The sequence below is a fragment of the Streptomyces sp. NPDC037410 genome (genome assembly GCF_055602235.1).
Genome location: NZ_JBVJWR010000009.1, coordinates 162,703 through 219,164, shown reverse-complemented (window position 1 = coordinate 219,164; position 56,462 = coordinate 162,703). Strand labels below are relative to the sequence as shown.

Here is a 56,462-nt window from a genome sequence, read left to right as displayed (position 1 = left end):
CTGGTCTTCCCGCTGGGCTTCCGGCTGACCTGCTACTACTACCGCAAGGCGTACTACCGGAGCTTCTGGGCCGCTCCCCCGGCCTGCGCGGTCGCCGAACCCCACGCCACGTACACCGGCGAGACCCGCTTCCCGCTGCTCCTGCAGAACCTCCACCGGTACTTCTTCTACGCGGCGCTGCCGGTCGCCGGGATCCTCACGTACGACACGGCGCTGACCTTCCGGGACTCCCACTACGCGTGGGGCCACGCCGGGCTCGGGACGCTGGTCTTCCTCGTCAACATCGTCCTCATCTGGGCGTACACCCTCTCCTGCCACTCCTGCCGGCACATCGTCGGCGGCCGGCTGCGGCACTTCTCGAAGCACCCCGTCCGCTACCGGCTGTGGACCTGGGTGGGGCGCCTGAACCGGCGTCACATGCAACTCGCCTGAACCCGTACACGCTCCACCAGGAGCTCCAGCAGACGATGAACGACCTCGTCGGGATCATCCGGCGGGAGGGCGAGATGACCGAGGCCCTGGACCGGATCGCCGCACTGCGGGAGCGGGCCGGGCGGATCGCGGTCGAGGGGCACCGGCAGTTCAACCCCGGCTGGCACCTCGCCCTCGACCTGCGGAACATGCTCCTGGTGAGCGAGTGCGTCGCCCGGGCGGCCCTGGAGCGCACCGAGTCCCGGGGCGGGCACACCCGCGAGGACCGGCCGGCGATGGAGCGGTCCTGGCGCCCGGTGAACCTGCTCTGTCGGGCGGGGGACGGCGGCATCGTCCTGGAACGGGTGCGCACCGAACCCATCAGGGCCGATCTGCTCGCCCTCTTCGACAAGGAGGAGCTGGCGAAGTACCTGGCGGAGGAGGAGCTGGACGCATGAGCACGTATCAGGCCCACTTCCGGATCTGGCGCGGCGACCCCGGCGGCGGGGAGCTCACCGACTACACCGTCGAGGTGCACGACGGCGAGGTGGTCCTCGACATCGTGCACCGCCTCCAGGCCACCCAGGCCCCCGACCTGGCCGTGCGGTGGAACTGCAAGGCTGGCAAGTGCGGGTCCTGCTCGGCCGAGATCAACGGCCGGCCCCGGCTGATGTGCATGACCCGGATGTCGGTCTTCGCACGGAACGAGGTGGTCACCGTCACCCCGATGCGGGCCTTCCCCGTCGTCCGGGACCTGGTCACGGACGTCTCCTTCAACTATGCGAAGGCCCGGGAGATCCCGGCCTTCGTGCCGCCCGCCGGTCTCGGCCCCGGCGAGTACCGGATGAAGCAGGAGGACGTCGACCGCTCGCAGGAGTTCAGGAAGTGCATCGAGTGCTTCCTGTGCCAGGACACCTGCCATGTGGTGCGGGATCACGAGGAGAACAAGGAGGCCTTCGCCGGGCCCCGCTTCCTCATGCGGGTCGCGGAGCTCGACATGCACCCGCTGGACGCGGCGGAGCAGGCCGGACTGGACCGGCGGCGGACCGCACAGGAGGAGCACGGCCTCGGCTACTGCAACATCACCAAGTGCTGCACCGAAGTCTGTCCGGAGTCCATCCGGATCACCGACAACGCCCTGATCCCGATGAAGGAGCGGGTCGTGGACCGGTCGTACGACCCGCTGGTCTGGCTCGGGAAGACGATCAGGCGCCGGAAGGCGTGATCCCCACCTCCTCGGGTCACAGCCAGCCCTCGCGGTAGGCCGCCCAGTCCCCCTCCTGTGCCGCGAAGTCGACGTACAGCGCGAGGCCGAACCGCTCGCGGCCGGGGTCGGTGCGGCCGAGGCCGAGTCTCGCGCCCCTGACGGCCGCCGCGACCGTCTCCGCGTCCTCGTGGTGGCCGAGGTCGTCCTCGTGGAAGAAGGGAAGGCCGATGAGCAGGTCGGTGGTCTCGGGGGTCGCTTCGAGGGCGAGGACCGTCTGCTGGGCGACGTACCCGCCGTAGAGGCTCTCCAGCGGCATCCAGGTGTCGTACGACATGACGGCGATCTGGTCGACGCGCCGGGCGACCTCGCCGAAGAACTCCTGCGACCACCACTTCTCGCTGCCGCCGGCGCTGACCGCACCCAGGGCCGTGTGGGCGCCCGGCAGCGGGTCGATCTGGTGGGCGGCGACCGAGAGCGGGGCCTTGCGGGCCCGGGTCAGCCTCCCGAGGTCGTCGAGGAGGGAGAGGTAGTCCCGGTCGTCGGAGTGCAGCGGCTCCAGGTCGAAGTGGACCCCGGCGAAGCCGGCGTCGAGGATCTGCCGGGCCGAGCCCACCACGGCGCGGCGCGACCCGGCGTCCGTCAGGCGCAGCCCCACGGGTCCTTCGGTGGCCAGGACGTCGCCCAGCCAGGCCTGCACCCGTATCCCCGGCATCACCCGGTGCACCCCGTCGATCAGCCAGCGGGCGCGGGGGTACTTCGCGGCCGGCAGGGTGCCGTCGTGCTCCAGGGGCCCGGCGTGCACGTACAGGTCGCGTATGCCGCTGCCCTTGAGCCGCGCGGCGAGGGCCTTGAGGTCGGCGTCCTTCTTCCGGCCGTCGACCCAGGCGTGCCCGATCCAGAAGGCGTCCTTGCCGCGGGTCCGGGCGCCGTCCCCGGGGTCGCCCGCGTAACTGACGCGCAGGGCGAGGGCGCCGAAGAGCGGGGGCACCACGAGCAGCAGCACGACACCGAGGACGAACCAGCGCCCCCGCCTCCACACACGCCTCAGCCGTCCGTCCACCCGAACCCCCCAAGAGCCGTCGCGTCACTGGAGACCACCGTAGCGGCGACTACTGACAGTGACCCCCCGACGTCGAAGTCGCGAGCAGGCATACAGGGACATAGCCTCCCCTTTGTGACGCGAATAGCCACCCGAGCCCTTCTCGCGGTGCTGGTGGCGGCGTGGTGGCTCCTCGTGCCCGCCGTACACGGTGCCCACGCCGACGACCCCGTCGCCCTGTCCCGGGACGGGCAGATCACCGACCGGGTGGACGCCCTCGGCGACCGCCGCGCCGAGGTGGTCCAGGCCCTCGACCGGCTCTACGACGACCGGCGCGTCCAGCTCTTCGTCGTCTACGTACGGGACTTCTCCGGCCGCTCGGGCAACAACTGGGCCGACGCCACCGCCGAGCGCAACGGGCTCGGCGCCGACGACGTCCTCCTCGCCGTCGCCACCCACGAGCGGCTGTACGGCTACTCGGCCGACCCCGCCTCCCGCTTCACCCAGGCCCAGCTCGACGACGTCGCACGGACCGCGGTCGAACCGGCCCTGCGGCAGAACGACTGGGCCGGCGCCGCCATCGGCGCGGCGAACGGCTACAACGCCGTCCTCGCCGGGCAGCCCGTCCCCACCCCGACCCTCACCCCCGGCCCCGCCGACCCCGGCGGCGCGGCCGACGGCGGCACCTCGGCGACCGACCTCGTCATGCCCGTGGTCCTCATCGGCGGCGCGGGGGCCGTGGCGGCCTACGCTTACACCAAACGGCGGCGCCGCGCCGAGACCCGCACCACGCCGCGAAACCCCCAGGGGTGGGGCCCGCCGAAGGAGACCGCCCCGCCGTCCCTGGCGGAGCTCGACGGGGAGGCCCGGCGGACACTCGTCGCCACCGACGACGCCGTCCGCACCAGCAAGGAGGAACTCGGCTTCGCGTCCGCCCAGTTCGGCGAAGAGGCCGTACGCCCCTTCACGGAGGCCGTCGACTTCGCCGAGGAGCAGCTGACGGCCTCGTTCCGGCTGCGGCAGAAGCTCGACGACTCCTTCCCCGAGGACGACTCGACCCGCCGGAGCATGCTGGACGAGATCCTCCGCCGCTGCGCCGAGGCGAACGCCCGCCTCGACGCCGAGACCGAGGACTTCGACCGGCTCCGGGCCCTGGAGCGCACGGCCCCGGAGGCGCTGGCCGTCGTGGAGGCGGCCTGCCTGGAGCAGACGGGGCGGATCGGGACGGCCGGGGCGGCGCTGACCGCGATGCGCGAGCGGTACGCCGAGTCGGCGGCCGCGCCCGTCGCCGGCGACGTCGAGCAGGCGAAGGACCGGCTCGTGTTCGCGACGACCCATGTCGACCAGGCCCGCCGGCAGATCGACGCCGGTGAGAACGGCGGCGCGGCCCTGCACATCCGGGCCGCCGAGGGCGCCGTGGACCAGGCGGCCCGGCTGATCGAGGCGGTGGACCGGCGGGCGAAGGACCTGGCCGAGGCCGTCGGGAAGCTGACGGGCGCGCTCGCGGAGACGGACGCGGACCTGGCGGAGGCCCGGGGGCTGCTGAAGGGCACCGCCGAGGGGGTGTCCACGGCCGACCTCCAGGGCCGGATCGCCCGCGCCGAGTCGGTGGCCGCCGAGGTGCGGCGCGGGGTGGACGGCGGGCGGTACGACCCGATCGACGCCCTGCGCCGGGTCGAGGAGGCCGACCTGGCGCTCGACGAGGCCCTTGAGGGCGCGCGGGAGCGCGAGTCGGGGACGCGGCGCGCCCGCGCGCTCCTCGACCAGGTGATGCTGACGGCCCGTTCGGCGATCGGGGCGGCCTCCGACTACATCACCACGCACCGGGGCGCGGTGGGCAGCGAGGCCCGGACGCGGCTGGCCGAGGCTCAGCGACGCTGGGAGAAGGCGCGCGCGCTCGCCGCCGACGGCGACCCGCAGACGGCCCTGACGGAGGCCCGGCAGGCGGACGCGCTGGCCCGGCGCGCCCAGGACCTCGCCGAGCAGGACGTCCGCACGTACGGGAACCCGAACGGCCTGGGCGGTGTGACGGGGGTGGGCGGAAGCGGGGGCGGCGGGCTCGGCGGCGCGGTGCTCGGCGGCATCATCCTCGGCGGCCTGTTCGGCGGCGGAGGCGGGTCCGGCGGCGTATCCGGCGGCGTATCCGGCGGCGTATCCGGCGGCGTATCCGGCAGAGGAGGGGGCGGTCACGGCGGTTTCGGGGGCGGAGGTTTCGGCGGCGGGCCCGGCAGCTTCGGCGGCAGCGGCACGCGCGGCCGGCTGGGCGGCGGAGGCCGTTTCTGAGTTCCACGAGATCTCCAAGGAGCAGAACCATGAGCAGCAAGCAGACGATCCTCGGCCGGGTCACCCAGCTCGCGAAGGCGAACGTCAACGCCCTCATCGACCAGGCGGAGGATCCGCAGAAGATGCTGGACCAGCTGATCCGCGACTACGCGAACAACATCGCGGAGGCGGAGGAGGCGGTCGCGGCGACCATCGGCAACCTGCGGCTGATGGAGCAGGACCACCAGGAGGACGTGGACGCGGCGAAGGAGTGGGGCGGCAAGGCGCTCGCCGCGAGCCGGAAGGCGGACGAACTGCGGGCCGGCGGACAGACCGCGGAGGCGGACCGCTTCGACAACCTGGCGAAGGTGGCCCTCGGCCGCCAGCTGCAGTCGGAGAAGGAGGCGAAGACGGCCGAGCCGACGATCGCCGCCCAGACCGAGGTGGTGGCGAAGCTCAGGACCGGTCTCGACCAGATGAAGGCCAAGCTCGGCGAGCTGAAGGCCAAACGCGACGAGCTGGTCGCCCGCGCGAAGTCGGCCCAGGCGCAGAACCGGATGATGGACGCCGTGCAGAGCATCGACGTACTCGATCCGACGAGCGAGCTGAGCCGCTTCGAGGACAAGGTGCGCCGGGAGGAGGCGAAGGCCCTGGGCAAGCAGGAGCTCGCCGCCTCCTCGCTGGACGCCCAGTTCGAGCAGCTGGACGCGCTCGGCGACAGTGCCGAGATCGAGGCCCGGCTGGCCGCGCTCAAGGCCTGATCCCGCACTCCGGCAGGCCTCGGAAAGGGCCTGATCCCGCACGCCCGCCGGCCTCGGAAAAGGCCTGATCCCGCACGCCCGCCGGCCTCGGAAAAGGCCTGCTCCCGTACGCCCGCCGGCCTCGGAAAAGGCCTGCTCCCGTACGCCCGCCGGCCTCAGAACATGCTCAGGAGCTGCTCCACCGTGGGCTCCGCCGCCCCCTCCCCGTCCGGCAGGGCCAGTTCGAACCAGACGGTCTTGCCGCGCGGGGTGCGGCGCGAGCCCCAGGACGCGGAGAGCAGTCCGACGAGCTGGAGGCCGCGGCCGCCCTCGTCGGTGTCCCGGGCCCGCCGGCGCCGTGGCTGGACCAGGCCGGAGTCCCAGACCTCGCAGACGAGGGTGCGGTCGCGGAGGAGGCGCAACCGGATCTCCCCCTCGCCGTAACGCAGGGCGTTGGTGACGAGTTCACTGACGAGGAGTTCGACGGTGTCGACGAGCGGTTCGAGGTCCCAGGCCGCGAGCTGGGCGCGGGCGAGTTCGCGGGCCCGGCCGACCGAGCGGGGTTCCCTGGGCAGCCGCCAGTCGCCGACCGCCTCGGCGTGCAGGCCCTGGATCCTGGCCATGAGGAGGGCGATGTCGTCCTCGCCGTGACCGGTGTTCAGGCTGGTCAGGACCCGGTCGCAGACGTCCTCCAGGGGGCGCTCCTGGTCGGTGAGGGCGCGCTGGAAGGCCTGGAGGCCTTCGTCCAGGGGGTGGTCGCGGGACTCGACGAGCCCGTCGGTGTAGAGGGCGAGGAGGGCGCCTTCGGGCAGTTCGACCTCGACCTCCTCGAAGGGTTCCCCGCCGACGCCGAGCGGCATCCCGGGGGGTACGTCGAGGAGCGTGGCCTCCTCGCCGGGTGTGACGAGCACCGGCGGGAGGTGCCCGGCGTTGGCGAAGGTGCAGCGGCGGGTGACCGGATCGTAGACGGCGTAGACGCAGGTGGCGAGGTAGACCTCGGAGAGTTCGGGGCCCCGGTTCTTGTGGGCGCGGGACTGCTGGGCGCCGATGGGGGCGCCGAGGCCGCGGGCGATCTCGTCGAGGTGGGAGAGGACTTCGGCGGGCTCCAGGTCGAGCTGGGCGAGGGTGCGGACGGCGGTGCGGAGTTCGCCCATGGCGACGGCGGCGCGCAGGCCGCGGCCCATGACGTCGCCGATGACGAGGGCGGTGCGGTGGCCGGGGAGCTCGATGACGTCGAACCAGTCGCCGCCGACCTCGGTGGCGGCGGTGCCGGGGAGGTAGCGGCAGGCGATGTCGAGTCCGGCGGCCTCGGGGTCGCCGGGCGGAAGCAGGCTGCGCTGGAGGATGAGGGCCCGCTCGTGCTCGCGGCGGTAGAGGCGCGCGTTGTCGATGCAGACGGCGGCGCGGGCGGCGAGTTCGACGGCGAGGGCGCGGTCGCGCTCCCCGAAGGGCTCGCTGCCCTTGGTGCGGGAGAACTGGACGAGGCCGACGACGGTGTCGTGGGCGACCATCGGGACGACCAGGGTGGACTGGACGAGGTCGCCGTCGGAGCCGGGGACCGTGCGGACGCGTCCGGTGCGCAGGGCTCCGGCGCAGGGCGAGTTGAAGGGGTAGCGGTGGACGGCGCCCACCTCGATGGGTACGGGTCCGCAACAGCCGCTGCCCGGGCCGTGGCCCTCGTCGGTCCTGAGGGGGGTGTCGGAGACGGCGCTGGCGAAGGCGACCCTGCGGAGTTCGGCGCTGCCCGCCCCGTAGCCGACGTCGTGGGAGTGCCCCCAACGGCCCGGCGGTGCCTCGTCGCCGGTGAGGAGGCCCTGGTAGAGGTCGACGGAGGCGAGGTCGCAGAAGCCGGGGACGGCGACGTCGAGGAGCTCGCGGGCGGTGGCCTCCAGGTCGAGGGAGTTGCCGATGCGGGACCCGGCCTCGTTCAGGAGGGCGAGGTTGCGGCGGGCGCTGGCGGCTTCCCTGGCGGCGCTGTGGCGGCGGGTGACGTCGATGCCGAGCCCGGCGACGCCGATCGGGCGGCCGGAGCCGCTGTGCACGCGGTAGAGGTTGATGGACCAGTGGCGGCGGTCCCGGGCGCCGGGGGCGGCGCCGACGATCTCGAAGTCGGTGACGGACTCGCCGGTCTCCAGGACCCGCCGGAGGGCGGTGGTCATCCGGTCGGCCTCGGCGCGGCCCAGGTAGTCGTGGACGGTCCGGCCCCGGTGGTCGTCGGCCTCGCCGCCGAAGACGGTGGCGAAGCGCCGGTTGGCCCGCTTCACGGTGAGGTCCGTGCCGAAGAGGAGGAAGCCGAAGGGAGATTGGCCGAATATCGCCTGGGAGGCGGCGAGGTCGGTCTCGATACGGCGCAGGGCGCGCACGTCGACCACGATGCACAGCGCGGCCCGCTCCCCGCTCTGGGTCTCGCTCGGCATGACGTACATCTCTGCGATGCCCCGGGGCCGGTCCTCGCCCGGCATACGGAACGGGACGAGGCCCGTCCACTCCTTGCCGTCGAGGATCTCCTTGACCCTTCGGTGGCCGCGCTCGCGCAGGTCGGCGGGCATGAAGGCCTCGACGGGGTCCTTGCCCCTGGCCTCCTCGGCGGTGACCCCGAAGAGGTCCACGGCACGTCGGCTCCACTGCTCGACGAGGCCGTCGGGCCCGATCGAGAAGGACGCCACCCGGATGTAGTCATAGATCGAGCCGGGCGGGCTGCTCTGCCACACGACGCCGCCGCTCGCCGTCTCAGGTATCTCGCTCACGCGACCGTCCCCTCCAGCTCACCGCACCGGACCGGCCATGCCCGCAGTATTCAATACGGCAGGCCCCGACGGCACGACGTTCACGATCACAGGGTGGTCTCGTTCGTCCCTGACCGAGTACCGGTGATCGTTGTCCCACCCTGTTTACTCACCAGGGAGAGCCAGCTCGAACCATACGGTTTTGCCCGTCCTTCCTCTACGGGTTCCCCAGCGGCGAGCGGAACAGGCCACGAGCGCGAGCCCGCGGCCTCCTTCGTCCTCGGGTCCCGGGACCCGTTCGGTCGGCGGATCCGGAAGCGGATCGGAGACCTCCACCAGGAGCGCAGGCGGATGCGTCCGGTCGGAGCCGTCGCGGAGGGGACGGACGAGCCGGACCCCGATGGGGCCGGAGGCGTAGCGCAGGGAGTTGGTGACCAGCTCGCTGACCAGCAGGACGGTCACATCGCCGAGGGTCTTGTCGAGGTCCCAGGCGCGCAGGGTCTCGCGCACCGCGTGGCGTGCCCTGCGCACGGCGTTCGCCTCCGCCGGGAAGTTCCACTCCGCGCGCTCGCCGTCGGTGTCGATCACACCCGATCACTTCCCCAGCCGTGCGTCAGCAGGAAGGTCCATGCCCCCTCCCAAGGGGTCATTCTGGACATACCCCCTATTTAGGGCGGGATATCCTGCGGGGGCGCCAGCGGGCGCACGGTGGCACGAACGGCGTAGGGAGTCAGTCGCGCGCTCCGCCGGAGGGGTTCGCCGGCAGTCTCAGCGCGGCCTCGGCGACGGCGGGGCGGTCCTGGTCGAGCCAGTCGACCGAGTCGAGCTCGCGCCGGGAGAGCCAGCGGAGTTCGTCGTGGTCCTCCAGGGGGCGCGGTTCGCCGGAGAGCAGCCGGGCGGTCCAGACCCGCAGCACGTATCCGGGCTTCAGCGGCCACTCGCCGGGGATCCGCTCACCCGGCTCGACCTCGACGCCGAGCTCCTCCCGGAGCTCGCGGACCAGCGCCTCTTCCGGGCTCTCGCCCGGTTCGAGCTTGCCGCCGGGCAGTTCCCAGCGGCCGGCGAGCTCGACGGGGGCGCTGCGGCGCGCGGCGAGCAGCCGCCCCCCGTCGTACAGGGCGCCCGCGACGACGACCACGGTGTCGGGACGGGACTCGTGGGACGTGGCGGGGCCGGTGGTGCGTTCGGTCATGGGCGCGAGCGTAGCCCGGCCGGGCGGCACCCGCCGGGGTCAGAGGGCGGGGCTGCCGATGTGCTCGACCCAGTAGAGCTGCTTGTGGCCGCGGTCGTCGAGACTGTCCGCGATCTTCTGGGCTTCGTCCCGGGTCGCGTACCGGCCCACCCGGTAGCGGTTGCCGTTGTCGTCCTGCCGTATGACGAGCCAGGAAAGGACGGGTCCGCTGTCGGCCATCAGACTTCTCCCTCCGCCGGTCCGGGTGCCGCTAAGGATCTCCGGGAAACCGCAATCCGCATATGCCGGAGCTTACGCCTGACCTTCACACAGCGGATACGGGTTTTCACAAAGAGGCACGGATCGGCCGGGAACCGCCGACCCACGGCCGAAGTCCCCGCCCCGGACACCGGGGCGGGGACGGGCGGCACCGACATGAGGACGACGCCGGGGACCTGACGGCCCGTCGCGGGGGCACGGGGGTGCCACCGACTCGCCACGGGCGGCGCCGCGGCCCGCGGCGCCGTCGCGCGGGCGCCGCACCGCGGGAGGCCGCCACGGGGGGCGCCGCACCGCAGGACGCCGTCACGGGGGGGGCGCACCGCAGGACGCCGCCGCGGGGACGCCACACCGCGGGACGCCGTCACGGGAGGCGCTGCACGCGGGGCGCCGCGCCGCGGGGCGCCGCGCCGCGGGGCGCCGCGCCGCGGGGCGCCGCGCCGCGGGGCGCCGCGCCGCGGGGCGCCGCGCCGCGGGGCGCCGCGCTGCGGGCCGCGTCACGCGGGCGCCGCGCCACCGCGCGCCCTCGACGCTCAGGCGCGCCCGGGCGGGCGCATCACACCCAGCTCACCGCACCGGCAAGTGGTACGTGAGGCGGTAGCGGTCGGCCGGGACGACGACGTCGGCCGTTTCGACGGCGCGGCCCGAGGCGTAGTACGTGCGCTCCACGACCATGACCACGTGCCCCGGCACCCCGCCCAGGGCCACGAGTTCCTCGGCGAGGCCGGGCCGGGCCCCGACCTCCTCGACCACGTTGTCCACGACGACGTCGATCGCCGCCATGCGCTCGACGACGCCGCAGCCGCCCAGGGGGCCCTCCTCGGGCAGCATGACCGGCGTCCGGCCGGTGACGGCGAGGGGCTCCCAGGAGGTGGAGACCATCATGGGCTCGCCCCCGTCCCGGTACACGTACCGCGTGCGCATCACCCGCTCCCCCGGCTCGATGCCGAGCCGCTCCGCCACCTCCGCGCTCGCCGGCTCCTGCTCGCTGCGCGACTCCCAGGTGCCACGGGCCCCTTCGGCGGCCTGCTCCTGACGGAAGGGGCTGGCGCCGGACGCCGGCCGGTAGCCGGAGCGGGCGATCCGCCGCGGCACGGGACGCTCGCGCACGTACGTCCCGGAGCCCGAGCGCCCCTCCACCAGCCCCTCGGCCATGAGCACCTTGCGGGCCTCCAGCGCGACGGTGTCCGACACCCCGTACTCCTCGCGGATGCGCGCCTGCGAGGGGAGGCGGGTATGCGGCGGAAGCGAGCCGTTGGCGATCTTCTCCCGCAGATCGCTCGCCACGCGCAGATAGGCGGGCTGCTCACCGAACGTCACTGGACACTCCCCTCAGGTTGACTGACAGCTACAGCGTGACAACCGACGGTCGCGATCCGCAAGCATGGGCCAGAGTTTCACCCGAAGTGATGACGCTCAGGGCTACCCGTGGTCACCCCAGGAAGATGTCGCCGCACCCCTTGACCCCTATTGGTCCAGACCAATAAGTTCCTGCCCGCACGCTCCCTCCCGCCCCGCACAGGAACGAGCCCATGCGCCCCAGAGCCCTGACCACGCTGGCCTTCGGCACCGCCGCCGCGGCCGCCCTCGGCCTCCTCGCCACCCTGGCCCCCACCGCCGACGCCCACACGGCCGACGCCCGCACCGGCACGCACCAGCGCCCCTCGCACGCGCCCGCGTCCAAGCGGGTCGGCTACTTCACCCAATGGGGCATCTACGGCCGGAACTTCCAGGTCAAGGATCTGGAGACGAGCGGCACGGCCGCCAAGCTGACCCACATCAACTACGCCTTCGGCGCGGTCGGTCCGGACGGGAAGTGCCTCATGGGCAACGTCCCGGGCTCGGACCCGTGGGCCGACTACGTCCGCCCCGTCGACGCCGCGAACTCCGTGGACGGCGTCGGCGACACCGCCGACCAGCGGCTCGCCGGGAACTTCAACCAGCTCCGCGAGCTCAAGGCCGCGCACCCCGGCCTCAAGGTCATGATCTCGCTGGGCGGCTGGAGCGGCTCCGCGCACTTCTCGGACGCGGCGCGCACCGACGCCGGACGCAAGGCCCTCGTCGCCTCCTGCGTCGACACGTACATCAAGGGCGACCTGCCCGTCGACGGCGCCCGCGGCGGCGCCGGAGCCGCCGCCGGGATCTTCGACGGCGTCGACCTGGACTGGGAGTGGCCGGGCTCGGACGGCGCCCCGGGGAACGCGGTCCGCCCGGAGGACAAGGCCGACTTCACCAAGCTCGTACGGGAGTTCCGCACGCAGCTCGACGCCTACGGGCGCTCGCTCCCGCAGCGCAGGCACTACGACCTGAGCGCCTTCGTGCCCACCGCCCCCGCCAAGATCGACGCGGGCTTCGAGGTCGCGAAGATCATGCGGGACTTCGACTTCGTGAACCTCCAGGGCTACGACTTCCACGTCTCCGGCGAGAAGACCACCGCCCAGCAGTCCGCGCTCTACGCCGAGGACGACTTCAGCGTCGACCAGACCGTCCGGGCCTGGCTGCGGCGCGGCGCCCCCGCCCGCAAGCTCGTGGTCGGCATGCCCTTCTACGGCCAGGGCTGGACCGGCGTGACCGGAGGCGGCGACGGCCTCGGGCAGCCCGCCGCCGGCCCCGCACCGGCGACCTGGGCGGCCGGCTCCGAGGACTACAAGAACCTGAAGAAGCTGGCGGAGTCGGGGACGTACAAGCTGTACCGGGCCCCCGGGAACGGCAACGCCTGGCTCTTCGACGGCACCACCCTGTGGACGTACGACGACCCGGCCGTGCTGCGCACCAAGGCGTCCTACGTCCGGCAGCGCGGGCTCGGCGGCGCGATGGTCTGGTCGCTCGACGGGGACACCGCGGACGGCGAGCTGATCGCCGCCATCGACCGGGGCCTGACCCGGCGCTGACGCTCCCCCACCCCGAGAGCCGCGGACCGGCACCCCGCCGCTCACGGTGTCCCGCGACGGCGGTCGGTCACGGACCGCCGTCCCCGGTCCACCGTCCCGGTCCGCACCCGACGGGGCCGGGCCTCCCGCCGAGGGAGCCCCGGTCCCGTTCCCGTACACCGGTCCCGTTCCCGTACACCGGTCCGTTCACGCACACCGGCCCCGCTCACGCGCACCGGCCCGTTCCCGTCCACGCCGGACAGCTCAGGCCTGGGTGCCCTCGCCCTCCGGCAGGGTGTCCGTCAGGCCGAGCGCGGTCCGCGCCTCCGCGCCCAGGTCCTCGGGCAGGACGTTCCAGGCGGCGTCGTACGCGTCCCAGTAGGCGTCCGCGTCGGCGGCGTCGGCCAGCTTCGCCCAGCGCTTCGAGGCCGCGTCGAGCTCCTTGCGGAGCGCCGCGACCGGAGTGGCGGACTCGCCCGGCCAGGTGTGCCGCCCCAGGCCCGTGCGGGCCGTGTCGATCGCCACGAGAACGTCCCCGGCCCACTCCTTGTTCGACGCGAAGTCCTCGTCCGCGTCGTCCTCCGGCTCCTCGTAGACGGCCGTCTCGATCGGGTTCACGGACATCAGGAAGGAGGTCTGGTCGACGGTCAGCATGGTCTTGTCGGAGCGCACCGAGCCGGAGAACCTCTTCTTCTCGGAGGCGTACACGCAGGTCACCATCCGGTCTCCGGCCCGCCAGCTCTCCCTGCTCGGCAGGTAGTAGTAGATCCAGACGTCCTTCGGGACCGCCCAGGTGTCCATCGCGTACGCGGCGTTGACCGTCTCGCAGCGGCTCCCCGCGAGGTCGTCCAGCGTGTCGTCGCCGGGCCACTTGTCGAAGCCGGTCACCTCGAAGCCGCCGGTGACCTCGCCGTCGTGCGGGCGGCCGCAGTCGACGACGGTGACGTCCGTCGTGTAGTCCTTCAGCGTGCCGTCGCCGCTGAAGCACTGTCCGGTCCGCAGCGAGAACGTCGACCTGGCGCGGGCGGCCTCGTCCACGCCCTTCTGGAAGCTGTGCCACGCCGAGCTGATGCCGCCGGTCGCGAGGCCGACGACGAGCAGGAGGGAGCTGACGGCGGAGAGCACGATGCCGGTGATCGCGAGTCCCCTGCCGTCCTGGTCCCGCTTCCTGATCTGCGGGAGGGCGACGAGGCCGAGGACCAGGCCGAGGGGCGGCAGGCAGCAGACGATGCCGGTGACGAGGGAGCCGATGGCGAGGCCGTTGGTGGTGCGCCGGGGCGGCTGCCCGTAGCGGACGGCTCCGGGTGCCCCGGGCGGGACGCCGTAGGGGCCGGCCGCGTACGGCATCCCCGGGGAGGTGTACGGGCCGGGGGCGGCCCAACCCCCGGGCTGCGGGCCGCCGGTGGGCGGCGGGACGGGCGGGGTCGGCTGGCTCGGCTCCACGAGTACGTGCTCCTGTTGCGGGCGGGCGATGCGAACAAACGCTCGGTCGCGCATCGTACGTGGAGAGGGTGACGCGGCGGCCACGCGGGGCCGGAGGAGGAAGGGGCGGTCGCCGGCCGGCGACCGCCCCTCAGTGGTTCGGATCAGAACTGCAGGGCCCAGGAGTCGATCTTCCCGGTGTCCCAGGTCGCGTTGTCCGTGACCCGCAGCTTCCACGTGCCGTTGGCGACCTCCGCGGAGGCGTTCACCGTGTACGTGGTGTTGATGTCGTCCGCGCTGCCGCCGGTCCCGAACGCCTTCAGCGTGTACGCCGTGCCGTCGGGGGCGATCAGCTGGACCTGGAGGTCACCGATGTAGGTGTGGACGATGTTCACCGGCACCTGGAGCGTGGCCGGGGCGTTGCCCGAGACGCCCGTGACGGTGACCGGCGACTCGACGGTGGCGTTGTCGTTGATCGCGTAGTCCGCGGTGTTCTCGAACTTCGGGCCGGTGGGCGGGGTGGTGCCGCCGCCGACGTACAGCAGCCTGTTCGGGGAGCCGGTGCCGGGGCTGGTGACGACGTTCGGGGTGGCCGCGGTCGTCAGGGCCGTGGAGACCTGCGCCGGGGTCGCCGTCGGGTGGTCCGCCAGGTAGAGGGCGGCGGCGCCGGTGACGTGCGGGGTCGCCATCGACGTACCGGAGATGGTGTTGGTGGCGGTGTCGCCGGTGCCCCAGGACGAGGTGATGGAGGAGCCGGGGGCGAAGAGGTCGAGGCCGCTGCCGTAGTTGGAGTAGCCGGCCTTGGCGTCGCTCGACGTGGTGGCGCCGACGGTGATGGCCTCGGCCACGCGCGCGGGTGAGTGGTTGGCGGCGTTGTCGGTCTCGTTGCCGGCGGCGACCGCGTAGGTGACGCCGGAGGCGATCGAGTTGCGGACGGCGTCGTCGAGGACGGAGTCGACGCCGCCGCCGAGGCTCATGTTGGCGACGGCCGGCTTGACGGCGTGCTGCGTCACCCAGTCGATGCCCGCGACGACCTGCTCGGTCGTGCCGGAGCCCGAGTTGTCGAGTACGCGGACGCCGACGATCTTCGCCGCCTTGGCGACGCCGTACGACGAGCCCGCGACGGTGCCGGCGACGTGGGTGCCGTGGCCGTGGCCGTCCTGGGCGGTGTTGTCGTTGTCGATGGCGTCGTAGCCGTCGGAGGCGCGGCCGCCGAACTCGGTGTGGGTGATGCGGACGCCGGTGTCGATGATGTACGCCGTGACGCCCTGGCCGGCGGAGGCCGGGTAGGTGTAGCTCTGGTTCAGCGGAAGGGCCTTCTGGTCGATCCGGTCCAGGCCCCAGGAGGGCGGGGAGGGCTGGGTGCCGTCGATGTGGAAGACGCGGTTCTGGACGACCTTCGTCACGGCCGGGTCGGCCGCGAGCCTGCGGGCCTGCGCCTCGGAGAGCTCGACGGAGTAGCCGTTGATCGCCGAGGTGTACGTCCGCTTGATCTTCGCGCCGAACCTGGCGGCCACGGCCCGGCCCTGGGCGGTCCCCGCCCGGGCGGACGCGTCGAGGGTGACGATGTAGCTGCCGGGGACGGTGTCCGCGGCCCCGGCGTTCTCGATGACGCCTTCGGGGGCGGCGGGCGCGGCGGCCGCCGGGAGGGCGGTGAGGGAGCCGAGGGCGAGGGCGGCGACGGCGATGGCCGCTGCGGTGGCCGTCCGGCGTGGTGCGCGCATCACTGACATGTGGGGGTCCTCCTCGTGGGGTAAGGCAGGAGCACGACGTCGATCGCGGCATGAGCGATTGCAGCATGGACATGTCAAAACATCACGGGAGGCCCGCGCCGTCTCGGACGTCCGGCTGCCGAGCGAAAGATTGACTGATCCATAGGAATCCCACAAGGGCCCTCACAGGCCCGCAACACCCCTGCCACAGGCCTGACATGCTGCACCACATGACCGCCTACGAGTGCCCCCGCTGCCGGATCCAGTCCCCCGTCGAAGCCCTCACCTGGTGTTGTCCGAAGTGCCGCGGCCCCTGGGACCTCGCGTTCGCGAGCGGGCCGGTTTCCCTCCCGTCACTCGCCTCACGTGTGAATTCCTTGTGGCGTTACACGGAGGCGCTGCCTCCGCTGCCGTACGGGCCCGAGGTGAGCCTCGGCGAGGGCCGCACACCGCTCGTCCGCCTCACCGGCACGGTCTCGGCCAAACTGGACTTCCTCATGCCGACCCTGTCCTTCAAGGACCGGGGCGCCGTCATGCTCGCCGCGCACGCCCGGCGCCTCGCGCCCCGCACGGTCCTCGCCGACAGCAGCGGCAACGCGGGCACGGCGATCGCCGCGTACGGTGCGCGGGCCGGGCTCGACTGCCTCGTGTACGTCCCCGTGGGCACGTCACCGAAGAAGCTGGAGCAGATCCGGGCGCACGGGGCCCGGATCGTCGAGGTGCCCGGCGACCGCGAGGCCACGGCCAGGGCGGCGCGCGAGGCCGCCGACGAGCCGGGCGTCTTCTACGCCTCCCACGTCTACAACCCGTACTTCCTGCACGGCACCAAGACGTACGTCTACGAGCTGTGGGAGGAGCTCGGCGGCCGCCTGCCCGACACGCTCGTCGTCCCCGTCGGCAACGGCACACTGCTCCTCGGCGCCGCCCTCGCCGTCGAAGAGCTGTACGGCCACGGGCTCGTCGAGCGCCGGCCCGTGCTCGTCGCCGTCCAGGCGGAGGCCGTGTCCCCGCTGGCCGAGGCCTTCCACGCGGGCGCGGAGGACCTCACGGGGCCGGCCGAGGCGCGGCCCACCCTCGCCGAGGGCATCGCGATCCCGGCCCCGCCGCGCGCCCGCCAGATCCTGCGGGCGGTGCGCGCGACGGGCGGCACGTTCCTGACGGTGACGGAGGATCAGATCCGTACCGCCCAGCGGGACCTGGCGCGCCGGGGCCTCTTCGTCGAGGCGACGGGCGTGGCCTGCTGGGCGGCGGTGAACGCGGCCCCGCCCCGCCCGGGGCTCACGGTGGTGCCGCTGTGCGGGGCGGGAGCGAAGACGGGTCTCGTACCGTGAACCGTACGGCTCAGAACTCGTCGGCGCCGTTGCGGAGCTCGTACGTCCAGTAGCCCGTCTTCGCGGCGGCCTCGTCGACGGCCAGGCCGCCGGCGGGGGCCTTCACGACGATGCTGCCCTCGGCCGGGCCCTGGGGAGCGAAGAGGTTCACGTTGAACTCGTTCACGACCTTGTTGTCCTCGTGGACTCCGCCGAGCGCGATCCGCACATTGGCGTACGCGGGCGTGCCGGCCTTCAGGACGATCGGCTCGCCCGGCTTGCTCTTCGCGACGGCCGGGATGTCCTTGGCGGTCTGGATCGGGCCGAAGGCGATGAGCGGGTACTCGAGCAGGGTGCAGGAGCGGCCGGAGACGTTGGTAGCGGTGAGGGTGATGTGCTCGGTCGGGACCTCGTCCGCCTTCGCCGCCGTGACCTTGATGTCGCCGTAGGCGCAGGCGGGGGCCGCGCCGGAGCCCTTGCCTCCGATGGAGCCGGTCTTCGAGCCGCCGCCGCTGGTGGAACCGGCCTTCGAGCCGCCGCTGGTGGAGCCGCTCGCCGTGGAGCCGCCCGTGGAGCCCGAGCCGTTCTTCGCGGCGGTCTGGTCGGCGGTGCCGCCGCCGGTCGCGGCGCTGCCACCCGTACCGGCGGCGGACTGGGCGGAGCCGGCGCTCCCCGCGTCCTTGGCGCCGGCCGCGTCGTCCCCGCCGCCGCAGGCGGTCAGGCCCAGCGAGAGGACGGCGATGGCGGCGGCGGCCAGGACGGTGTTCTTGCGGTGGTTACGCATGGTGGTACTCCCCCGTTGACGCGGTCGGTCGAGGCGCACGCCGGTGCGTGCGGCCTCGCAGCACCGTCGGCTTCTCCCCGGTGCTGCATCCAGCTTCCCGGCCCGCGCTGCCGTCCCGCTTGCGTCGCGCTAACGATCCGCTGACAGCCGCTGGAGACGCGCCGCCGCCCGCGCCGAACCCTCGCTGAAACCGGCCGCGTCGGCCGCGACGATCGCCCGTTCCAGCTGGTCGGCGGCCTCGTCGAGGCGGCCGGTGCCGGCCAGCGCCTCACCCCGGGTGATCTGCAGCTGTGCCTGGACGACCACCGCGTCGGGTGCGACGAGTTCCCCCGCGCGAAGGGTGTGCGTGAGCGCCGCCTCGTACTCCTCCGCCTTCAGGCAGTGGCCCGCGAGGTGCTGGAGGGTCAGCACCTGGGTGGAGGGGTGGCCGGTGCGGTCGGCGAGGTCGACGGCGTGCAGCATGAGCAGCCCGGCCCGCTCGTGCTCCCCGGTCGCGTCCAGGACGGCCGCGTAGTTGACGTACGCGATGGCCTCGCTGATCGGGTCGCCGGCCCGGGCGGCCAGGCCGGGCGCCTTCTCCAGATGGACGAGGGCCTCCGCGTTGCGGCCCTCCTCGTGCAGGATCCAGCCGAGCAGGGCACGTGTGCGCGACTGCGCGTCGAGGTCGTCGGCCGCCTCGGCCGAGGCGAGCCCGGCCTCCAGGATCGGCGTCCAGCCGTCCCCGATCCGCATGAGCATCAGCGGCCACTGCACGAGCGCGAGCCGCCAGGCCCGGTCGTGCATGCCGAGGGCGGCCGCGGCGGCGACGGCGCCTTCCAGGGCGGGCCGCTCGGCCGCGTACCAGTCGAGCGCGGCCGTACGGTCCTCGAACTCCCGTGTCGCGGCGGGCCGTCGGGCGTCGGCGGGCAGCGAGTAGCAGGGCTGCGAGCCGGGCTCGGCGGCGGCGTCGGCCGCGAGACCGGTGTACAGGTAGTGGTCGAGGAGCCGGGGCAGGCCCTCCGGGTCGGCCTGCGGGGCGAGATGGCGGGCGTACAGGCGCACCAGGTCGTGCGGCGTCCAGCGGCCGGGCACGGCCTCGGTGAGCAGGTGCGCGGCGGCGAGCCGGTCCAGGTCGGCGGAGGCCTGCCCGGGCGCCGTCCCGGCGAGCGCGCCCGCCGCGAACCGGTCCAGGTCGGAGCCGGTGTGCAGGCCGAGCGCGCGGAACATCCGGGCGGCGGACTCGGGCAGCTGCTGCACGGTCAGCCGGAGAGCGGCGGACACCCCCCGGTCCTCGACATCCAGCAGGGCCAACCGCCCCTGCTCATCGGCGAGTTCACCGACCATCGCGTCGAGGGTCCACTGCGGCCGCTCGGCCAGGCGGGCCGCCGTCACGCGGAGGGCGAGCGGCAGGCCGTCGCAGAGCCGGGCGAGCCGGGTGGCGGCGGCCGGTTCGGCGGCGACCCGCTCCGCTCCGAGCACGGAGGTGAGCAGGGCGGCCGAGGCGGCCGCCTTGAGATGCCCGAGCGGTACGGGGCGGGCGGCGTCGGAGGCGATGAGGCCGCCGAGCCGGTCGCGGCTGGTGACCAGGGTCGCGCAGTGGTCGCCGCCGGGCAGCAGCGGGCGGACCTGCTCGGAGGAGCGGGCGTTGTCGAGGACGACGAGCAGCCGGCGCCCGGCGGTGAGGGAGCGGAACAGCGCCCCGCGCGCGTCGACGGTCTCGGGGATCCGCTGCGGGAGGACGCCGAGGGCGAGCAGGAACTCCCGCAGGACGGCGGCGGTTTCGGGCGCCGGGGTGTCGCTGAAACCGCGCAGGTCGGCGAAGAGCCGCCCGTCCGGGAAGTCGCCGCGCCGCTCGTAGGACCAGTGGACGGCGAAGGCGGTCTTCCCGACGCCGGCGGGCCCGGTGACGAGACAGACGGGGCCGTCTCCGGCTCGCACGGCGCGGTCGAGCGCGGCCAGCTCGTCCCCACGGCCGGTGAAGCCGCGCGGTGCCCGCGGCAGACCCTCGGGAGCAGGAGCCTTGACGTCGGCGGCGGGCCGCGGCACGGAGACGGGCGCGGCGGAGCGGAGCAGCGTCGCGTACGCCTCGCTCAGCGCCTCACCGGGGTCGACGCCCAGCTCCTCGGCGAGCAGCCGCCGGGTCCGGTGGTACCAGTCGATGGCGTCGGACTGCCGGCCGGAGCGGGCGAGCGCCAGCATCAGCGCGGCGGCGAGCGACTCCCGCAGCGGGTGGGCGACGGCCTCGGTACGCAGGACGGCGGCGGCCCTGCCGTGCTCACCGAGCTGCCCGTACGCCTCCGCAAGTGCCTCCACCGAGGAGAGCCGCATCTCCTCCAGCCCGCCGGCGGCGGCTTCGAGGGGCCGACTGTGCACGGTCCCGGTGAGCGCGGGCCCCTGCCAGTACGACAGCGCCTCCCGCAGCATCCGCACCGCGTCGGCGGGCCGCCGCTGTACCCCGGCGAGCCCGACGAGCTCCTCGAACCGATGGGCGTCGACGAGCGATTCGGGCATCCGCAGCACATAGGCGGACCCCTGCGTGGCGAGCTCGACCCCGTACGCCTCGGCCCCGTGCTCGGCGAGCAGCGCCCGCAGCCGCGAGACGTGCCCCTGGAGAACGGTCTTGGCGTGCGTGGGCGGCTCTTCCTCCCACAGGGCGTCGATCAACTGCCCCACGTTCACCGCACTGTTGGGTCTCAGCAGAAGCATGGCCAGCAGACTGGACCGCTTGGCGGGCCCCAAGGCTACGTCCCTGTCCTCCGTCACCAACGCGACGGAGCCGAGCAGCCGGAACTCCACCTGTGATACCTCCTGCGGTCCCTCTGCCCCCGTTTTCCGAGGTACCGAGGATACGTGGGGTGGCGGGGCCTCCCGGCCGCGAGGCGTGCCGCGGACCACCCCGTTCCGGCCACGGCCCGCCCCTTCACCTGATTGCCCCCGCCACCTTGCCTCCCCTCCGCCCGGGCCCTCGCATGGAGTGGGGGACATGGGCCCGTCACGGGGCCACCGGAGGACAGGAAAGGGAGCCATGTACGTTCGCAGCATCTACGCAACGGGTGATCCGGCCGAGCTCGACGGGGTCGCCGACGCGCTCCGGACCGAAGGCCGCGAGCTGCTGTCGGCGCAGCCGGGCTTCCGCGGAATGGGGCTGTTCGTCGACCGCGAGCTCGGCAAGCTCCTGGTGGGATCGTGGTGGGACGACGAGGCCTCCCGGCAGGCCAGCAACGAGCAGTTGAGCAAGCGGCGGGACGAACTCCTCGCCCCCTTCGCGCGGACCGTGACCGTCGACAACTGGGAGGCGGCGGTCGCCCGGCGCGCACAGGAGCTCGGGCCCGGCGGGGGGTTCCGGCTGGTCCGCATGAACGTCGAGCCGGCCGACATCGGCCTCCTGGTGAACACGTTCCGCGACACCTCACTGCCCAAGGTCCAGCAGGTCCCCGGCCTCGACGGCATCTCCCTCCTGGTCGACCGCGACCGGGGCAGAGCCGCGGTCGGCGCGCTCTACGGCGACCGGAACGCACTCGTCGCCTCCCGCGGCGCCGTCGCGGGGATCCGCGGAGAGGCGACGACGAAGGCCCGCGCGACCACCACCAGCCTGGAGGAGTTCGACGTGATCCTCGCCACGGCCGTCCCCCACGCCTGACCCCGCTCCGGGTCACGGGAACGCGGAAGGGGCCGGAATCGTCCGATTCCGGCCCCTTCCGATCGGTACGACCAGACGTCGAGGAGCGCTACGCAGACGGTCGGCGTGTCTGCCTAGGTCGACCAGGACGTCGATCGCGGTCCGTACGGATCCTGCCGTGACGTCCTATGCCGCGGACGCCGCGCGAGTAATTCGCCGAGGGAAAGGCCGCAGGGTGGGCGATGCCGCCTCGGTGTTGCGCTTTCGAGCGTGGAGATCAGGAAGCAGGACGAGGTGTTCCTCGCGGACCAGGTCGAACCTGAGGGCGAATGCGACCAGAGCCTCGCGCTTGGAGTGCATACGGCCTCCGTCCATGTACTTGGCCCAATGGCTGACCGGCAGCTTCTGATCGGCCAGGTAGTCGATGTGGTAATTGATACTGCTGCGGTTCGCGCCGTTGAACTGCTCGGTGTTCCGCAGCCTCTTGACCACCTCCTGGACGGAGGGCACCGCCGCCATGGACGAACCGCGCAACCGCGGCTCACAGAGCGCGACGAGAACAGCGAAGTACTTGCTCGCCGTATCCAGTTTGAACATGTCCGATTCGGCCACCCTGGCGGCCCGCTCAGGGGCGAGCATGAGTGGCGGCGGACTGAAGACGGTGAGTTCGACGATGCCCAGACCGGACGGAATCAGAATGCGGGACATCTCAAAAGGGATGACCATGTCCAATCGGCGAGGACGCACCTTGATCAGTTCCGTACCCCCCTCCAGGTTCTCGATGACAAAGGTCGAGGACGTGGTGAAGTTGGAGAGGAGGAGGTGGTCCCTTGAGACTTCGAACGCACCAATGCCGGAGATGGTCGTGGGTTGAAATACTCCGGTGCGGCCCGATATGTCGAATTCCAGCCGATCACCGATCCTCAGATTACTGCGCCCCCTTTCTGAATTTGCCCCGTTAAGGTCGCGAACGTTTCCGCGCCAGGTCACGATCACTTCTACGTCAGACTCAACTGCGGTAGACATGAACAGGACTTGCCCTTCCCCGTGGACCTCTCGCCATGCCGCACCTTGTGGGTTTCATCGACACGACAAGAGGGTTGCTGGTCTCCAGGCCCGCCAGCATGCGGGTCGGTCCACATATCTGACTTGCCTGGTAACGAGACCGTACAACTATTTCCGGCGCACAACTACCCGCAAAAGTAAAAGGTTTCGGCCATGTCCGGTGTGACAACTGACACTTAACAGGGTCAGTACGGGTTGAACAGGCGCGAAAATGCTTTTCCTGCCATCCGTCCCAGTTCACTCTGATACGCGGGGTAAGTGCGTCGGCAGACGAAAGCGCTCCACTCAGCGTAGTTTCATGAGAACGCCATGAGAGGCAACTCTGCTGATTTGCACGGTGACTTCGCGATGGCCACGACCGGCAGGCCCTGCGGACTCGGCGCAGCAGAAAGGCCGCCCGACCCGCTCTGTCGCGGGTCGGGCGGCCTTTCGCCGGACGTATCAGACGTTGAAGCGGAACTCCACGACGTCGCCGTCCTGCATGACGTACTCCTTGCCCTCCATGCGGGCCTTGCCGGCGGCGCGGGCCTCGGCGACCGAGCCCGTGGCGAGGAGGTCCGCGAAGGAGATGACCTCGGCCTTGATGAAGCCCTTCTGGAAGTCGGTGTGGATGACACCGGCCGCCTCGGGGGCCGTCGCGCCCTGCTTGATCGTCCAGGCGCGGGATTCCTTGGGGCCGGCCGTCAGGTAGGTCTGGAGGCCGAGGGTCGCGAAGCCGACGCGGGCGAGGGTGGCGAGGCCGGGCTCCTCGGCGCCGACGGACTGGAGGAGCTCCATGGCGTCCTCCTCGTCGAGCTCGGCGAGGTCCTGCTCCAGCTTGGCGTTGAGGAAGATCGCCTCGGCCGGGGCGACCAGGGCGCTCTGCTCGGCCTTGAAGGCCTCGTCCGTCAGCTCGTCCTCGTCCACGTTGAAGACGTACAGGAACGGCTTCGTGGTGAGGAGGTGGAGGTCGTGCAGGAGCTCCGCCTTCTCCGAGCCCTGGACGACGCCCTGCGAGAAGAGCGTGTCGCCCTTCTCCAGGATCGCCTGGGCGGCCTCGACGGCGGCGACCTTGGGCGCCGTGTCCTTCTTGATCCGCATCTCCTTCTGGAGGCGCGGCAGGACCTTCTCGATCGTCTGGAGGTCCGCGAGGATCAGCTCCGTGTTGATCGTCTCGATGTCGTCCTTCGGCGAGACCTTGCCGTCGACGTGGACGACGTTCTCGTCCTTGAAGGCGCGGATGACCTGGCAGATCGCGTCCGACTCGCGGATGTTCGCGAGGAACTTGTTGCCCAGGCCCTCGCCCTCGCTCGCGCCGCGCACGATGCCCGCGATGTCGACGAAGTCGACCGTGGCCGGGAGGAGGCGCTGCGAGCCGAAGATGTCGGCGAGCTGCTGGAGGCGGGGGTCCGGGACGCCGACGACGCCGACGTTGGGCTCGATCGTGGCGAACGGGTAGTTGGCCGCCAGCACGTCGTTCTTGGTCAGGGCGTTGAACAGGGTCGACTTGCCGACATTCGGCAGACCGACGATTCCGATCGTGAGCGACACGGTGGCGACTTCCTGAAGTGTGGATGGTGGGCCGATCCCCCAGTTTACGGGCGGGCCGAACCGGCCAGTGACGGAGACCTTCGGTCGATCTCGGGGGCAAGGTCACCCAAAGGGCGTGTCCCGGACCCGGTTACCGCCCCTTTCCGACCTACGTTGGTCGTGTGGAGCAGCACAGGACAAGTCAGCCGCAAGGCCGCCGAAGGCCGCAGACCCCCGCCACGCCGCCGGTCGCACCGCCCGGGGCGCTCGTGGAGGGCGCGGCCGTCTACCGCGTGACCGGCAGGTCCGGGCGCGCGCCCGGACGCGCCCGCGTGGAGCGGGCCGGAGCGGGTGCGCCCGTGCGTCCCGCCGGGCGGCGGCCCGTGCCGCCGGTCGTCCTCGCCCTGCGCCGGCTCCCCTCGCCCCGCCTCACCGGGCTCGGCGCCGGGCTCTTCGCCTCCGCCGTCATGCTGGCCCTCGGCCTCCTCGACCAGCTGCTCCTCGACGGCTCCCCCATCGTGTACGGGCTGCTGTTCCTGCCGGTCAGCGCCCTGACCGCGCTCTGGGTCCGGACCGCCGACCTGGTCACCGCCCCGATCGGCGTCCCCATCGCCTTCGCCGTCGGCGTCGTCCCCATCGCGGGCGGCACGGGCGGCTTCGGCGGCCAGGCGATGGCCGTCGTGACCGCCCTCGCCGTGCACGCCGGGTGGCTGTACGGCGGCACCCTCGTCGCCGGTCTCATCGCGAGCGTCCGCAAGGTGCGGGACATGGGGCGCCGCCACCAGCGCGCCGCCGCTGCTGCCCGTACGACCTCCGGGGCGGGCACGCCCCCGGGCGAGGGCCCGGGCGGCCGCGCCCCGGCGGCGGGGCGCCGCCCCGTGGCGTAGCTCGACACCCGGCGGCGGGGCGGCGCCCCGTGGCGTGACGCGGTCATCAGACCCGCCCCCCTGTGGCGGAGCGCCGCCCCCGGCGTAACGCGGTCCTCAGACCGTTCGTGCCGCCGCCATCCCCGCCCCCACGATCCCCGCGTTGTTCTGCAGCTCCGCCGGGACGATCTTCGCTCGGATGCCCTCGATCAGCGGCAGGAACTTGTCCGCCTTGCGGCTGACGCCGCCGCCGATGATGAACAGCTCCGGCGAGAAGAGCATCTCCACGTGCGCGAGGTACTTGGTCAGCCGCTTGGTCGCCCAGTGCTCCCAGCTGAGGTCCTCGTCCTCCTTGGCCTTGGTCGAGGCGCGGGTCTCCGCGTCGTGGCCCTTGAGCTCCAGGTGGCCCAGTTCGGTGTTGGGGACGAGCCGGCCGTCGACGAAGACGGCGGAGCCGATGCCGGTGCCGAGGGTCAGCAGGATCACCGTGCCCTTGCGGCCCCGGCCCGCGCCGAAGGTCATCTCCGCGACCCCGGCCGCGTCCGCGTCGTTGAGGACGGTCACCGGGAGCCCGCCGAGGCGCTCGCCGATCAGGGCGCCGGCGTCGACGCCGATCCAGGACTTGTCGACGTTGGCGGCCGTACGAATGGTGGAGCCGGTCACGACGCCCGGGAAGGTCACCCCCACCGGTCCCGTCCAGCCGAAGTTCGCCACGACCTCCGCGACGCAGCCCGCCACACCGTCGGGTGTGGCGGGCTGCGGGGTCAGCACCTTGTGGCGCTCCTCGGCGAGCGCTCCGCGCTCCAGGTCCACGGGGGCGCCCTTGATGCCCGAGCCGCCGATGTCCACTCCGAAGACGTTCATGGACCCAACGTTACGGGCAGGAGCTCTGCGTCACTCGTTTTCGAGGAGGGCGGCCGCCTCGGCCCGCAGGTCCTTGTTGCGGAGCTCCTTGGGCAGCGAGAAGGTCAGGGACTCGTCCGCCGTCTTGACGATCTCCACGTCCGCGTAGCCGCGCTCGGCGAGCCACTCCAGGACCTCCTGCACCAGGACGTCCGGGACGGAGGCGCCGGAGGAGAGGCCGACGCTGGTCACGCCCTCCAGCCAGGCCTCGTCGATCTCGCTCGCGAAGTCGACCAGGTACGCGGCGGGGACGCCGGCCTGCTTGGCGACCTCGACCATGCGGATCGAGTTGGAGGAGTTCTTCGAGCCGACGACGATCACCAGCTCGGCCTGGCCGGCGAGCTCCTTGATGGCGGTCTGACGGTTCTGCGTGGCGTAGCAGATGTCGTCGGACGGCGGGGAGATCAGCTGCGGGAACTTCTCCTTCAGCGCGTCGACCGTCTCCATCGTCTCGTCGACCGAGAGCGTGGTCTGGGAGAGCCAGACGACCCGGGAGGGGTCGCGGACCTCGACCTTGGCGACGTCCTCGGGGCCGTCGACGAGCTGGATGTGGTCGGGCGCCTCGCCGGAGGTGCCGATGACCTCCTCGTGGCCGTCGTGACCGATGAGGAGGATGTCGAAGTCGTCCTTGGCGAAGCGGACGGCTTCCTTGTGGACCTTGGTGACCAGCGGGCAGGTGGCGTCGATGGTCGCGAGCCGGCCCACGCGGGCCTCCTCGTGGACGGTGGGGGCGACGCCGTGCGCGGAGAACATCACGATGTTGCCCGGCGGCACCTCGGTCGCCTGGTCGACGAAGATCGCGCCCTTCCGCTCCAGGGTCTGGACCACGTACTTGTTGTGGACGATCTCGTGCCGGACGTAGATCGGCGCACCGTACTGCTCCAGGGCCTTCTCCACGGCGATCACGGCACGGTCCACGCCCGCGCAGTAGCCACGGGGAGCGGCGAGCAGGACACGCTTCGGGCGGTTCGTCGCGGAGGCGGCATCGGGCGTCGGCGCGGGCGTTGCAGTCATGCGTCCCATCGTAAGGCCGCGTCGGTGAGCGCTTGGAGCGGTGCCGTGGCCGAAACTGGCGCCATGGCTCAGGAGACGCGGGCGGCCGACCACGAGGAGCTCCGGCGGAATCTTGGGTTCCGTGACCTTGTCGTGTACGGACTGCTGTTCATCGCCCCGATGGCGCCGGTCGGCGTCTTCGGCACGCTGGACGCGAAGTCGCACGGGGCCGTCGCACTGGTGTACGTCGTGGCGACCGTCGCCATGGCGTTCACGGCCTTCAGCTACGCCCAGATGGTGCGGGTGGCGCCGCAGGCCGGCTCCGTCTTCACGTACGCGCGCAAGGGCCTCGGAGAGGGGCCGGGATTCATCGCCGGGTGGATGGCGATGCTCGACTACCTGCTGATCCCGGCCGTCGCCTACCTCTTCGCGGGGATCGCGATGGAGGCGCTGGTCCCGGAGGTGGACCGGTGGGTGTGGACCGGGATCGCCGTGGTCGTCACCACCCTCCTGAACCTGTGGGGCGTGAAGGCCGCCGCCCGCGCCGGCTTCGCCGTGCTCGCGATGGAGATCGTCGTCCTGCTGGTCTTCGTCGTCTCCGCGGTGGTGGTGCTCGTACGGGACGGGGGGCTGCGCGACGGCTGGTCGCCGCTCACCGGGGACGCGTCGTTCTCGCTGGCGGCGGTGATCGGCGCCGTCTCGGTGGCGGTCCTGTCGTACCTGGGCTTCGACGCGATCGCCTCCTTCGCGGAGGAGGTCACGGGCGGCTCCCGGAAGGTGGCGCGGGCGGTGCTGTTCTGCCTGGCGCTCGCCGGCCTCCTGTTCGTCGCCCAGACCTGGCTGGTCGCGCTCCTCGAACCGCTCTCCTCGGCCGAGCTCGCCGCCGACCCGGCCAAGCAGGGCTCGGCCTTCTACGACGCCGTGGACGCGTCGGTCGGCGGCTGGCTGCACGACCTGGTGGCCGTGTCGAAGGCGATCGGCGCGGCCTTCGCGGCGCTCGCCGGGCAGGCGGCGGGCGGGCGCCTGCTGTTCGCGATGGGCCGCGACCGGCGCCTCCCGCACCTGCTCGCCCGCACCGACGGCGGCGTCCCGCGCGTGGCGCTGCTCGTGTCGGCGACGGTGACGATGATCGCGGCGCTGTGGGCGGCGCGCCAGGACGACGGCCTCGACCACCTGGTCTCGGTGGTCGACGTCGGCGCGCTGACCGCGTTCGTCCTGCTGCACGCGAGCGTGGTGGGCTGGTTCGCCGTACGACGGGCGGAGGGGCCGCCGCACTGGTTCAAGCACATCGTGATGCCGGTGACCGGCGCGGCGATCCTGATCGCGGTCATCGTCGAGGCCTCGGCCGCCGCGCAGGTGGTGGGCGTGGTGTGGCTGGGGGTGGGACTGGTGGTCCTCGCGGTCCAGGGCGCGACACGGACGTCCCCGGGCGCGTGAGGCCGCCGGCGGGCGGGAGCCGTCCCCACGCGCCCGCGTGGGGAGGCCGTGGGCGAAGACGGGGCCACGCGCGCGTGAAGGCCGCCGTGGGCGAAGACGGGTCCAAGCGCGCGTGAGGACCGCCGGGGCGGGGCGTCGCCGCCCCGCGCCGGGGCCGGACATCCCCCGCGCGGGGCTGTCTCCACGCGCGCCTGAGGCCGCCGCGCCCGGGGCCGGGACCCGTGCCCGTGAGGCCGCCGCGCCCGGAGACGGGGCCCGGCCCGTGAGGCCGTCGGCCGACGCGCGCCCCTGACGTTGTCGTACCGCGCGGTTACGCTCGGTCCATGGGTCTGACTACGTCCGCCGAAGCACCGCTGCCCGTCGGTGAGGTCTCCCGGCTCATCGGGGGGTGGATCGACCGGCTCGGGGCGATCTGGGTCGAGGGGCAGATCACGCAGCTGTCGCGGCGCCCCGGCGCCGGGGTCGTCTTCCTGACGCTGCGGGATCCCTCGCACGACATCTCCATCGGCGTCACCTGCTACCGCCAGGTCTTCGACGCCGTCGCGGACGTCGTCTCCGAGGGCGCCCGGGTCGTCGTGCACGCCAAGCCCGAGTGGTACGCGCCGCGCGGCCAGCTGTCGCTGCGGGCGGTGGAGATCAAGCCGGTCGGGATCGGCGAGCTGCTGGCCCGGCTGGAGCAGCTCAAGCGGAGCCTGGCCTCGGAGGGCCTCTTCGCGCTCGACCGGAAGAAGCCGCTGCCGTTCCTGCCGCACCGCGTGGGCCTGGTCTGCGGCCGCGCCTCGGCGGCCGAGCGGGACGTCCTGGAGAACGCGCGCCGTCGCTGGCCCGCCGTCCGCTTCGAGGTGCGGAACGTCGCGGTGCAGGGCGTGAAGGCGGTCCCGCAGGTCGTCCAGGCGGTCCGGGAGCTTGACGCGCACGAGGACGTGGACGTGATCATCGTGGCCCGGGGCGGCGGCAGCGTCGAGGACCTGCTGCCGTTCTCGGACGAGAAGCTGATCCGTACGGTGGCCGAGTGCCGTACGCCGGTGGTGTCCGCGATCGGGCACGAGCCGGACTCGCCGCTGCTCGACCTGGTGGCCGATCTGCGCGCCTCGACGCCGACGGACGCGGCCAAGAAGGTCGTGCCGGACGTCGGCGAGGAGCTGGACCGGGTGCGCGGGCTGCGGGACCGGGCGCTGCGGACCGTGCGCGGGCTCCTGGAGCGCGAGGAGCGCGGCCTGGCGCACGCGCTCGCGCGGCCCGTCATGGAGCACCCGCAGCGGATGGTGGAGGTCCGCGAGGACGAGGTGGCGGCGCTGCTCGCGCGGAGCCGGCGGGTCCTCGGGCACCTCCTGGACCGGGCGGACTCGGAGCTCTCCCACACGCGCGCGCGGGTCCGGGCGCTGTCGCCCGCCGCGACGATGGAGCGGGGGTACGCGGTGCTCCAGCGGGCGGACGGGGCGGTGGTCCGGTCTCCCGAGGAGGTCGCGGAGGGCGAGGAGCTGCGGGCCAGGGTCGCCGAGGGCGAGTTCACGGTGCGGCGCGTGCCGGATCCGGCCTGAGCCGGGCGAGCGGGAATCAGAGCAGTCGACACGAGGATGGAGCGGCACATGGCAGCAGGCACGGAGACGGGCGCGGAAGAGGCGGCCCTCGGTTACGAGGCGGCGCGGGACGAGCTGATCGAGGTCGTCCGGCGCCTTGAGGCGGGCGGGACGTCACTGGAGGAGTCCCTGGCGCTCTGGGAGCGCGGCGAGGAGCTGGCGAAGGTGTGCCGGCGTCGCCTGGAGGGTGCGCGGGCCCGGCTCGACGCCGCACTGGCGGCGGAGGCGGCCGCGGGGGAGGAGGACGGGGACGAGTAGGCGGCACCCGGCCGCCCCGTAGCCGCCCCCGCCCCCAGGCCCCGGCATGTAGACTCCGAGTGAAGCGGATCACTATCCGGATGGGTTAGTTGAAGTTTCATCAATCTCGCCGTACTGTCGAGACATCGCTTGAACCTTCAACGAGCGAACCCCCTTGCAGTCCGGAAGGTACGCAGCATGTCTCTCGCCCTTGACGCCGTCGCCCAGGACCTCCTCTTCCGTGAGGCCCGCACCGCCAACACGTTCACCGACGAGCCGGTGACCGACGAGCAGCTCCAGGCGATCTACGACCTGGTGAAGTTCGGCCCGACCGCCTTCAACCAGACCCCGCTGCGCATCACCCTGGTCCGCTCCCCCGAGGCCCGCGAGCGCCTGGTGAAGCACATGGCCGAGGGCAACCAGGCCAAGACCGCCGCCGCGCCGCTGGTCGCGATCCTCTCGGCCGACAACGAGTTCCACGAGGAGCTCCCGGCCCTGCTCCCGCACTTCCCGCAGGCCAAGGACATGTTCTTCTCGGAGCGCCCGGTCCGCGAGGGCTCCGCGCTGCTGAACGCCGCCCTCCAGGCCGCGTACTTCATCGTGGGCGTCCGCGCCGCCGGCCTGGCCGCCGGCCCGATGACCGGTCTCGACTTCGCCGGCGTCCAGAAGGAGTTCCTGGACGACGACCACACCCCGCTGATGGTCGTCAACATCGGCAAGCCGGGCGAGGACGCCTGGTTCCCGCGCTCCCCGCGCCTCTCCTACGACGAGGTCGTCACCACCGTCTGAGTGGCACGTGGGAAGGGCCCCGCACTCAACGAGTGCGGGGCCCTTCCCGTATGCCCGAATACCCGGCTCAGACCTTCTTCGACTGGAGCGAGCCGGCCAGCTCCGCCAGTCGCTCGAAGGACGCCGTGCCGGTCACCACGGTCGTCGCGCCGCCGTCCGTGCGGACGAGCGCGTCGTACTTCGGGCCCTCCCAGCGCTGCCAGACCCGGCCGGCCACCGTCTGGGTCTTCCCGGTGTCCTTCGCCTTCAGGGTCACCTCGGGCACGAACTTCCCCGGCTCCGCCGTCGACTGGTTGACCGCCACGTACTGGGTGTCGGGCGTGATGAAGCCGAGCTGCCAGGCGTCGCCCTGCTCGCGCTTGTACGAGACGACCGTCGCCTTCCAGCCCTCGCCGAGGCCCTGGGGGGCCAGCACCGGATACGGCGCCGCCCGCTGGGCCGTCAGGAGCTCGACCCGGTAGTCCTTCGCCTTGACCGGCTCCGCGTGTTCGTCGTGCGGGATGAAGAGATACATCACGCCCGCGGCGACCATGATCACCCCGAGGGACTGGAACATCCCGCGTACCGTCTGCCTGCCTCGCATACCTGCCACGCCCACCATGGTCGCATCATGGTGCTGTGCTCATACGTGGGCCCCTCTGCTCATTTTGTCGACGTACCGATAGAGTCGCAGCACCCTCTTTTTTCCGGCCGTCGCCGTACAGAAAGGTGCGTTCCGATGACCGAGCACCACCACCTTCCGCCCGAGCTTGTCGTTTCCCCCGAGGCACCCGACCGCAACCTCGCCCTTGAGCTGGTCCGCGTCACCGAGGCAGCCGCCATGGCCGCCGGCCGCTGGGTCGGCCGCGGCGACAAGATCGGCGCGGACGGGGCGGCGGTCAACGCCATGCGGACCCTGATCTCCACCGTCTCGATGAACGGCGTCGTCGTCATCGGCGAGGGCGAGAAGGACGAAGCCCCGATGCTCTTCAACGGCGAGCACGTCGGCGACGGCACCGGCGCCGAGGTCGACATCGCCGTCGACCCGATCGACGGCACCACGCTCAACGCCAAGGGCATGCCGAACGCGATCGCCGTCCTGGCCGCCGCCGACCGTGGCACCATGTTCGACCCGTCCGCGGTCTTCTACATGGACAAGCTGGTCACCGGCCCCGAGGCCGCCGACTTCGTCGACATCAACGCCCCCGTCTCGGTCAACATCCGCCGGGTCGCCAAGGCGAAGAACTCCTCCCCCGAGGACATCACCGTCGTCATCCTGGACCGCCCCCGCCACGAGGGCATCGTCAAGGAGATCCGCGAGACCGGCGCCCGGATCAAGTTCATCTCGGACGGCGACGTCGCCGGCTCGATCATGGCCGTCCGCGAGGGCACCGGCGTCGACATGCTCATGGGCATCGGCGGCACGCCCGAGGGCATCATCTCCGCCTGCGCCATCAAGTGCCTCGGCGGTGTGATCCAGGGCAAGCTGTGGCCGAAGGACGACGCCGAGCGCCAGAAGGCACTGGACGCGGGCCACGACCTGGACCGCGTGCTCTCCACGAACGACCTGGTCAGCGGCGACAACGTGTTCTTCGTCGCGACCGGCATCACCGACGGCGAGCTGCTCCGCGGGGTGCGCTACCGCGCCGAGACGGCGACCACCCAGTCGCTGGTCATGCGCTCGAAGTCCGGCACGATCCGCCAGATCGACTCGACGCACCGGCTCTCGAAGCTGCGCGCGTACAGCGCGATCGACTTCGACCGCGCGAAGTAACGCTTCAGCGCGACGGTACGAAGAGGGGCGCCCCCATGTGCGGTGGGGGCGCCCCTTCTCGTACGGGCGCGGGGAAGGTCTCCGCGGTCCCGTCAGCCCGCCTGGGCGATCCGCTCGGCCGCCGCCGCCTTCCGCAGCTCCACCTCACGCCGCCGGCGCCGGGCGAGGACGACGCGGCGCTCCGCCGCCGTGAGCCCGCCCCACACCCCGTACGGCTCGGGCTGGAGCAGTGCGTGCTCCCGGCACTCGACCATCACCGGACAGCGCGCGCAGACCCGCTTGGCCGCCTCCTCGCGGGCGAGCCGCGCGGCGGTCGGCTCCTTGGAGGGCGCGAAGAAGAGCCCGGCCTCGTCCCGGCGGCACACCGCCTCCGCGTGCCATGGACCGGCCTCGTCCTCCCGGGCAGGGGCGCGCTGAGGGGGTACGGCGGCGACCTGGAGGGGCTGATGCGGCAGTTGCAGCACGGTCTACTCCTGACGACGGCTTCGCGAGCGAGCGGCGATGCACCAGCCCTACCCGCTGTGCGCGTGCCTATGCACTGCGTGCCCCGCCGTTCCGCACTGCGGATACCCGAGGGCGAATTCCGGTCACGTCCGGGCGGCGGCCCCCCGGAGCGCCCGCCTCGCTCCGGGCGGTCCCGTGCGCGTCAGTGTCCGAGGTTCTTCTTCAGCCTGCCCTGGAGGTCGGTGATCCACTTGCCGCGCTTGGGTCTGGCCTCGACGTTCCCGAAGACCGAGTAGCCGTTGATGACGACGACGGGGGCCTGCGGGTCGACGCCTTCCAGGGTCACGACCTCGAAGTTCCCGAAGATGCCGGTGCCACTGCCGCGCAGGCTGATGTTCTCCGGGACGCGCACCTCGACGTTCCCGAAGATCGAGGTGGCGTTGATGGTGGTGAGGCGCTGGGCGAAGATCGACTCGGTCAGGTCGATCTCGATGTTCCCGAAGAGCGCGAAGGCGTTCGTCCGGCGGCTGACCCGCCAGCGGCCCTTGCGGGTCGTGCTGGAGAAGATCGCGACGAGGTTGTCCGCGGGGCCCTCGGTGTCGTCGGGGCCGTAGGCGACGGCCTCCGGTGCGGCGTCGCGGGCGGTGCGGGCGCCCGGCAGGTCGCGGACGATCGGCTCCAGCTCGCCCACGGTCTTGGCCCGGTAGACCGCGTCGATCCGGTCCGAGTGCTCCTCGGGGTCGAGCCGGCCTTCGGCCAGGGCGTCCCTGAGGATGTCCGCGATCCGGTCCCGGTCCGCGTCCGAGGCCCGCAGCGAACCCCGCGGATCGGCGAAGGCCGGCTCGGCGGGTGAGGTCGTGGCGGGGGCGGCCGGACGCTGCGGCTGCGGCTGCTTCTCGGGTTCGGGCTGCTTTTCGAGGTCCACGGAGTCAGCGTAGCGACACGCGATAGATCGCGACCAGAGGGAACACCCCGGTCCCGTCCCCTAGGGGATGCCCCGGGCGAAGCTCCCGATCACGCCATTCCGGCGGGGTCCGCGCCCCCAGTGAGCCTTACCTCACAGGATCCGCGCCGCGCCCGGGTCTTACGCTGGACCGTGCGCCGCCAACGGAGGCGGCGCCGCTGTCTGCCGAGTGAGGAATGGCCGCCGTCATGCCTGAGTTTGCGTACTCCGATCTGCTCCCCCTGGGAGAGGACACCACGCCCTACCGCCTGGTGACCTCCGAAGGTGTCTCCACCTTCGAGGCCGACGGGCGTACGTTCCTCAAGGTCGAGCCCGAGGCGCTGCGCACCCTGGCCGCCGAGGCCATCCACGACATCCAGCACTTCCTGCGCCCGGCCCACCTGGCCCAGCTGCGCCGGATCATCGACGACCCGGAGGCGTCGGGCAACGACAAGTTCGTCGCGCTCGACCTGCTCAAGAACGCGAACATCGCCGCCGCCGGCGTGCTGCCGATGTGCCAGGACACCGGTACCGCGATCGTCATGGGCAAGCGCGGCCAGAACGTCCTGACCTCCGGCCGCGACGAGGAGGCCCTGTCCAAGGGCATCTACGACGCGTACACCAAGCTGAACCTGCGCTACTCGCAGATGGCCCCGGTGACCATGTGGGAGGAGAAGAACACCGGCTCGAACCTGCCCGCGCAGATCGAGCTGTACGCGACCGACGGCGGCGCGTACAAGTTCCTCTTCATGGCCAAGGGCGGCGGCTCGGCCAACAAGTCCTTCCTCTACCAGGAGACCAAGGCCGTCCTGAACGAGGCCTCCATGATGAAGTTCCTGGAGGAGAAGATCCGTTCGCTCGGCACGGCGGCCTGCCCGCCGTACCACCTGGCGATCGTCGTCGGCGGCACCAGCGCCGAGTTCGCGCTCAAGACCGCGAAGTACGCCTCCGCGCACTACCTGGACGAGCTGCCCACCGAGGGCTCGGCCGAGACCGGCCACGGCTTCCGCGACAAGGAGCTGGAGGAGAAGGTCTTCGAGCTGACGCAGAAGATCGGCATCGGCGCGCAGTTCGGCGGCAAGTACTTCTGCCACGACGTCCGCGTCGTCCGCCTCCCCCGCCACGGCGCCTCGCTGCCCGTCGCGATCGCCGTGTCCTGCTCGGCCGACCGCCAGGCCGTCGCGAAGATCACCGCCGAGGGCGTCTTCCTGGAGCAGCTGGAGACCGACCCGGCGCGCTTCCTGCCGGAGACGACCGAGGAGCACCTGGCCGCGGACGAGGACGTCGTGAAGATCGACCTCAACCAGCCGATGGACGAGATCCTCGCCGAGCTGACCAAGTACCCGGTCAAGACCCGTCTCTCCCTCAGCGGCCCGCTGGTCGTGGCGCGCGACATCGCGCACGCCAAGATCAAGGAGCGTCTGGACGCGGGCGAGGAGATGCCGCAGTACCTGAAGGACCACCCGGTGTACTACGCGGGTCCCGCGAAGACCCCCGAGGGCTACGCCTCCGGCTCCTTCGGCCCGACGACGGCCGGCCGCATGGACTCGTACGTGGAGCAGTTCCAGGCGGCGGGCGGCTCGAAGGTCATGCTGGCCAAGGGCAACCGGAGCAAGCAGGTCACGGACGCGTGCGGCGCGCACGGCGGCTTCTACCTCGGCTCGATCGGCGGCCCGGCCGCGCGTCTCGCGCAGGACTGCATCAAGAAGGTCGAGGTCGTCGAGTACGAGGAGCTCGGCATGGAGGCGGTCTGGAAGATCGAGGTCGAGGACTTCCCGGCCTTCATCGTCGTCGACGACAAGGGCAACGACTTCTTCCAGAACCCGGCCCCCGAGCCGACGTTCACGCACATCCCGGTGCGTCAGGGTTCGCAGCTCTCGTAAGGTCTCCCGCGGCTCACGCGGAGCCCCTCGGTCCGGTCCGGACCGGGGGGCTTCGTCGTGCGCGGATGTCGATCTTCGCTCAGAAAGTGGCTACCGACCGGTAGCCCTCTCGTCACCTACTGGTCAGTATGGGTCGCGAGCATGTCAACCACTGAGCCGGTTCGACCCACTCGGGAGCCCCCCATGTCCTCCGTTCCCTCCGCCAAGGCCACCGCCACGGCCCTCGGCCTGACGGCCCTCCTCGTCGTCGGTGCGGCGCCCGCCGCCTCCGCCGCCGACCCGGACACCCACCTCACCTCGGCCGCGGCCCTCGCGGACGTCGACTACACGACCTGGCGCCACGACGTGGCCGCGGTCGTCGACCAGGCCCGCCCGTACATCGAGGAGCGTGCCGAGGACGCCGGCCACGAGAAGCAGGCGATCGTCCTCGACATCGACAACTCCTCGCTGGAGACGGACTTCCACCCGTTCTGGGAGCTGCCGACCCCGGCCATCCCCGAGGTCCGTGCCCTGGTCGCCGACGCCCACGCGCGCGGTGTGGCCGTCTTCTTCGTGACGGCCCGTCCGGGGATCATCTACTCCCTGACGGACTGGAACCTAAAGAAGGCCGGCTACCCCGTCGACGGTCTCTACGTGCGCTCGCTCCCCGACCTGTTCAGCGAGGTCAGCGCGTACAAGACCGAGAAGCGCGCCGAGATCGAGGCCAAGGGCTACACGATCATCGCGAACATCGGCAACAACACGACCGATCTCGTCGGCGGCCACGCCGAGCGCGCCTTCAAGCTCCCGGACTACGGCGGCAAGCTGTCGTAACGGGCTCACCGCGTGGTGATGTGGAACTCCATCTGGTCGTAGTCCCCGTCGGGGCTCGTCCGGATGTATCCACGCGCCTGCGTGAAGTCTCCGGTGCCGCCGGTGACGGCGAGGTCGAGGGCGGCCGGCGCCTCGTTCGTGATGTCGACGGTGGCGAGGGCCTGGGCGGTGATCTGTCCGCCCGGGCCGCCGTTCAGGACGATGGTGCCGACGCAGTTCATGTCGGCCTGGTCCCCGGAGACGCGCACCACGGTGCAGGTCACGCCGTCACGGCCGACCTTGGCGCCGCCCTTGTCCTTGTAGAGGTCGTCGGCGAAGGTGACGACGTCCCCGACCTTGGGCGCCGGCGGGCTCTCACTCGCTCCCCCGCCTGGGACCTCCTTGGCGAAGAGCGTGAACTCGAACCCGTCGCCGTTGTCGGCGTGGGCCGGGGCGGTGGCGGCCGCGAAGGAGACCGCCGCGACCGTGGTTGCGCAGAGCGCGCCGATCCTCCTGAAGCTGCGGGTCATGTCCTGCCTCCCGTGGGATGGGGGTCCCCCTCGGCACGCTTCACATTGTGCGGCGATCACCGCCGTCTCGCCCGTTCGGAGCAATCCCGGGGCGGCCCCGTGGGGGATCATGGCGCCATGTCAGAGAGAGCACGAGCGATGCGTACGGCCGTCCCCGCCGCCCTGGTGGCGGCCGGGCTGCTGCTGACCGCCTGCGGCACGACCCCGAAGCCCGACGCCCCGGCGGCCGGGGCGGCCCCGCGGAAGACCGCTGCCGCCAAGGCCGCGGCCACGCTCGGCGGCCCCGGTTCCCCCTGCGCGCTGCCCGTCTCCTTCGCGCTCGCCGAGGACTGGGAGCCGGAGGCGGTCAAGGACCCCGAGAACCCGGAGTTCGCCGCGCTCACCCGCCAGGGCCCCGCCACCGTCCGCTGCGAGGTCGACGCCAAGCCGTCCGGGAACATCGGCTACCTGCGCGTGTGGACGGCCCCGAAGGGCCCCGCCCGGACGGCTCTCGAAGGCTTCGTGCGGGCGGAGAAGGGGAGTTCGGGCGCCACCTACCGGGAGACGAAGGCGGGCGCCCTGCCCGCGACCGAGGTGATGTACACCGCCGACGGCAAGGAGGAGCGGGCCTTCGCCGTCGCCACCCCGAGGGGAACGGTCATCGTCCACCTCGGCGGGCTCGACACCGGCGAGCACCGGGCGATGCTCCCGGCGTACGAACTGGCGAAGAGCACGACGAAGAGCACGACGAAGACGCTCTGAGCATGACCGAGGCCCCCGTCCCGCACCGGACGAGGGCCTCGGCGTTCCTGGGGTGGCCCCTACGCGAACTTCTGGTTCGCGGAGCCGTCGCAGTTCTGGAGCCGGACCGGCTCCTTCGCCGCGCTCTGGGCGAGGCAGAGTCCGGTCGCGGCGGCGGGGCGGATGGTCGCGCCGTCACGGACGAACTTCTGGTTGGCGGAGCCGCTGCAGTTCCAGATGATGAGCGCCTTGCCGGTCTGGTAGACGGCGGCGGGCACGTCCAGGCAGCGGTCCTGGGTGAGCTGGGTGTGGAGGGTCTGCCGGGCGGAGTCGTACCACCAGCCCTGGTTGCGGCCGCCGTGGCAGTCCCAGCCGAGGACGCCGGTCCCGTTGGCCGACTCGGCGGCGTTCACGTCCAGGCAGTTGCCGGTGGCCTGGTTCTTCAGCGGCTTGTACGCGTCGTCCCAGGCGACCGGGAAGAGCGTCGGGGTGCCGGAGGAGTTGACGTCGGCGCAGCTCGCCTCGCGCAGGCCCGAGTTGTAGATCTGGGTGAGGCAGGACGCGAAGGCGCCGTGGCCGCTCTTGTTGGGGTGGAAGGACTGGCGTACGGAGTTCTCGTCGAGGCCGCCGGGCTTGGAGAGGTCGATGTAGAGGCCCCGGGCCCAGGTGTCCTCCATGCAGACCTCGTGGCCGTTGAAGAGCCGCGAGTCGTCGAGGAAGACGGCCCCGGTGTCGGCGGCGACGGTGCGCATGCCGCGCTCGAAGGCGGGGACGGCGCTGTTGCGGCCCCACTTGGTGTCGGAGTCGTAGCCCATGCCGCCGCAGGCGAGCTTGCCCGGGAAGTTCGGGTTGTCGTAGAAGTCGGGGCCGATCGGGCTGGGGTAGCCCATGACGACGAGCTTGTAGTCGCCGTCGGCGTATCCGGCGTCGCGCATGACGGTCTTGAGGTCGCGGACGGTCTGCTCGACCTTGGGGACGAGCGCGTCGACGCGGGCCTGCCAGCCGGGGGCGTACTTGGGCTCGCAGGTGCCCTGGCTGAGGACGAAGCGCTGGACGCAGTCGGTCATGACGGGCCCGAACTGCAGGTCGTCGTTGGCGCCGGCGACGAGCAGGACCATCTTGATCCGCGTGTTGCGGGCCTTGACGGCGAGGTTGTCGCTCTGGACGAGCTCGTCGGCGTACTGCTTGGAGCCGCCGATCCGGATGTTGCCGGTGTACGCGCCGGAGCAGGCCACGTTGAACGTGAGGTCCGCGGGGATCCCGGTGCGGTGGATGGCGGCGTCCGGGGAGCGGTGGCACCAGTTGGCGGGTCCGTTGGTGGGCGACTCGTACGTGCCGACGCCCTCGCCGGAGATCTCGCTGTCACCGAGTGAGATCAGGCCGGTCTTGCGCTGGGCGAGCGGGCGCTCCTCGGGGCTTCCGTAGATCTTGGTCGCCTCGGCGGCCCGGACCGCCTCCAGCTCGGGAGAGAGCGGTACGGAGGTGATTCCGGCCGTGGTGCTCGTGTCGGCCGCGCCGGCGGGGGCGGCTGCGGTCATGCTGCCGAGGGCCGCCGCGGCGGCGGCGACGGCCGCTACGGGCCAGCGGAGTCTGGACCTGGTGCGCTTCACTGCGCCTCCTGGAAGTGGGGTTACCCACGGTTTTTACTGGCCGGTACGCGCCTTGGGAATACATCGAACAAGACAAGTGCTCATCTTTTTCGGAGAGTTCAGAGAGGTTGAGGAACATGAACGAGGCTGACGGCTACCGGATCGAACACGACTCCATGGGCGAGGTGCGGGTCCCCGCACACGCCAAGTGGCGGGCCCAGACCCAGCGGGCCGTGGAGAACTTCCCGGTCTCCGGCCAGCGCCTGGAGCGCGCCCACATCGAGGCCCTGGCCCGGATCAAGGCCGCCGCCGCCAAGGTCAACGCCGAGCTCGGGGTGATCGACAAGGACCGCGCCGAGGCGATCGTCGCGGCGGCCGGGGAGGTCGCCGAAGGGCGCTGGGACGAGCACTTCCCGGTGGACGTCTTCCAGACCGGCTCCGGCACCTCGTCCAACATGAACACCAACGAGGTGATCGCCACCCTCGCCGGCGAGCGGCTCCCCGAGGGCCGCGAGGTCCACCCCAACGACCACGTCAACGCCTCGCAGTCCTCGAACGACGTCTTCCCCTCGTCCATCCACATCGCGGCCACCGCCGCCGTCACCCGCGACCTGATCCCCGCCCTCGACCACCTGGCCGCCTCCCTTGAGCGAAAATCAGCCGAATTCGCGACGGTGGTGAAGTCCGGCCGTACGCATCTGATGGACGCCACCCCGGTCACCCTGGGCCAGGAGTTCGGCGGCTATGCGGCCCAGGTCCGGTACGGCGCCGAGCGGTTGCGCACCGCACTCCCCCGGCTCGCCGAACTCCCCCTCGGCGGCACGGCGGTGGGCACCGGCATCAACACCCCGGCCGGCTTCTCCGCCGCCGTCATCGCCGAGGTCGCCCGCGCCACCGGACTGCCGCTGACCGAGGCCCGCGACCACTTCGAGGCCCAGGGCGCCCGCGACGGCCTGGTGGAGACGTCCGGGCAGCTCAGGACCATCGCGATCTCCCTCACCAAGATCGCCAACGATCTGCGCTGGATGGCCAGCGGCCCCCGCACCGGCCTCGCCGAGATCAACCTCCCCGACCTCCAGCCCGGCTCCTCGATCATGCCCGGCAAGGTGAACCCGGTGATCCCCGAGGCGGTCCTCATGGTCGCCGCACAGGTGACCGGAAACGACACCACGGTGGCGGTGGCGGGCGCGGCCGGGAACTTCGAGCTCAACGTGATGCTGCCGGTGATGGCCAAGAACCTGCTGGAATCCGTACGGCTTCTCGCCAACGCCTCCCGGCTGCTCGCCGACCGCACGGTCGACGGGATCACCGCGAACGCGGAGCGCGCCCGCGAGTACGCCGAGTCCTCGCCGTCCGTGGTCACCCCGCTGAACAAGTACATCGGCTACGAGGAGGCCGCCAAGGTCGCGAAGAGGTCCGTCGCCGAGCGGAAGACCATCCGCGAGGTGGTCCTGGAGTCCGGCTACGTCGAGCGGGGCGACCTCACCGTCGAGCAGCTGGACGAGGCGCTGGACGTGCTGCGGATGACCCGGCCGTAGGACGGGCGCACCGGCCGGTGGCCGGAGGACGGGCGCAACCGCCGGTGACCGGAGGCCGTGACGGAGCCGCCCCCGGGGTCCGGCGGGCAGGCCGGCGGTGACCGGCCGGTAGGGAACCAGCCGGTAGGGAACCGGTCGGTAGGGAACCGGTCGGTAGGGAACCGGTCGGTAGGGAACCAGCATGTGAGGAACGGGCCGGTAGAGAACCGGCCGGTAGCCGGATCGTCCATGTCCGGTAGCCGACTCCTCCGTGATCTGTGCCGCAGCGGTCGTGGGAGCGCGCCCCTAAGATCTGCGCATGACAGGATCGGGCGGCTCACAGCACTGGGCGCCGGGGGACCACATCCTCTGGCGCTACCGCGGCAACGGCACCGGCGCGGTGCACATCTGCCGGCCGGTGACGGTCGTGCAGGACACGCCCGAGCTGCTCGCGGTCTGGATGGCGCCCGGCACCGAGTGCGTCCGGCCGGTGCTCGCCGACGGCACCTCCGTCCACGACGAGCCGCTCGCCACCCGCTACACCGCCCCGCGCACCACCCAGCGCGCGCGCTGGGCCGGCAGCGGCGTGCTGAAGCTCGCGCGGCCCGGCGAGCCGTGGTCGGTGTGGCTGTTCTGGGAGCGCGGCTGGCGCTTCCGCAGCTGGTACGTGAACCTGGAGGAGCCGCGGACCCGCTGGTCCGGCGGCCTCGACTCCGAGGACCACTTCCTCGACATCTCCGTCTACCCCGACCACAGCTGGCTCTGGCGGGACGAGGACGAGTTCGCGCAGGCCCAGCGGTCCGGCCTGATGAGCGCGGCGCAGGCCGCCGGGGTGCGGGCGGCGGGGGAGCGCGCGGTGGAGCGGATCAAGACGTGGGGGGCGCCGTTCGCGGACGGCTGGGAGGACTGGCGGCCCGATCCGGCATGGCCTGTTCCGGAACTGCCGGCGGACTGGGATCGCACTCCGGCGCACACGGCGCCGTGAGACCCTTGATGCGCCCCAGGGGTTCAAACGTAGGATCGTCCTCCGCACGGCAGAGACCGACCGAACACCACGTCAGACCGACCGACCAGCACGTCGACGACTCAGCACAGCACAGGACCTGACCAGAAGTCATCCAGAGGGGGAGAGCAGTGCCGGACGTGTGCCCGGGTGTTGCGCCCCCCGCCGTTGCCGCAGCTCGCGGAACGTCCAGATCCGCAGCGTACAAGGGGTTTACCCCCTGCGAAGGCGCGGCATCGGCGAGAAGAGCGAGTGCATCGCACCACCGGCCCGGACGGACGGAATCCCACGCGTGACGGAGCATCCCACCTCCCACGAAGGCCGGCAGCCCCTGGCTGCCCGGTCGCAGGAACGCGCGCGCCCTCGCCAGGAGGCGGCGGCCGGCCTGCCCTCCGACGTGCCGGGCGGCCCGGCGGCCCCCGCGACCCCGGTCCCGGACGTCCCCGCGCAGCCCGCGGGCCCGGCGCCCGCGGGCACGGGCACCTCCGGCGGCACGGGCCACCCCGACACGGCGGGCGGCACGGACCACCCGAGCACCGCGGACGCCACGGCCCACCCCGGCGCACCCGGCTCTTCCACGGGCACGGGGCACCCCGGCACTCCCGACTCTTCCGCCGGTACGGCTTATCCCGGCGCGCCCGGCTCCTCCACAGGCACGGGGCACCCCGGTGCCGTCGCGGTCGCCGTCTCCCCGCAGCGCCCGGGCGGGGAGGCCCGCGGCGGGGACGGCTCCGGCCGGCGCGAGGGCGACCGGCTGCGGTTCGTCGGCGCCGCGACCCGGCGCATCGCGCGCGGCATCGACCTGGACGAGATCGTCCTCGGCCTGTGCCGGGCCACCGTGCCGACCTTCTCCGACGAGATCCTGGTCTACCTCCGCGACCCGCTCCCGGTGGGCGACGAGCGGCCGGTGGCGCCGTTCGTGCTGCGTCTGCGCCGCACCGACCGGCTCCGGTTAAGCGATCTGGAGGGCGAGGAGCTCGTCCTCGTACCCGATCCGGATCCGACCCCCGCGGCCGAACTCTGCGAGGTGCGGTCCGGCGGGGCGCTGGCCGAGGTGCTGCGCGGGGTGCGGCCGGTCTTCGGCGACTCCGCTGCCGCCAAGGCGGCGCTGACCGAGCTGCTCGGCCCCGAGCACCCGCTGCCCGGGGGGCTGCGGGCCGTCCTCGCGCCGCTGCGCGGCCGGCGCCGGGTGATCGGCGCCGCCGTGTTCCTGCGGCGCCCCGAGCGGGCGGGCTTCGAGCCGAACGACCTGCTCGTCGCGGCCCAGCTGGCCACGCACACCGCGCTCGGCATCGACAAGGCCGTGCTGTACGGCCGTGAGGCGTACATCGCGGACGAGCTCCAGCGGACGATGCTGCCGGACTCGCTGCCGCAGCCGACCGGCGTCAAGCTGGCCTCGCGCTACCTCCCGGCGGCCGAGACGGCGCGGGTCGGCGGCGACTGGTACGACGCGATCCCGCTGCCCGGCAGCAGGGTCGCCCTGGTCGTCGGCGACGTCATGGGCCACTCCATGACCTCGGCGGCGATCATGGGCCAGCTGCGTACGACCGCGCAGACCCTGGCCGGGCTCGACCTGCCCCCGCAGGAGGTCCTGCACCACCTGGACGAGCAGGCGCAGCGGCTCGGCGAGAACCGCATGGCGACCTGCATGTACGCGGTGTACGACCCGGTCTCGCACCGGATCACCGTCGCCAACGCCGGCCATCCGCCGCCGATACTGCTCCACCTGGGCGGCCGCGCCGAGGTGCTGCGGGTGCCGCCCGGCGCCCCGATCGGTGTCGGCGGGGTGGACTTCGAGGCGGTCGAGCTGGACGCCCCGGCCGGTGCCACGCTGCTGCTCTACACGGACGGTCTCGTCGAGTCCCGGCTGCGGGACGTGTGGACGGGCATCGAGCAGCTGCGGGAGCGCCTCGCGGCGACCGCGCAGCTGACGGGCCCTGACCACTCGCCGCCCCTGGAGGCGCTCTGCGACGACGTCCTCGACATGCTGGGCCCGGGCGACCGGGACGACGACATCGCGCTGCTCGCGGCCCGGTTCGACGGGATCGCGCCGAGCGACGTGGCGTACTGGTTCCTGGAGCCGGAGGACGCGGCTCCGGGGCGGGCCCGGCGGCTCGCCCGGCGGGCGCTGGCCCGCTGGGACCTGGAGGAGCTGACGGACTCGGTCGAGCTGCTGATCAGCGAGGTCGTGACGAACGCCGTGCGGTACGCGGAGCGTCCGGTGACCCTGCGGCTGCTGCGGACGGACGTGCTGCGCTGCGAGGTCGGCGACGACTCCCCGCAGCTGCCCCGGCAGCGGCGGGCGCGGGACACCGACGAGGGCGGGCGCGGTCTCTTCCTGGTGAACCGGCTGGCCCGGCGGTGGGGGGCGACCCGTCTGTCGGGCGGCAAGGTGGTCTGGTTCGAGCTGTCCACCCGTACGTAGGGCCACGCGGGACGACCGAAGGCCGGACCCCCTCTCGGGGTCCGGCCTTCGGTCGTGTCGTCAGCGCGGCGGGCGGGTGGTGCCGTTGAGCCCGGGGTCGCCGCCGGCGTCCGGCGGCTGGATCGACGTCGGCGGGGCCGTGGGCTCCTGGGTCGCCGTCGGCTCCTGGGTGGGCGTCGGCGGCGTGGTGACGGGGTCGGTCGTCGGCGGCGGCGTGGTGGCGGTGTCGGTCGTCGGCGGGGCCGTCGGCTCGTGGGTCGCCGTCGGCTCGTCGCTGGGCTCGTCCGTCGGGGCCTCGGTGGTCGCGGTCGGGTCCGGCGCCGTGCCGTCCGTGGAGCCGCCTTCGGTCTCCAGGTCGAAGCTCGCGTCCGAGCCGCCGTTCAGCGCGCGCTCGGTGTAGTCGCCCCAGATCTGTGCGGGCGTGCGGCCACCGTTGGCGCGGCCGGGGTTGATGGTGTCGGTGAGGGTGACCTGGTTGCCCTTCTCGTCCTCGCCGAAGAGGCCGACGGCGGTGACGAGCTCGGGGGTGTAGCCGACGAACCAGGCGGAGCGGTTGTTCTCGGAGGTGCCGGTCTTGCCGGCGGCCTCGTAGTCGCCGGCGGCGCGGAAGCCGGAGCCGCTGCGCACGACGCCGGTCATGGCCTGGGTGGCGGTGTCGGCGGCCTTGCGGGTGACGACCTGGTCGCCGATCGGCTGGGTGCCCTTGACCGTGCGGTCCTTGTGCTCGGCGGTCTTCACGAGGGTCGGGGTGACCTTCTTGCCGTGGTTGTCGAGCGTGGCGTAGGCGCCGGCCATGTCCATGGTCGAGGCGCCCATGGTGCCGAGCGAGATGGCGGGGGTCTCGGGGAAGCCCGCGCCGTCCTTCATGCCGATCGCGAGGGCGGTCTGCTTGGCCTTGGCCGGGCTGACGTCGACGATCATCTGGGCGTAGACCGAGTTGATCGAGCTGTTGGTGGCCTTCTGGACGGTGACGGGGCCGTAGCTCTCGTCGTCCTCGTTCTCCGGCGCGAACGCGATGGCGCTGCCGACGACGGGGCGCTTGCTGGTTCCGTCGTAGACGGTGCCGAGGCCGATCTCGCGTCCGTCCTGGGTGGTCGCGTGGTTGTCGACGGCGGAGGCGAGGACGATCGGCTTGAAGGTGGAGGCGGGCTGGTAGTCGCGGCGGGTCGCGTTGGACATCCAGTGCTCGGTGGCGCCGACGCCGCCGTACAGCGCGACGACCGCGCCGGTCTTCGGGTCGACGGAGGTGGCGCCGGCCTGGACGGTGGCCTGCTTCTTGTCGCCCTTGCGGTCGAGCTTGGCCTCCAGCTGCTTGTCGACCGCCTTGACGAGGTCCTTCTGCTTCTTCTCGTCGATGTTGAGCGTGATCGTCCAGCCGCCGGCCTTGATGTCCTCCTCGCTGACGCCCTGGCGCATCAGCTCCTGGTTGGCGGCCTCGACGATGTAGCCGGTCTGGCCCTCCATGCCGGGGGCGGGCTTGGGCTTCTGCGGGACGGGGAACTTCATGCCGGCGCGCTCGGAGGGGCTGAGCCAGCCCTCGCCGACCATGTTGTCGAGGACGTAGTTCCAGCGGTCCTCGACGAGCTTGCGGCCGGTGGTGCTCGCGGAGGTCCAGTCGTACTGGTTGGGCGCCTGGAGCAGCGAGGCGAGGTAGGCGCCCTGGGCGGTGGTGAGCTTGGTGGCGTCGACGCCGTAGTACGAGCGGGCGGCGGCCTGGATGCCGTAGGCGGAGCGGCCGTAGTAGCTCGTGTTCATGTAGCCGGCGAGGATGTCGCTCTTGTTCATCTTCTGGTCGACCTTGAGGGCGATGACCATTTCCTTGAGCTTGCGGGTCGCCGTCTGGTCCTGGCTCAGGAAGTAGTTCTTGACGTACTGCTGGGTGATCGTCGAGCCGCCCTGCTTGCCCTTGCCGGTGATGGTGTTCCAGGCGGCGCGGGTGGTGCCCTTGATGTCGACGCCGTTGTCCTTGTAGAAGGTCTTGTTCTCGGCGGCGACGAAGGCGCGCTGGACCGGCAGGGGGATCTTGTCGAGGCCGACGATCTCACGGTTGATCTTGCCGGTGCGGGCGAGGATCTTGCCGTTGGAGTACTTGTAGATGTTGCTCTGCATCGTCGCCTCGGCGTTGGCCGACGGCACCGGGACCAGCAGGTAGACGACGTAGAGGGCGCCCATGCCGAGCAGGCAGAACACGATGAAGGTGCCCAGGAGCTTCTTCCAGGTGAAGATGCGGCGTATGCCCCGCTTCTTCGCCTTCCCCTTGTCCGGTCGGCCCATGTGTCCCGTCGCTCCACTCGTCTTGTGTTCCGGCGCCCTCGGCGCTGAGCCCGTCCACGCCGGATCAGCTCGGCAAGCCAGCTAACACCGACGAGGCGGACAAAGGACAACCGATCACGTCTTTTCCGGACGTGAGAATCAGCACCCACGCCCAGAGGAACCGACGCTCGGGTGGACCGGATGGTTGCGTGAGGGACTGATTCCGTTTAGTCACGCCCGCTGGACACGCGGCTATACATCCCACGTATACACCCCGTGTACAGTGAGCGGCATGTCCATCGGTCACACCCTCCTCGGGCTCCTGGAGTCCGGACCGCGCCACGGCTACGACCTCAAGCGCGCCTTCGACGAGAAGTTCGGCCAGGACCGGCCGCTCCACTACGGCCAGGTCTACTCGACCATGTCCCGGCTCCTGAAGAACGGCCTCGTGGTCGTCGACGGCATCGAGGCCGGCGGCGGCCCCGAGCGGAAGCGGTACGCGATCACCGAGGCCGGCATCACCGATGTCGCCCAGTGGCTCGCCACCCCCGAGAAGCCGGAGCCGTACCTCCACTCCACGCTCTACACCAAGGTCGTCCTGGCCCTGCTCACCGGCCGCGGCGCCGCCGAGCTCCTCGACACCCAGCGCGCCGAGCACCTGCGCCTGATGCGCGAGCTCACCCGCCGCAAGCGCGACGGCGACCTCGCCGACCAGCTCATCTGCGACCACGCCCTCTTCCACCTGGAGGCGGACCTGCGCTGGCTGGAACTGACCGCGGCCCGCCTCGACGCGCTCGCCGAGGAGATCCGACGATGACCTCCGTCCCGCCGCGGAAAGAAGATCCGCCGATGACCTCCGCCCGGCTGCGGAAGGAGATCCGCCGATGACCTCCGTCCCGCTCCTCGGCGCCACCGGCCTGGACAAGGCCTACGGCCCGACCCCGGCCCTCGCCGGCGCCGACTTCGCCCTCCGGGCCGGCGAGGTCGTCGCCGTCATGGGCCCCTCCGGCTCCGGCAAGTCGACCCTCCTCCACTGCCTGGCCGGCATCGTGCGCCCCGACGCCGGCACCATCACCTACGACGGACGCGAGCTCACCGCGCTCTCCGACGGCGCGCGCAGCGCCCTGCGCCGCACCGACTTCGGCTTCGTCTTCCAGTTCGGCCAGCTCGTCCCCGAACTGACCTGCGTCGAGAACGTCGCCCTCCCGCTCCGCCTGAACGGCGAGAAGCGGAAGACGGCCGAGGCCAGGGCCGCCGAGTGGCTCGCCCGCCTGGAGGTCGACGGCATCGCGGGCAAGCGCCCCGGCGAGATATCCGGCGGCCAGGGCCAGCGCGTCGCCGTCGCCCGCGCCCTCGTCACCGCCCCGCGCGTCATCTTCGCCGACGAGCCGACCGGCGCCCTCGACTCCCTCAACGGCGAGCGGGTCATGCGGCTCCTCACCGACGCCTCCCGGGACACCGGCGCCGCCGTCGTCCTCGTCACCCACGAGGCCCGGGTCGCCGCGTACTCCGACCGCGAGGTCGTCGTCCGGGACGGTTCGGTACGGGACACGGAGTGGGCCGCATGAGTCCCGGCACCTGGGCCCGCGACCTGACGCTCGGCGCCCGGTTCGCGGTCACCGGCGGCCGCTCCGGCCTGCTCCGCACCCTGCTGACCGCGACCGGCGTCGGCTTCGGCGTCACCCTGCTGCTGCTCGCCGCCTCCTTCCCGAACATGCTCTTCCAGCGGGAGGTACGGGAGTCGGTGCGCGCCGTCGACGGCAGCGAGCAGGTCACCTCGCCCCGCCCCGACTCCTTTCTCCACCTCGGCCGGACCACGGTCTACCGGGACGAGGCCATCAGCGGTCTGCTGCTGCGGCCCGAGGGCGACGCACCCCCGGTCCCGCCGGGCGCGCCCTCGTTCCCCGAGGCCGGCGGGATGCTGGTCTCCCCCGCGCTCGGCGCACTGCTCGACTCCCCCGAGGGCGCCCTGCTCAAGAAGCGGCTCCCCTACAAGGTCGTCGGCACGATCGGCCCGGCCGGACTCATCGGCCCCGCCGAACTGCGGTACGTCGCGCACGTCGACTTCCTGGACCGGGACAACCTCGACGGACGCGGCACCCGCTACGGCTGGTCCGTGCCCGAGGAACCGATGAACGCGTTCCTCATCCTCCTCGTCGTCGTCGCCTGCGTCGTCCTGCTCCTGCCCGTGCTCGTCTTCATCGCGACCGCCGTCCGCTTCGGCGGCGAGCAGCGCGACCGGCGCCTGGCCGCGCTCCGGCTGATCGGCGCGGACACCGCCATGACCCGGCGGATCGCGGCCGGCGAGTCCCTCGCGAGCGCGCTGCTCGGCCTCCTCGTGGGCCTCGGACTCTTCGCGGCGGCCCGGCAGTTCGCGGGCGCCTTCACCATCTGGGACGTCAACGCCTACCCCGGCGACGTCGTGCCGATGACCGGCCTCGCCATGCTCGTCCTCGCCGTCGTCCCCGTCGCCTCGGTCGTGGTCACCCTCTTCGCCCTGCGCGGGGTGGCGATCGAACCGCTCGGCGTCGTCAGGACCTCACTGCCGCGCCGCCGCCGGCTGTGGTGGCGCCTCCTGCTCCTCGCGGCCGGCATCGCCCTCCTCGTCCCGCTCATCGGCGACGTGCACGTGAACGAGACCAGCATCGACAGCGTGGGCGTCGCGGCCGGCACCACGCTCGTCCTCATCGGCCTCACCACGCTCCTGCCGTGGCTCGTCGAAGCGGGCGTCAAGCGGCTGCGCGGCGGCCCCGTGGCCTGGCAGCTCGCCGTCCGCAGGCTCCAGCTGAGCAGCGGCACGGCGGCCCGCGCGGTCAGCGGCATCGTCGTCGCGGCGACCGGGGCGATCGCCCTCCAGATGCTCTTCCAGGCGATGGAGGGCCAGTTCACCCAGTACAGCGGCGAGGACACCTCCCGCGCGCAGATCGCGCTCGGCTTCGACGCGGAGAACGCCGACGACGCCCGCGGGATCATCGACCGCGTGCGGCGGACCGAGGGCGTCAGCGGCGTGATCGGCGTCGTCGAGTCGCGCGTGTGGCGGCCCGGGCCCCTCAAGCAGGGCGAGGAGTTCGCGCCGATGGTCTCGCTGCGGGTCGGCGACTGCGCCTCCCTCGGGGAGTTCGCCACGCTGCCCTCCTGCACCGACGGCGACGTCTTCGTGTACCTCGCGCACGGCAGGCAGGGCACCCCGGACGACTCCTACGTCACGAGGGCCGTCCGGCCCGGCGCCACGGTGGCCCTGAGCGACCCGCATCCGCACCCGAGCGCCCCGAAGCGCCCGAAGGGCCCGCTGCCCCAGTGGCGCGTCCCCGCCGACGCCAGGACCGTCGACTCCCGCCCGGACCCGACCGGCATGTACGAGTACGGCGTCCTCGCCACCCCGAAGGCGCTCGCCGGGGCCCGGCTCGACGAGCCCGACGCCCAGGTCATGGTCCGGCTCGACCCGGCCGTGCCCGACGCCGCCGACCTCGTACGGAACGCGGCGGACGACATCGACCCGACGGCCTGGGTACGCACCCTCAAGGACACCGAGCGCGACGCCGCGTTCTCCAGCGTCCGCACCGGCATCCTGGTCGGCTCCACCCTGACGATGCTCCTGGTGGCGGCCTCGCTCCTGGTGGCGACCCTGGAGCAGCTCAGGGACCGCAAGCGGCTGCTCTCCTCGCTGGTCGCCTTCGGCACCCGGCGCTCCACCCTGAGCTGGTCGGTCCTCTGGCAGACGGCGGTGCCGATCCTCCTCGGCCTCGTCCTCGCCGTGGCGGGCGGCCTCGGCCTGGGCGTGGTCCTGCTGAAGATGGGCGGCCAGCGGGTCCAGGACTGGTGGGGCTTCCTGCCGGTCGTCGGGATCGGCCTCGGTCTGATCGCGGCGGTGACGCTGCTGAGCATGCCGGTGCTGTGGCGGCTGATGCGGGCGGACGGACTGAGGACGGAGTAACCCGTCGTTCGCACGTACGAGCAGAGGGGCGTCGGTTCCTGGCACCGGGGGTGTCAGGAACCGGCGCCCTCCGCACGTGTCTCCGTACGAGTCAGGCGCCGTCCGCACGTGTCTCCGTACGGGTCAGGCGCCCTCCACCACCCGCACCGGGAGCCCGCTCATCGCCTCGCGCAGCGCCTCCGCCAGTTCCTCGAACTCGGCGTGCCGGGCCGCGCCCGTCCGCATCGCGAGGGCGATCCGCCGCGAGGGCGCCGGTTCGGCGAACCGCCCGGTCCACAGCGCGGTGTTACGGGCGGTCTCGACGGTCACGGCGGTGCGGGGCAGCAGGGTCACCCCGAGCCCGCCGGCGACGAGCTGCACCAGCGTGGCGAGCCCGGCGGCGGTGGTGGTGACCTCGGCGCCGTCGGTGCGCCCGGCCTCCCGGCAGATGTCGAGGGCCTGGTCGCGCAGGCAGTGCCCCTCGTCGAGGAGCAGCAGCCGGAGCTCCTTGAGGGCCTCGCGCGGGATGCCGTCGCGCCCGGCCAGCTGGTGGCCCTCCGGGGTGACCAGGACGAAGTCCTCGTCGAAGAGGGGGAGTTCGGTGACTCCGGGCACCCCGAGCGGCACGGCGAGCAGCAGCAGGTCGAGCCGCCCGGCGGCGAGCCCCTCCAGGAGCGAGGAGGTCTGCTCCTCGTGGACCTGGAGGTCGAGTTCGGGGTAGCGGCGGTGGACGAGCCGCAGGACGGTGGGCAGCAGGTACGGCGCCACGGTCGGGATCACCCCGAGTCGCAGCACGCCCGTGAACGGCGCCTGGGCGGCCTCCGCCTCCTCCATCAGCTCCGCCACCGCGTCGAGGACGGTCCGGGCGCGCAGGGCGAGCCGCTCCCCCGCGGGCGAGAGCAGCACCTTCCGCGTCGTACGCTCGAGGAGCTGGACACCGAGTGCCTCTTCGAGGGCCGAGACGGCGCCCGAGAGGGCGGGCTGACTCATCCCGATGGCCGCCGCCGCATCGCGGAAGTGCAGATGCTCGGCGACGGCGACGAACGCCCTGAGCTGGGAGAAGCTGGGCTGCTTCGTGCGCCGGACGGAAACCACTGATAACCACCTTCGATCAACACGACCGAGTCTAGCTATTTCACTGATCAATGCACCCCGTGCCAGTATGTGAGACACGTCCAACCCCCACGGAAGACCCCAAAAGGGATCCTTCCTGCTTGCAAGGAGAGCGCGTGCTCACTGTCGGTGACAAGTTCCCCACCTACGACCTGACCGCCTGCGTGTCGCTGGAGAGCGGCAAGGAGTTCGCGCAGATCGACCACAAGGCCTACGAGGGCAAGTGGCGCGTGGTGTTCTTCTGGCCGAAGGACTTCACCTTCGTCTGCCCGACCGAGATCGCCGCGTTCGGCAAGCTGAACGACGAGTTCGCCGACCGTGACGCCCAGATCCTCGGCGTCTCGGGCGACTCGGAGTTCGTGCACCACGCCTGGCGCAAGGACCACGCCGACCTGCGTGACCTGCCCTTCCCGATGCTGGCCGACTCGAAGCACGAGCTCATGCGCGACTGCGGCGTCGAGGGCGAGGACGGCTTCGCCCAGCGTGCCGTGTTCATCGTCGACCCGAACAACGAGATCCAGTTCACGATGGTGACCGCCGGCTCCGTCGGCCGTAACCCCAAGGAGGTCCTGCGGGTCCTCGACGCCCTGCAGACCGACGAGCTCTGCCCGTGCAACTGGAACAAGGGCGAGGGCACCCTCGACGCCGCCGCCCTCCTCGCCGGCGAGTAAGGGCGGACCCGACATGGCTCTCGACGAACTGAAGTCCGCCATACCGGACTTCGCCAAGGACCTGAAGCTGAACCTCGGTTCGGTCATCGGCAACAGCGACCTCCCGCAGCAGCAGCTGTGGGGCACCGTCCTCGCCTGCGCGATCGCCTCGCGCTCGCCGAAGGTGCTCAGGGAGCTGGAGCCGGAGGCCCGGGCGAACCTGAAGCCCGAGGCGTACCAGGCCGCCAAGTCCGCCGCAGCGATCATGGCGATGAACAACGTCTTCTACCGGACCCGGCACCTGCTGTCGGACCCCGAGTACGGGACGATGCGCGCCGGCCTGCGGATGAACGTCATCGGCAACCCGGGCGTCGAGAAGGTCGACTTCGAGCTGTGGTCGCTGGCCGTCTCCGCGATCAACGGCTGCGGCCAGTGCCTGGACTCGCACGAGCAGGTCCTGCGCCAGGCCGGTGTCGACCGCGCCACGATCCAGGAGGCCGTGAAGATCGCCGCGGTGATCCAGGCCGTCGGCGTCACGCTGGACGCGGAGGCCGTGCTCGCCGAGTAGGTCCGAGCCGTACGAGAAGGGCCCCGGGGCTGTCCGCCCCGGGGCCCTTCCGTCATTTCCTGAGCGCGGCCATGAAGGCCAGCAGGTCCTGGGTCATGGGGACGTCGATCCCGGAGAGGTCGGTCGGCTCGACATCCACGACCGGGTTCCCCTTCTCGTCGGTGCTGTACTGCCGGCTCACGGTCAGCCCGATCTCGGCCTGTCCGTCGAGGACCCTGAGCTCCCCGCCCGAGCCTCCGTGGTCGTCGAAGAAGGCCTCCTCCCCGAGCCCTTCGACCGGCGTGACGAGGCCGTAGTTCTTCACCTGGGCCGCGAACTCGGGGCCCGGGTCCGTCACCTTGTGCAGGGTGTACTCGACGGAGACGGTGTACCCCGATTCCACCGAGCCGAAGGTGATCTCGCAGGACGTCCGGTACAGGCCCGGCTCGTCCACCTCCGGCCCGACGCCCTCCTGGACCCGCTTGCCGAGGATCCCGCCCAGCGCCTTCAGCTTCGCCGCCGGGCAGGGCGTCACCTTCAGCGGGTACCCGCCGATGTCGACGCCCGGTTCCTTCTTCTGCCCGTACGCGTACAGTCCCCCGCCCCACACCGCCGAGGCGAGCACCGCGCCGCCGAGCGCCCACAGCCAGGGGCGGCGGGCCCGGGGCGGGCGCGGCGGCGGGGCCTCGGTGAGCACCTCCGGGGCGTCGAAGTCCGCGCCGCCCACGAGCTCCGGTTCGGATATCACCTGGCCTCCGCCTCGATCGTGCCGGGCGCCGGGACCGGTGCCACGGCGAAAGCGGTCGCGCCGCGCGGTTCGGGGGTGCTGAGGAGGGCCTGTTCCGTGCTGTACGCGCGCAGGTAGCCGACGACCGTGTTGAGGACGGCGACCAGGGGTACGGCGACGACGGCGCCGCCGATGCCGGCGGTGAGGCCGCCGGCGGCGACGGCGAGGACGACGGCGAGCGGGTGGACGCGGACGGCCCGGCCGAGGATGAAGGGCTGGAGGATGTGGCCTTCGATCTGCTGCACGGCGAGGACGACGACGAGCACCATGAGGGCGGTGAACACGCCGTTGGTGACGAGGGCGACGACGCAGGCGAGGGCACCGGAGATGACGGCGCCGACGAGCGGGATGAAGGCGAAGAGAAAGATGAAGACGGCGAGCGGGACGGCCATCGGCACGTCGAGGAACCAGAGTCCGAGGCCGATGAAGACGGCGTCGATGAGGGCGACGAGGACCGTGCCGCGCACATAGGCGGTGAGGGTGCGCCAGGCGCGCGGGCCCGCGCCGGCGACGCCGGGCCGGGCCTGGGCGGGCACCAGCTTGAGCGTCCACTCCCAGACCTTCTTCCCGTCGTAGAGCAGGAAGAGGGTGCAGAACATGGCGAGCAGGATGCCCGTCATGGCCTCCACGATGACGGTGACGCCCTGGAGTCCGACGGAGGTGATCTGCTCGGCGTTGGCTCCGATGGCCTCGCTGAGGTTCTTGGCGATCTCGTTGATCTGCTGCTCGGTGACGTGGAAGGGGCTGTCGAGCAGCCAGTGCTTGAGTTCCTCGATGCCGTCCTTGACGCGGTCGGACAGGTTGTCGACGTTGTCCATGACCTGCCAGACCACGAACCAGCCGACCAGGCCCATGACGACGAAGCCGGAGACGGCGGTGACGGCGGTGGCGAGTCCGCGGGGCAGGCCCTTGCGGCGCAGTATGGCCACGGTGGGCTGGAGCAGGGCGGTGATGAGGAGCGCGGCGACGAAGGCGAGGACGACCAGCTGGACGGAGCTGATCACCTTCATCAGCACCCAGACGGTGCCGGCGAGGACGAGCAGCCGCCAGCCCGCTTCGGCGGCGACGCGCATGCCCCAGGGGATGGCGGCGACGGGGTCGGGGCGGGCGGCGACGGCCGGCGCGTAGGAGGGGGGTGCGGGGACGGAGCGGCCGGGCTCGGCGGTCTCGGCGGTCTCGGCCTCCGGGAGGGGCGCGGGGGGCTCGGGGGCGGCGTCCGGCGGCGCGGGGGCGGGCGGAGCCTCGTACGGGACCTCGTCGGGGGTCTCGTACGGCGGTCCGAGCGGATCGTCCCGCTCCGCCTCGGCCCGGCGCTCGTCGAGGCGTTCACCCATGCGGCTCAGGCTCTCGCCGAGCCGGCCCAGCAACCCTGGCACTCTGGACATCTCTTTCTCCTTCCCCCGCAGGTCCCACCCCGCCCGTTCCTCCTCGGGAACCTACACGCAAGAAGCCCCCCACCGTAGGACGGTGAGGGGCTCTCGGAGGTTGAGCGCGGTACTAGTACCAGCGGTTGGCCTGCCAGAAGGACCAGGCGCCACACGGGCTGCCGTAGCGGCTGTCCATGTAGTTGAGGCCCCACTTGATCTGGGTGGCGGGGTTGGTCTGCCAGTCGGCGCCGGCGGAGGCCATCTTGTAGCCGGGGAGGGCCTGCACGAGACCGTAGGCGCCCGAAGAGGCGTTGGTCGCGCGGTAGTTCCAGCCGGACTCGTGTTCCACGATGTTGCTGAAGCACGAGAACTGGTCGGACGGCATCATCTGCCGGGCCATCGCCTTGACGTCGGCGATGCTGTAGGAGCCCTGCGCGGCGAAGGAGCTGGCGCTGCGGACGGAGGAACGGTTGGCGCGCTCCTCGGCCTCCTTGCGCTCCTTCTCGGCCTTCGCCTCGGCGGCGGCCTTGTCGGCGGACTTCTTCTTCGCCTCGGCGTCCTTGGCGGCGCGGATGCGGGCGGACTCCTCCGCGGACTTCTTCGCGGCGGCGTCGGCGGCGGCGGCCTGGACGTCGGCCTGCTCCGAGAGGGACGAGACCTGTACCTGGGCCTGCTCGCCCGCGGGGATGTCCGCGAGCAGCGTGGTGCCGGCCGCGGTGGCCTCGAAGTTGTCGTCCGAAGGCTGCGCGGCGTTGCCCGTGGCAACACCGGCGATGGCGCCGACAGTGGTGACCGCAGTGGCCGAAGCCACCGCGAATCCCCGGACCGAGATCCGGCTCACACGGTTTCCTTCCAGCACGTCCGCACAGGTGACCACGCGGGCGAAATCGTGCCCCTGGCACTGGTCTCCGACGTACGGGGTCACAGAAGACACGGGCCCGTGGTGCTGTGGGCGGCATACGACGACGGCTGTGGAGTTGTGTGGTGCGGTGCGCACCCCTGAGGGTGCACGTGTGCCGTATGCGGGGCCTGACGGAAGCAAGACTTTGCCGGACGGCGACACCGCAAGGCAATTCCGTGTTGCGTGTGAAAGCTCACACCTGGGTGGACGCACGGGATTTGGCGGATAACGGCGACAGCGCGGCGCCGCCCGGCTAAGCTCCTGCGCTTTGCCGGGCGGCGCCAACTCCCGTACCCCTACAGAAGGGTACGAACCGGTCAGATCGACACGTCCTCCAGCATCTCCGTCACGAGCGCGGCGATCTGGGAGCGCTCGGAGCGGGTGAGGGTGACGTGGGCGAAGAGCGGATGCCCCTTCAGTTT

At 72.0% G+C, this 56,462-nt stretch carries 48 protein-coding genes and 2 pseudogenes (2 of these 50 only partly in view); 25 read left to right on the top strand and 25 right to left on the bottom strand.

Annotated features, from left to right (window positions below):
- From ACZ7HT_RS17685 to ACZ7HT_RS17675, 3 genes and pseudogenes are all read left to right on the top strand, one after another.
- Positions 1-429, top strand: a pseudogene (locus ACZ7HT_RS17685) (hypothetical protein); its annotated part reaches 315 nt to the left of the window's first position; the annotation flags it as partial.
- Positions 348-869, top strand: a pseudogene (locus ACZ7HT_RS17680) (fumarate reductase/succinate dehydrogenase flavoprotein subunit); the annotation flags it as partial. The pseudogenes ACZ7HT_RS17685 and ACZ7HT_RS17680, both read left to right, overlap by 82 nt.
- Positions 866-1,636 carry a succinate dehydrogenase/fumarate reductase iron-sulfur subunit gene (locus ACZ7HT_RS17675; protein ID WP_471166266.1) on the top strand — a complete coding sequence of 257 codons (771 nt, stop codon included), beginning with the start codon at positions 866-868 and terminating at the stop codon, positions 1,634-1,636. The pseudogene ACZ7HT_RS17680 and the gene ACZ7HT_RS17675, both read left to right, overlap by 4 nt.
- Positions 1,637-1,652: 16 nt before the next feature.
- Here the strand turns inward: ACZ7HT_RS17675 and ACZ7HT_RS17670 are convergent, their stop codons facing one another.
- Positions 1,653-2,678, bottom strand: coding sequence for a hypothetical protein (locus ACZ7HT_RS17670; protein WP_471166263.1), 1,026 nt, complete (start codon positions 2,676-2,678; stop codon positions 1,653-1,655).
- A 114-nt stretch (positions 2,679-2,792) separates the two neighbouring features.
- Here ACZ7HT_RS17670 and ACZ7HT_RS17665 point away from each other — a divergent pair, with 114 nt between their 5' ends.
- A complete protein-coding gene (locus tag ACZ7HT_RS17665) occupies positions 2,793-4,940 on the top strand; it encodes a TPM domain-containing protein (protein WP_471166260.1) in 2,148 nt (715 codons plus the stop codon).
- 29 nt (positions 4,941-4,969) lie between these two features.
- A complete protein-coding gene (locus ACZ7HT_RS17660; protein WP_471166258.1) occupies positions 4,970-5,680 on the top strand; it encodes a PspA/IM30 family protein in 711 nt (236 codons plus the stop codon).
- Positions 5,681-5,835: 155 nt separating this feature from the next.
- Here the strand turns inward: ACZ7HT_RS17660 and ACZ7HT_RS17655 are convergent, their stop codons facing one another.
- The 5 genes from ACZ7HT_RS17655 to ACZ7HT_RS17635 all read right to left on the bottom strand — a co-directional run bounded on the left by ACZ7HT_RS17655 (position 5,836) and on the right by ACZ7HT_RS17635 (position 11,155).
- A complete protein-coding gene (locus ACZ7HT_RS17655) occupies positions 5,836-8,406 on the bottom strand; it encodes a SpoIIE family protein phosphatase (RefSeq protein WP_471166256.1) in 2,571 nt (856 codons plus the stop codon).
- A 144-nt stretch (positions 8,407-8,550) separates the two neighbouring features.
- Positions 8,551-8,973: an ATP-binding protein gene (locus tag ACZ7HT_RS17650; RefSeq protein WP_471166253.1), complete on the bottom strand. Its 423-nt coding sequence runs from the start codon at positions 8,971-8,973 to the stop codon at positions 8,551-8,553.
- Between the two features lie 142 nt (positions 8,974-9,115).
- The gene (locus ACZ7HT_RS17645; RefSeq protein ID WP_471166250.1) at positions 9,116-9,577 is read right to left on the bottom strand and encodes a (deoxy)nucleoside triphosphate pyrophosphohydrolase; all 462 of its coding nucleotides are present in this window, start codon (positions 9,575-9,577) and stop codon (positions 9,116-9,118) included.
- Between the two features lie 39 nt (positions 9,578-9,616).
- Positions 9,617-9,796, bottom strand: a complete 180-nt coding sequence (locus ACZ7HT_RS17640; protein WP_471166248.1) for an SPOR domain-containing protein — start codon at positions 9,794-9,796, stop codon at positions 9,617-9,619.
- A gap of 606 nt (positions 9,797-10,402) precedes the next feature.
- Positions 10,403-11,155, bottom strand: a complete 753-nt coding sequence (locus tag ACZ7HT_RS17635) for a GntR family transcriptional regulator (protein WP_471166245.1) — start codon at positions 11,153-11,155, stop codon at positions 10,403-10,405.
- Positions 11,156-11,367: 212 nt separating this feature from the next.
- Between ACZ7HT_RS17635 and ACZ7HT_RS17630 the strand changes: the two genes are divergently transcribed.
- The gene (locus ACZ7HT_RS17630; protein WP_471166243.1) at positions 11,368-12,726 is read left to right on the top strand and encodes a glycoside hydrolase family 18 protein; all 1,359 of its coding nucleotides are present in this window, start codon (positions 11,368-11,370) and stop codon (positions 12,724-12,726) included.
- A 243-nt stretch (positions 12,727-12,969) separates the two neighbouring features.
- On the opposite strand, the gene ACZ7HT_RS17625 is transcribed toward ACZ7HT_RS17630, so the two are convergent.
- Both ACZ7HT_RS17625 and ACZ7HT_RS17620 read right to left on the bottom strand, forming a co-directional pair.
- Positions 12,970-14,148 (bottom strand): DUF4190 domain-containing protein, encoded by a 1,179-nt coding sequence (locus tag ACZ7HT_RS17625; protein ID WP_471166240.1) that lies wholly within the window; start codon positions 14,146-14,148, stop codon positions 12,970-12,972.
- Between the two features lie 143 nt (positions 14,149-14,291).
- Positions 14,292-15,860, bottom strand: coding sequence for a S8 family peptidase (locus tag ACZ7HT_RS17620; protein WP_471166237.1), 1,569 nt, complete (start codon positions 15,858-15,860; stop codon positions 14,292-14,294).
- Between the two features lie 197 nt (positions 15,861-16,057).
- Here ACZ7HT_RS17620 and ACZ7HT_RS17615 point away from each other — a divergent pair, with 197 nt between their 5' ends.
- A complete protein-coding gene (locus tag ACZ7HT_RS17615) occupies positions 16,058-17,170 on the top strand; it encodes a threonine synthase (RefSeq protein ID WP_471166235.1) in 1,113 nt (370 codons plus the stop codon).
- A 10-nt stretch (positions 17,171-17,180) separates the two neighbouring features.
- Here ACZ7HT_RS17615 and ACZ7HT_RS17610 read toward each other — a convergent pair whose 3' ends face one another.
- Positions 17,181-17,933 carry a DUF4232 domain-containing protein gene (locus ACZ7HT_RS17610; protein ID WP_471166232.1) on the bottom strand — a complete coding sequence of 251 codons (753 nt, stop codon included), beginning with the start codon at positions 17,931-17,933 and terminating at the stop codon, positions 17,181-17,183.
- Between the two features lie 129 nt (positions 17,934-18,062).
- Positions 18,063-20,708 (bottom strand): AfsR/SARP family transcriptional regulator, encoded by a 2,646-nt coding sequence (locus tag ACZ7HT_RS17605; RefSeq protein WP_471166229.1) that lies wholly within the window; start codon positions 20,706-20,708, stop codon positions 18,063-18,065.
- A gap of 229 nt (positions 20,709-20,937) precedes the next feature.
- On the opposite strand from ACZ7HT_RS17605, the gene ACZ7HT_RS17600 reads away from it, so the two are divergent.
- Positions 20,938-21,552, top strand: coding sequence for an antibiotic biosynthesis monooxygenase (locus ACZ7HT_RS17600; RefSeq protein ID WP_471166227.1), 615 nt, complete (start codon positions 20,938-20,940; stop codon positions 21,550-21,552).
- A 165-nt stretch (positions 21,553-21,717) separates the two neighbouring features.
- Here ACZ7HT_RS17600 and ACZ7HT_RS17595 read toward each other — a convergent pair whose 3' ends face one another.
- Together ACZ7HT_RS17595 and ychF are read right to left on the bottom strand one after the other, a co-directional pair.
- Complete coding sequence (locus ACZ7HT_RS17595) at positions 21,718-22,557, bottom strand: hypothetical protein (protein WP_471166224.1); 840 nt, start codon at positions 22,555-22,557, stop codon at positions 21,718-21,720.
- Positions 22,558-23,037: 480 nt separating this feature from the next.
- On the bottom strand, positions 23,038-24,126 hold the full coding sequence (gene ychF, locus ACZ7HT_RS17590; protein WP_471166222.1) for a redox-regulated ATPase YchF: 1,089 nt from the start codon (positions 24,124-24,126) through the stop codon (positions 23,038-23,040).
- A gap of 161 nt (positions 24,127-24,287) precedes the next feature.
- Between ychF and ACZ7HT_RS17585 the strand changes: the two genes are divergently transcribed.
- Positions 24,288-24,992, top strand: coding sequence for a DUF6542 domain-containing protein (locus ACZ7HT_RS17585; RefSeq protein ID WP_471166219.1), 705 nt, complete (start codon positions 24,288-24,290; stop codon positions 24,990-24,992).
- 96 nt (positions 24,993-25,088) lie between these two features.
- Here the strand turns inward: ACZ7HT_RS17585 and ppgK are convergent, their stop codons facing one another.
- Together ppgK and ACZ7HT_RS17575 are read right to left on the bottom strand one after the other, a co-directional pair.
- A complete protein-coding gene (gene ppgK, locus ACZ7HT_RS17580; protein ID WP_471166216.1) occupies positions 25,089-25,835 on the bottom strand; it encodes a polyphosphate--glucose phosphotransferase in 747 nt (248 codons plus the stop codon).
- A 30-nt stretch (positions 25,836-25,865) separates the two neighbouring features.
- The gene (locus ACZ7HT_RS17575) at positions 25,866-26,897 is read right to left on the bottom strand and encodes a 4-hydroxy-3-methylbut-2-enyl diphosphate reductase (protein ID WP_471166213.1); all 1,032 of its coding nucleotides are present in this window, start codon (positions 26,895-26,897) and stop codon (positions 25,866-25,868) included.
- A gap of 54 nt (positions 26,898-26,951) precedes the next feature.
- Here ACZ7HT_RS17575 and ACZ7HT_RS17570 point away from each other — a divergent pair, with 54 nt between their 5' ends.
- From ACZ7HT_RS17570 to ACZ7HT_RS17555, 4 genes are all read left to right on the top strand, one after another.
- Entirely contained in the window at positions 26,952-28,304 is a 1,353-nt protein-coding gene (locus ACZ7HT_RS17570; RefSeq protein ID WP_471166210.1) for an APC family permease, read from the top strand.
- 323 nt (positions 28,305-28,627) lie between these two features.
- Complete coding sequence (xseA, locus tag ACZ7HT_RS17565) at positions 28,628-29,845, top strand: exodeoxyribonuclease VII large subunit (RefSeq protein WP_471166208.1); 1,218 nt, start codon at positions 28,628-28,630, stop codon at positions 29,843-29,845.
- A gap of 48 nt (positions 29,846-29,893) precedes the next feature.
- Complete coding sequence (locus tag ACZ7HT_RS17560; RefSeq protein ID WP_471166205.1) at positions 29,894-30,142, top strand: exodeoxyribonuclease VII small subunit; 249 nt, start codon at positions 29,894-29,896, stop codon at positions 30,140-30,142.
- 177 nt (positions 30,143-30,319) lie between these two features.
- Complete coding sequence (locus ACZ7HT_RS17555) at positions 30,320-30,910, top strand: malonic semialdehyde reductase (RefSeq protein WP_471166202.1); 591 nt, start codon at positions 30,320-30,322, stop codon at positions 30,908-30,910.
- 67 nt (positions 30,911-30,977) lie between these two features.
- Here the strand turns inward: ACZ7HT_RS17555 and ACZ7HT_RS17550 are convergent, their stop codons facing one another.
- The gene (locus ACZ7HT_RS17550) at positions 30,978-31,511 is read right to left on the bottom strand and encodes a DUF4245 domain-containing protein (protein WP_471166199.1); all 534 of its coding nucleotides are present in this window, start codon (positions 31,509-31,511) and stop codon (positions 30,978-30,980) included.
- Positions 31,512-31,628: 117 nt separating this feature from the next.
- Here ACZ7HT_RS17550 and glpX point away from each other — a divergent pair, with 117 nt between their 5' ends.
- The gene (gene glpX / locus ACZ7HT_RS17545) at positions 31,629-32,663 is read left to right on the top strand and encodes a class II fructose-bisphosphatase (RefSeq protein ID WP_116159068.1); all 1,035 of its coding nucleotides are present in this window, start codon (positions 31,629-31,631) and stop codon (positions 32,661-32,663) included.
- A gap of 92 nt (positions 32,664-32,755) precedes the next feature.
- Here the strand turns inward: glpX and ACZ7HT_RS17540 are convergent, their stop codons facing one another.
- Both ACZ7HT_RS17540 and ACZ7HT_RS17535 read right to left on the bottom strand, forming a co-directional pair.
- Positions 32,756-33,127, bottom strand: a complete 372-nt coding sequence (locus ACZ7HT_RS17540; protein ID WP_471166196.1) for a WhiB family transcriptional regulator — start codon at positions 33,125-33,127, stop codon at positions 32,756-32,758.
- Between the two features lie 182 nt (positions 33,128-33,309).
- Positions 33,310-34,032 carry a DUF1707 SHOCT-like domain-containing protein gene (locus tag ACZ7HT_RS17535; RefSeq protein ID WP_471166194.1) on the bottom strand — a complete coding sequence of 241 codons (723 nt, stop codon included), beginning with the start codon at positions 34,030-34,032 and terminating at the stop codon, positions 33,310-33,312.
- A 227-nt stretch (positions 34,033-34,259) separates the two neighbouring features.
- Between ACZ7HT_RS17535 and ACZ7HT_RS17530 the strand changes: the two genes are divergently transcribed.
- Together ACZ7HT_RS17530 and ACZ7HT_RS17525 are read left to right on the top strand one after the other, a co-directional pair.
- Positions 34,260-35,933, top strand: coding sequence for a fumarate hydratase (locus tag ACZ7HT_RS17530; RefSeq protein WP_471166191.1), 1,674 nt, complete (start codon positions 34,260-34,262; stop codon positions 35,931-35,933).
- A 183-nt stretch (positions 35,934-36,116) separates the two neighbouring features.
- Complete coding sequence (locus tag ACZ7HT_RS17525; protein ID WP_471166189.1) at positions 36,117-36,746, top strand: HAD family acid phosphatase; 630 nt, start codon at positions 36,117-36,119, stop codon at positions 36,744-36,746.
- Between the two features lie 5 nt (positions 36,747-36,751).
- Here the strand turns inward: ACZ7HT_RS17525 and ACZ7HT_RS17520 are convergent, their stop codons facing one another.
- Positions 36,752-37,255: a dirigent protein gene (locus tag ACZ7HT_RS17520; RefSeq protein WP_471166187.1), complete on the bottom strand. Its 504-nt coding sequence runs from the start codon at positions 37,253-37,255 to the stop codon at positions 36,752-36,754.
- 117 nt (positions 37,256-37,372) lie between these two features.
- On the opposite strand from ACZ7HT_RS17520, the gene ACZ7HT_RS17515 reads away from it, so the two are divergent.
- Positions 37,373-37,996, top strand: coding sequence for a lipoprotein (locus ACZ7HT_RS17515; protein WP_471166184.1), 624 nt, complete (start codon positions 37,373-37,375; stop codon positions 37,994-37,996).
- 59 nt (positions 37,997-38,055) lie between these two features.
- Here the strand turns inward: ACZ7HT_RS17515 and ACZ7HT_RS17510 are convergent, their stop codons facing one another.
- A complete protein-coding gene (locus ACZ7HT_RS17510; RefSeq protein ID WP_471166182.1) occupies positions 38,056-39,585 on the bottom strand; it encodes a ricin-type beta-trefoil lectin domain protein in 1,530 nt (509 codons plus the stop codon).
- Positions 39,586-39,701: 116 nt separating this feature from the next.
- Here ACZ7HT_RS17510 and ACZ7HT_RS17505 point away from each other — a divergent pair, with 116 nt between their 5' ends.
- The 3 genes from ACZ7HT_RS17505 to ACZ7HT_RS17495 all read left to right on the top strand — a co-directional run bounded on the left by ACZ7HT_RS17505 (position 39,702) and on the right by ACZ7HT_RS17495 (position 44,509).
- The gene (locus tag ACZ7HT_RS17505) at positions 39,702-41,102 is read left to right on the top strand and encodes a class II fumarate hydratase (protein ID WP_471166179.1); all 1,401 of its coding nucleotides are present in this window, start codon (positions 39,702-39,704) and stop codon (positions 41,100-41,102) included.
- A 298-nt stretch (positions 41,103-41,400) separates the two neighbouring features.
- The gene (gene fomD / locus ACZ7HT_RS17500; protein WP_471166177.1) at positions 41,401-42,066 is read left to right on the top strand and encodes a cytidylyl-2-hydroxypropylphosphonate hydrolase; all 666 of its coding nucleotides are present in this window, start codon (positions 41,401-41,403) and stop codon (positions 42,064-42,066) included.
- A gap of 310 nt (positions 42,067-42,376) precedes the next feature.
- Complete coding sequence (locus ACZ7HT_RS17495) at positions 42,377-44,509, top strand: SpoIIE family protein phosphatase (protein ID WP_471166175.1); 2,133 nt, start codon at positions 42,377-42,379, stop codon at positions 44,507-44,509.
- Positions 44,510-44,569: 60 nt separating this feature from the next.
- Here ACZ7HT_RS17495 and ACZ7HT_RS17490 read toward each other — a convergent pair whose 3' ends face one another.
- Positions 44,570-46,783, bottom strand: a complete 2,214-nt coding sequence (locus ACZ7HT_RS17490; RefSeq protein WP_471166173.1) for a transglycosylase domain-containing protein — start codon at positions 46,781-46,783, stop codon at positions 44,570-44,572.
- A 271-nt stretch (positions 46,784-47,054) separates the two neighbouring features.
- Here ACZ7HT_RS17490 and ACZ7HT_RS17485 point away from each other — a divergent pair, with 271 nt between their 5' ends.
- The 3 genes from ACZ7HT_RS17485 to ACZ7HT_RS17475 all read left to right on the top strand — a co-directional run bounded on the left by ACZ7HT_RS17485 (position 47,055) and on the right by ACZ7HT_RS17475 (position 50,696).
- Positions 47,055-47,579 carry a PadR family transcriptional regulator gene (locus tag ACZ7HT_RS17485; protein ID WP_471166170.1) on the top strand — a complete coding sequence of 175 codons (525 nt, stop codon included), beginning with the start codon at positions 47,055-47,057 and terminating at the stop codon, positions 47,577-47,579.
- Positions 47,580-47,646: 67 nt separating this feature from the next.
- A complete protein-coding gene (locus ACZ7HT_RS17480; RefSeq protein WP_471166168.1) occupies positions 47,647-48,330 on the top strand; it encodes an ABC transporter ATP-binding protein in 684 nt (227 codons plus the stop codon).
- Positions 48,327-50,696 carry an FtsX-like permease family protein gene (locus ACZ7HT_RS17475; protein WP_471166165.1) on the top strand — a complete coding sequence of 790 codons (2,370 nt, stop codon included), beginning with the start codon at positions 48,327-48,329 and terminating at the stop codon, positions 50,694-50,696. The genes ACZ7HT_RS17480 and ACZ7HT_RS17475 overlap by 4 nt, the downstream gene beginning before the upstream one ends.
- Before the next feature lie 123 nt (positions 50,697-50,819).
- On the opposite strand, the gene ACZ7HT_RS17470 is transcribed toward ACZ7HT_RS17475, so the two are convergent.
- Complete coding sequence (locus tag ACZ7HT_RS17470; protein WP_471166162.1) at positions 50,820-51,770, bottom strand: LysR substrate-binding domain-containing protein; 951 nt, start codon at positions 51,768-51,770, stop codon at positions 50,820-50,822.
- Between the two features lie 134 nt (positions 51,771-51,904).
- On the opposite strand from ACZ7HT_RS17470, the gene ACZ7HT_RS17465 reads away from it, so the two are divergent.
- Both ACZ7HT_RS17465 and ACZ7HT_RS17460 read left to right on the top strand, forming a co-directional pair.
- Positions 51,905-52,459, top strand: coding sequence for a peroxiredoxin (locus ACZ7HT_RS17465; protein WP_471166159.1), 555 nt, complete (start codon positions 51,905-51,907; stop codon positions 52,457-52,459).
- Between the two features lie 13 nt (positions 52,460-52,472).
- The gene (locus tag ACZ7HT_RS17460) at positions 52,473-53,006 is read left to right on the top strand and encodes an alkyl hydroperoxide reductase (protein ID WP_471166157.1); all 534 of its coding nucleotides are present in this window, start codon (positions 52,473-52,475) and stop codon (positions 53,004-53,006) included.
- Between the two features lie 52 nt (positions 53,007-53,058).
- Here ACZ7HT_RS17460 and ACZ7HT_RS17455 read toward each other — a convergent pair whose 3' ends face one another.
- From ACZ7HT_RS17455 to ACZ7HT_RS17440, 4 genes are all read right to left on the bottom strand, one after another.
- Positions 53,059-53,733, bottom strand: a complete 675-nt coding sequence (locus tag ACZ7HT_RS17455; protein ID WP_471166154.1) for a hypothetical protein — start codon at positions 53,731-53,733, stop codon at positions 53,059-53,061.
- Positions 53,730-55,157: an AI-2E family transporter gene (locus ACZ7HT_RS17450; RefSeq protein ID WP_471166151.1), complete on the bottom strand. Its 1,428-nt coding sequence runs from the start codon at positions 55,155-55,157 to the stop codon at positions 53,730-53,732. Before ACZ7HT_RS17450 ends, ACZ7HT_RS17455 begins: the two co-directional genes overlap by 4 nt.
- Positions 55,158-55,269: 112 nt before the next feature.
- Positions 55,270-55,980 carry an aggregation-promoting factor C-terminal-like domain-containing protein gene (locus tag ACZ7HT_RS17445; RefSeq protein ID WP_471166149.1) on the bottom strand — a complete coding sequence of 237 codons (711 nt, stop codon included), beginning with the start codon at positions 55,978-55,980 and terminating at the stop codon, positions 55,270-55,272.
- 377 nt (positions 55,981-56,357) lie between these two features.
- Positions 56,358-56,462 carry the 3' portion of a PhoH family protein gene (locus ACZ7HT_RS17440; RefSeq protein ID WP_471166146.1) on the bottom strand. Its footprint extends 1,221 nt past the window's final position, so 105 of the gene's 1,326 nt are visible here — the last part of the coding sequence; the start codon falls outside the window, past its right edge; its stop codon occupies positions 56,358-56,360.

Bases quoted from the DNA above. Each gene is read 5' to 3' on its own strand.
- ACZ7HT_RS17630 (WP_471166243.1), top strand. From the start codon at position 11,368: ATGCGCCCCAGAGCCCTGACCACGCTGGCCTTCGGCACCGCCGCCGCG.
- ACZ7HT_RS17530 (WP_471166191.1), top strand. From the start codon at position 34,260: ATGCCTGAGTTTGCGTACTCCGATCTGCTCCCCCTGGGAGAGGACACC.
- ACZ7HT_RS17560 (WP_471166205.1), top strand. From the start codon at position 29,894: ATGGCAGCAGGCACGGAGACGGGCGCGGAAGAGGCGGCCCTCGGTTAC.
- ACZ7HT_RS17675 (WP_471166266.1), top strand. From the start codon at position 866: ATGAGCACGTATCAGGCCCACTTCCGGATCTGGCGCGGCGACCCCGGC.
- glpX (WP_116159068.1), top strand. From the start codon at position 31,629: ATGACCGAGCACCACCACCTTCCGCCCGAGCTTGTCGTTTCCCCCGAG.
- ACZ7HT_RS17610 (WP_471166232.1), bottom strand. From the start codon at position 17,933: ATGCGTAACCACCGCAAGAACACCGTCCTGGCCGCCGCCGCCATCGCC.
- ACZ7HT_RS17450 (WP_471166151.1), bottom strand. From the start codon at position 55,157: ATGTCCAGAGTGCCAGGGTTGCTGGGCCGGCTCGGCGAGAGCCTGAGC.
- ACZ7HT_RS17480 (WP_471166168.1), top strand. From the start codon at position 47,647: ATGACCTCCGTCCCGCTCCTCGGCGCCACCGGCCTGGACAAGGCCTAC.
- ACZ7HT_RS17555 (WP_471166202.1), top strand. From the start codon at position 30,320: ATGTCTCTCGCCCTTGACGCCGTCGCCCAGGACCTCCTCTTCCGTGAG.
- ACZ7HT_RS17575 (WP_471166213.1), bottom strand. From the start codon at position 26,897: ATGGGACGCATGACTGCAACGCCCGCGCCGACGCCCGATGCCGCCTCC.
- ACZ7HT_RS17615 (WP_471166235.1), top strand. From the start codon at position 16,058: ATGCTGCACCACATGACCGCCTACGAGTGCCCCCGCTGCCGGATCCAG.
- ACZ7HT_RS17660 (WP_471166258.1), top strand. From the start codon at position 4,970: ATGAGCAGCAAGCAGACGATCCTCGGCCGGGTCACCCAGCTCGCGAAG.
- ACZ7HT_RS17520 (WP_471166187.1), bottom strand. From the start codon at position 37,255: ATGACCCGCAGCTTCAGGAGGATCGGCGCGCTCTGCGCAACCACGGTC.
- ACZ7HT_RS17475 (WP_471166165.1), top strand. From the start codon at position 48,327: ATGAGTCCCGGCACCTGGGCCCGCGACCTGACGCTCGGCGCCCGGTTC.
- ACZ7HT_RS17550 (WP_471166199.1), bottom strand. From the start codon at position 31,511: ATGGTGGGCGTGGCAGGTATGCGAGGCAGGCAGACGGTACGCGGGATG.
- ppgK (WP_471166216.1), bottom strand. From the start codon at position 25,835: ATGAACGTCTTCGGAGTGGACATCGGCGGCTCGGGCATCAAGGGCGCC.
- ACZ7HT_RS17640 (WP_471166248.1), bottom strand. From the start codon at position 9,796: ATGGCCGACAGCGGACCCGTCCTTTCCTGGCTCGTCATACGGCAGGAC.
- ACZ7HT_RS17485 (WP_471166170.1), top strand. From the start codon at position 47,055: ATGTCCATCGGTCACACCCTCCTCGGGCTCCTGGAGTCCGGACCGCGC.
- ACZ7HT_RS17595 (WP_471166224.1), bottom strand. From the start codon at position 22,557: ATGTCTACCGCAGTTGAGTCTGACGTAGAAGTGATCGTGACCTGGCGC.
- ACZ7HT_RS17570 (WP_471166210.1), top strand. From the start codon at position 26,952: ATGGCTCAGGAGACGCGGGCGGCCGACCACGAGGAGCTCCGGCGGAAT.
- xseA (WP_471166208.1), top strand. From the start codon at position 28,628: ATGGGTCTGACTACGTCCGCCGAAGCACCGCTGCCCGTCGGTGAGGTC.
- ACZ7HT_RS17505 (WP_471166179.1), top strand. From the start codon at position 39,702: ATGAACGAGGCTGACGGCTACCGGATCGAACACGACTCCATGGGCGAG.
- ACZ7HT_RS17600 (WP_471166227.1), top strand. From the start codon at position 20,938: ATGTACGTTCGCAGCATCTACGCAACGGGTGATCCGGCCGAGCTCGAC.
- ACZ7HT_RS17645 (WP_471166250.1), bottom strand. From the start codon at position 9,577: ATGACCGAACGCACCACCGGCCCCGCCACGTCCCACGAGTCCCGTCCC.
- ACZ7HT_RS17460 (WP_471166157.1), top strand. From the start codon at position 52,473: ATGGCTCTCGACGAACTGAAGTCCGCCATACCGGACTTCGCCAAGGAC.
- fomD (WP_471166177.1), top strand. From the start codon at position 41,401: ATGACAGGATCGGGCGGCTCACAGCACTGGGCGCCGGGGGACCACATC.
- ACZ7HT_RS17620 (WP_471166237.1), bottom strand. From the start codon at position 15,860: ATGTCAGTGATGCGCGCACCACGCCGGACGGCCACCGCAGCGGCCATC.
- ACZ7HT_RS17490 (WP_471166173.1), bottom strand. From the start codon at position 46,783: ATGGGCCGACCGGACAAGGGGAAGGCGAAGAAGCGGGGCATACGCCGC.
- ACZ7HT_RS17525 (WP_471166189.1), top strand. From the start codon at position 36,117: ATGTCCTCCGTTCCCTCCGCCAAGGCCACCGCCACGGCCCTCGGCCTG.
- ACZ7HT_RS17515 (WP_471166184.1), top strand. From the start codon at position 37,373: ATGTCAGAGAGAGCACGAGCGATGCGTACGGCCGTCCCCGCCGCCCTG.